This is a genomic window from Arthrobacter sp. JUb119, from assembly GCF_024807995.1.
Taxonomy (GTDB): domain Bacteria; phylum Actinomycetota; class Actinomycetes; order Actinomycetales; family Micrococcaceae; genus Glutamicibacter.
Genome location: NZ_JANUFE010000003.1, coordinates 227,129 through 284,799, shown reverse-complemented (window position 1 = coordinate 284,799; position 57,671 = coordinate 227,129). Strand labels below are relative to the sequence as shown.

Annotated in this window: 47 protein-coding genes (2 of these 47 running past the window's edge); 27 read left to right on the top strand and 20 right to left on the bottom strand. The window is 63.2% G+C overall.

What is annotated here, in order from left to right; all coding sequences use genetic code 11:
• The 6 genes from M2368_RS10290 to M2368_RS10265 all read left to right on the top strand — a co-directional run.
• On the top strand, positions 1 to 263 hold the 3' portion of the coding sequence (locus M2368_RS10290) for a nucleoside deaminase (RefSeq protein ID WP_105656196.1). It extends 223 nt beyond the left edge of the window; the window shows 263 of its 486 coding nt (coding positions 224-486); its start codon lies beyond the left edge, outside the window; it ends in the stop codon at positions 261 to 263.
• A 12-nt stretch (positions 264 to 275) separates the two neighbouring features.
• A complete protein-coding gene (locus M2368_RS10285) occupies positions 276 to 1,778 on the top strand; it encodes an NCS2 family permease (RefSeq protein WP_332498715.1) in 1,503 nt (500 codons plus the stop codon).
• Between the two features lie 272 nt (positions 1,779 to 2,050).
• A complete protein-coding gene (locus tag M2368_RS10280; RefSeq protein ID WP_105656199.1) occupies positions 2,051 to 3,556 on the top strand; it encodes a xanthine dehydrogenase small subunit in 1,506 nt (501 codons plus the stop codon).
• A complete protein-coding gene (gene xdhB, locus M2368_RS10275) occupies positions 3,553 to 5,886 on the top strand; it encodes a xanthine dehydrogenase molybdopterin binding subunit (protein WP_332488566.1) in 2,334 nt (777 codons plus the stop codon). The genes M2368_RS10280 and xdhB overlap by 4 nt, the downstream gene beginning before the upstream one ends.
• Positions 5,887 to 5,888: 2 nt before the next feature.
• Positions 5,889 to 6,707 (top strand): xanthine dehydrogenase accessory protein XdhC, encoded by an 819-nt coding sequence (gene xdhC / locus M2368_RS10270; RefSeq protein WP_133834105.1) that lies wholly within the window; start codon positions 5,889 to 5,891, stop codon positions 6,705 to 6,707.
• A gap of 126 nt (positions 6,708 to 6,833) precedes the next feature.
• Entirely contained in the window at positions 6,834 to 7,598 is a 765-nt protein-coding gene (locus tag M2368_RS10265) for a hypothetical protein (RefSeq protein WP_105656202.1), read from the top strand.
• 114 nt (positions 7,599 to 7,712) lie between these two features.
• Here M2368_RS10265 and mmuM read toward each other — a convergent pair whose 3' ends face one another.
• A complete protein-coding gene (gene mmuM / locus M2368_RS10260; protein WP_426733455.1) occupies positions 7,713 to 8,660 on the bottom strand; it encodes a homocysteine S-methyltransferase in 948 nt (315 codons plus the stop codon).
• 130 nt (positions 8,661 to 8,790) lie between these two features.
• On the opposite strand from mmuM, the gene M2368_RS10255 reads away from it, so the two are divergent.
• Positions 8,791 to 10,239, top strand: coding sequence for an amino acid permease (locus tag M2368_RS10255; RefSeq protein WP_105656203.1), 1,449 nt, complete (start codon positions 8,791 to 8,793; stop codon positions 10,237 to 10,239).
• Between the two features lie 22 nt (positions 10,240 to 10,261).
• Here M2368_RS10255 and M2368_RS10250 read toward each other — a convergent pair whose 3' ends face one another.
• Both M2368_RS10250 and M2368_RS10245 read right to left on the bottom strand, forming a co-directional pair.
• On the bottom strand, positions 10,262 to 14,716 hold the full coding sequence (locus M2368_RS10250; RefSeq protein ID WP_498724416.1) for a type VII secretion EssC family protein: 4,455 nt from the start codon (positions 14,714 to 14,716) through the stop codon (positions 10,262 to 10,264).
• Positions 14,713 to 15,759 (bottom strand): RDD family protein, encoded by a 1,047-nt coding sequence (locus M2368_RS10245; protein WP_498724415.1) that lies wholly within the window; start codon positions 15,757 to 15,759, stop codon positions 14,713 to 14,715. Before M2368_RS10245 ends, M2368_RS10250 begins: the two co-directional genes overlap by 4 nt.
• Positions 15,760 to 15,904: 145 nt before the next feature.
• Between M2368_RS10245 and M2368_RS10240 the strand changes: the two genes are divergently transcribed.
• From M2368_RS10240 to M2368_RS10215, 6 genes are all read left to right on the top strand, one after another.
• Positions 15,905 to 16,192, top strand: a complete 288-nt coding sequence (locus tag M2368_RS10240; RefSeq protein ID WP_066141890.1) for a WXG100 family type VII secretion target — start codon at positions 15,905 to 15,907, stop codon at positions 16,190 to 16,192.
• A gap of 133 nt (positions 16,193 to 16,325) precedes the next feature.
• Positions 16,326 to 16,649, top strand: a complete 324-nt coding sequence (locus M2368_RS10235) for a hypothetical protein (protein ID WP_105656206.1) — start codon at positions 16,326 to 16,328, stop codon at positions 16,647 to 16,649.
• Positions 16,650 to 16,667: 18 nt separating this feature from the next.
• Positions 16,668 to 18,053, top strand: coding sequence for a hypothetical protein (locus M2368_RS10230; RefSeq protein WP_332503038.1), 1,386 nt, complete (start codon positions 16,668 to 16,670; stop codon positions 18,051 to 18,053).
• A 64-nt stretch (positions 18,054 to 18,117) separates the two neighbouring features.
• A complete protein-coding gene (locus tag M2368_RS10225; RefSeq protein WP_426733463.1) occupies positions 18,118 to 18,744 on the top strand; it encodes a hypothetical protein in 627 nt (208 codons plus the stop codon).
• Positions 18,741 to 19,343 (top strand): hypothetical protein, encoded by a 603-nt coding sequence (locus tag M2368_RS10220; protein ID WP_498724414.1) that lies wholly within the window; start codon positions 18,741 to 18,743, stop codon positions 19,341 to 19,343. Before M2368_RS10225 ends, M2368_RS10220 begins: the two co-directional genes overlap by 4 nt.
• A gap of 38 nt (positions 19,344 to 19,381) precedes the next feature.
• Positions 19,382 to 19,960, top strand: coding sequence for a hypothetical protein (locus tag M2368_RS10215; protein ID WP_388023338.1), 579 nt, complete (start codon positions 19,382 to 19,384; stop codon positions 19,958 to 19,960).
• 809 nt (positions 19,961 to 20,769) lie between these two features.
• Here the strand turns inward: M2368_RS10215 and M2368_RS10210 are convergent.
• On the bottom strand, positions 20,770 to 22,629 hold the full coding sequence (locus M2368_RS10210) for a CocE/NonD family hydrolase (protein WP_498724413.1): 1,860 nt from the start codon (positions 22,627 to 22,629) through the stop codon (positions 20,770 to 20,772).
• Between the two features lie 156 nt (positions 22,630 to 22,785).
• On the opposite strand from M2368_RS10210, the gene M2368_RS10205 reads away from it, so the two are divergent.
• Together M2368_RS10205 and M2368_RS10200 are read left to right on the top strand one after the other, a co-directional pair.
• Entirely contained in the window at positions 22,786 to 23,874 is a 1,089-nt protein-coding gene (locus tag M2368_RS10205) for an ArsR/SmtB family transcription factor (protein WP_332499233.1), read from the top strand.
• Positions 23,875 to 24,043: 169 nt separating this feature from the next.
• Positions 24,044 to 25,594, top strand: a complete 1,551-nt coding sequence (locus M2368_RS10200; protein ID WP_426733469.1) for an AbgT family transporter — start codon at positions 24,044 to 24,046, stop codon at positions 25,592 to 25,594.
• A 141-nt stretch (positions 25,595 to 25,735) separates the two neighbouring features.
• Here the strand turns inward: M2368_RS10200 and purB are convergent, their stop codons facing one another.
• Entirely contained in the window at positions 25,736 to 27,145 is a 1,410-nt protein-coding gene (gene purB / locus M2368_RS10195; protein ID WP_332489310.1) for an adenylosuccinate lyase, read from the bottom strand.
• On the opposite strand from purB, the gene M2368_RS10190 reads away from it, so the two are divergent.
• Positions 27,126 to 27,557: a hypothetical protein gene (locus M2368_RS10190; RefSeq protein ID WP_332489309.1), complete on the top strand. Its 432-nt coding sequence runs from the start codon at positions 27,126 to 27,128 to the stop codon at positions 27,555 to 27,557. The genes purB and M2368_RS10190 overlap by 20 nt on opposite strands.
• A 2-nt stretch (positions 27,558 to 27,559) precedes the next feature.
• The gene (locus tag M2368_RS10185) at positions 27,560 to 28,909 is read left to right on the top strand and encodes a hypothetical protein (protein ID WP_426733471.1); all 1,350 of its coding nucleotides are present in this window, start codon (positions 27,560 to 27,562) and stop codon (positions 28,907 to 28,909) included.
• A 182-nt stretch (positions 28,910 to 29,091) separates the two neighbouring features.
• On the opposite strand, the gene M2368_RS10180 is transcribed toward M2368_RS10185, so the two are convergent.
• Positions 29,092 to 29,478 carry a phage holin family protein gene (locus tag M2368_RS10180; protein ID WP_105656214.1) on the bottom strand — a complete coding sequence of 129 codons (387 nt, stop codon included), beginning with the start codon at positions 29,476 to 29,478 and terminating at the stop codon, positions 29,092 to 29,094.
• Between the two features lie 82 nt (positions 29,479 to 29,560).
• Between M2368_RS10180 and M2368_RS10175 the strand changes: the two genes are divergently transcribed.
• The 6 genes from M2368_RS10175 to M2368_RS10150 all read left to right on the top strand — a co-directional run bounded on the left by M2368_RS10175 (position 29,561) and on the right by M2368_RS10150 (position 38,572).
• Positions 29,561 to 30,670, top strand: coding sequence for a histidinol-phosphate transaminase (locus M2368_RS10175; RefSeq protein WP_332489307.1), 1,110 nt, complete (start codon positions 29,561 to 29,563; stop codon positions 30,668 to 30,670).
• Between the two features lie 127 nt (positions 30,671 to 30,797).
• The gene (gene pdhA / locus M2368_RS10170; RefSeq protein WP_105656216.1) at positions 30,798 to 31,940 is read left to right on the top strand and encodes a pyruvate dehydrogenase (acetyl-transferring) E1 component subunit alpha; all 1,143 of its coding nucleotides are present in this window, start codon (positions 30,798 to 30,800) and stop codon (positions 31,938 to 31,940) included.
• Entirely contained in the window at positions 31,941 to 32,918 is a 978-nt protein-coding gene (locus tag M2368_RS10165) for an alpha-ketoacid dehydrogenase subunit beta (RefSeq protein WP_133834092.1), read from the top strand.
• A gap of 20 nt (positions 32,919 to 32,938) precedes the next feature.
• On the top strand, positions 32,939 to 34,354 hold the full coding sequence (locus M2368_RS10160; RefSeq protein WP_332731564.1) for a dihydrolipoamide acetyltransferase family protein: 1,416 nt from the start codon (positions 32,939 to 32,941) through the stop codon (positions 34,352 to 34,354).
• Between the two features lie 136 nt (positions 34,355 to 34,490).
• Positions 34,491 to 35,996, top strand: coding sequence for a hypothetical protein (locus M2368_RS10155; protein ID WP_498724412.1), 1,506 nt, complete (start codon positions 34,491 to 34,493; stop codon positions 35,994 to 35,996).
• On the top strand, positions 35,996 to 38,572 hold the full coding sequence (locus M2368_RS10150; RefSeq protein ID WP_498724411.1) for a hypothetical protein: 2,577 nt from the start codon (positions 35,996 to 35,998) through the stop codon (positions 38,570 to 38,572). Before M2368_RS10155 ends, M2368_RS10150 begins: the two co-directional genes overlap by 1 nt.
• A gap of 31 nt (positions 38,573 to 38,603) precedes the next feature.
• On the opposite strand, the gene M2368_RS10145 is transcribed toward M2368_RS10150, so the two are convergent.
• Positions 38,604 to 40,661 (bottom strand): S9 family peptidase, encoded by a 2,058-nt coding sequence (locus M2368_RS10145; RefSeq protein ID WP_498724410.1) that lies wholly within the window; start codon positions 40,659 to 40,661, stop codon positions 38,604 to 38,606.
• A gap of 205 nt (positions 40,662 to 40,866) precedes the next feature.
• Between M2368_RS10145 and M2368_RS10140 the strand changes: the two genes are divergently transcribed.
• Entirely contained in the window at positions 40,867 to 41,643 is a 777-nt protein-coding gene (locus M2368_RS10140; protein WP_426733480.1) for a hypothetical protein, read from the top strand.
• 75 nt (positions 41,644 to 41,718) lie between these two features.
• Here M2368_RS10140 and M2368_RS10135 read toward each other — a convergent pair whose 3' ends face one another.
• The 8 genes from M2368_RS10135 to M2368_RS10100 form a co-directional block, all read right to left on the bottom strand.
• Positions 41,719 to 43,197 carry an amino acid permease gene (locus M2368_RS10135; protein ID WP_105656223.1) on the bottom strand — a complete coding sequence of 493 codons (1,479 nt, stop codon included), beginning with the start codon at positions 43,195 to 43,197 and terminating at the stop codon, positions 41,719 to 41,721.
• 14 nt (positions 43,198 to 43,211) lie between these two features.
• On the bottom strand, positions 43,212 to 44,627 hold the full coding sequence (locus tag M2368_RS10130) for an aspartate ammonia-lyase (protein WP_105656224.1): 1,416 nt from the start codon (positions 44,625 to 44,627) through the stop codon (positions 43,212 to 43,214).
• Positions 44,628 to 44,674: 47 nt separating this feature from the next.
• A complete protein-coding gene (locus M2368_RS10125; protein WP_286172202.1) occupies positions 44,675 to 45,670 on the bottom strand; it encodes an asparaginase in 996 nt (331 codons plus the stop codon).
• Positions 45,667 to 46,371: a FadR/GntR family transcriptional regulator gene (locus M2368_RS10120; protein WP_498724409.1), complete on the bottom strand. Its 705-nt coding sequence runs from the start codon at positions 46,369 to 46,371 to the stop codon at positions 45,667 to 45,669. The genes M2368_RS10125 and M2368_RS10120 overlap by 4 nt, the downstream gene beginning before the upstream one ends.
• 136 nt (positions 46,372 to 46,507) lie before the next feature.
• On the bottom strand, positions 46,508 to 46,945 hold the full coding sequence (locus M2368_RS10115) for an SRPBCC family protein (protein ID WP_105656226.1): 438 nt from the start codon (positions 46,943 to 46,945) through the stop codon (positions 46,508 to 46,510).
• Between the two features lie 9 nt (positions 46,946 to 46,954).
• Complete coding sequence (locus M2368_RS10110) at positions 46,955 to 47,935, bottom strand: TIGR03086 family metal-binding protein (protein WP_105656227.1); 981 nt, start codon at positions 47,933 to 47,935, stop codon at positions 46,955 to 46,957.
• The gene (locus M2368_RS10105; RefSeq protein ID WP_105656228.1) at positions 47,932 to 48,270 is read right to left on the bottom strand and encodes an ArsR/SmtB family transcription factor; all 339 of its coding nucleotides are present in this window, start codon (positions 48,268 to 48,270) and stop codon (positions 47,932 to 47,934) included. The genes M2368_RS10110 and M2368_RS10105 overlap by 4 nt, the downstream gene beginning before the upstream one ends.
• A gap of 137 nt (positions 48,271 to 48,407) precedes the next feature.
• On the bottom strand, positions 48,408 to 49,358 hold the full coding sequence (locus M2368_RS10100) for a beta-ketoacyl-ACP synthase III (RefSeq protein WP_105656229.1): 951 nt from the start codon (positions 49,356 to 49,358) through the stop codon (positions 48,408 to 48,410).
• Positions 49,359 to 49,605: 247 nt separating this feature from the next.
• On the opposite strand from M2368_RS10100, the gene M2368_RS10095 reads away from it, so the two are divergent.
• Both M2368_RS10095 and M2368_RS10090 read left to right on the top strand, forming a co-directional pair.
• On the top strand, positions 49,606 to 50,436 hold the full coding sequence (locus M2368_RS10095) for a metallophosphoesterase family protein (RefSeq protein ID WP_105656230.1): 831 nt from the start codon (positions 49,606 to 49,608) through the stop codon (positions 50,434 to 50,436).
• Positions 50,437 to 50,500: 64 nt separating this feature from the next.
• Positions 50,501 to 51,061: a histidine phosphatase family protein gene (locus M2368_RS10090; protein WP_105656231.1), complete on the top strand. Its 561-nt coding sequence runs from the start codon at positions 50,501 to 50,503 to the stop codon at positions 51,059 to 51,061.
• A 97-nt stretch (positions 51,062 to 51,158) separates the two neighbouring features.
• Here the strand turns inward: M2368_RS10090 and M2368_RS10085 are convergent, their stop codons facing one another.
• From M2368_RS10085 to M2368_RS10065, 5 genes are all read right to left on the bottom strand, one after another.
• Complete coding sequence (locus M2368_RS10085; protein WP_498724408.1) at positions 51,159 to 53,681, bottom strand: hypothetical protein; 2,523 nt, start codon at positions 53,679 to 53,681, stop codon at positions 51,159 to 51,161.
• A 238-nt stretch (positions 53,682 to 53,919) separates the two neighbouring features.
• Complete coding sequence (locus tag M2368_RS10080) at positions 53,920 to 55,089, bottom strand: acetyl-CoA C-acyltransferase (RefSeq protein ID WP_105656233.1); 1,170 nt, start codon at positions 55,087 to 55,089, stop codon at positions 53,920 to 53,922.
• Complete coding sequence (locus tag M2368_RS10075) at positions 55,086 to 55,736, bottom strand: CoA transferase subunit B (protein ID WP_105656234.1); 651 nt, start codon at positions 55,734 to 55,736, stop codon at positions 55,086 to 55,088. The genes M2368_RS10080 and M2368_RS10075 overlap by 4 nt, the downstream gene beginning before the upstream one ends.
• Before the next feature lie 2 nt (positions 55,737 to 55,738).
• Complete coding sequence (locus M2368_RS10070; RefSeq protein WP_332502959.1) at positions 55,739 to 56,443, bottom strand: CoA transferase subunit A; 705 nt, start codon at positions 56,441 to 56,443, stop codon at positions 55,739 to 55,741.
• A gap of 162 nt (positions 56,444 to 56,605) precedes the next feature.
• A complete protein-coding gene (locus tag M2368_RS10065; protein ID WP_133834072.1) occupies positions 56,606 to 57,061 on the bottom strand; it encodes a VOC family protein in 456 nt (151 codons plus the stop codon).
• Between the two features lie 102 nt (positions 57,062 to 57,163).
• On the opposite strand from M2368_RS10065, the gene M2368_RS10060 reads away from it, so the two are divergent.
• Positions 57,164 to 57,671, top strand: the 5' portion of a protein-coding gene (locus M2368_RS10060) for an IclR family transcriptional regulator (RefSeq protein WP_105656236.1). It continues 281 nt past the right edge of the window; 508 of the gene's 789 nt are visible here — the first part of the coding sequence; it begins with the start codon at positions 57,164 to 57,166; its stop codon lies off the right edge, out of view.

Below are 57,671 nucleotides of genomic sequence, written 5' to 3'. Positions count from 1 at the left end.
GCGGCTGCGTGCTCTACAGCAGCTGCGAACCCTGCCCAATGTGCCTGGCCACCTCGCTGTGGGCACGCATCGGCAAGGTCTTCTTCGCGGCCAACAGGCATGATGCGGCTGCCGCCGGATTCGACGACGCGGTGTTCTACGACTACTTCGAAGCAAAATCCAACCGCTCGCTGATGCCGGTGAACTGCTTCCAGTCCGAAGGCGGCGAGCACCTGTTGCCGTTCAAGGCATGGGATTCGCAAGAATCCCGGACCGACTACTAAAGGTCCAGGACCATGACCACGACAAGTCGCTTGCCAGCTGGCCCCCAGGGCACGCAGCGCGGCAGCAAGCCGCGCCGGCCGGGTGGGCCGGGCGGCATCCTGGATGCGTTCTTCAGCATCACCGAACGCGGGTCCACGCTGGCGCGGGAATTGCGCGGCGGGATCGTCACCTTCTTCACGATGGCCTACATCGTGATCCTCAACCCGCTGATCCTCGGCGGATTCAGCGCCGAGGCCGCACCCGTGGATGTGGCCGGCAACTGGCTTCCGGCCGCGCAGGTCGGGGCCATGACCTCGCTGACTGCCGGGGCCATGACCATCCTGTTCGGGCTGATCGCCAACCTGCCCTTCGGCCTGGCCGCCGGGCTGGGCATCAACTCCTTCCTAGCCGTCTCGGTGATCCAGGACGTCACCTGGCCCGAGGCCATGGGACTGGTGGTGGTCAACGGCGTGCTGATCGTCCTGTTCGGGATGACCGGGGTGCGCACCGCGATCTTCCGGGCCATCCCCAAGGATCTGAAGGCCGCCATTACGGTGGGCATCGGGCTGTTCATCACCTTCATCGGGTTCGTGGACTCCGGCTTCGTCACCCGTACCGCCGCCGGGCCTCCGGTGCAGCTGGGCGATGGCGGGTCGATCGTCTCGATCCCGACCATGGTCTTCGTGGTGGGCCTGCTGATCATGGGCGCGCTGGTGGCCCGCGGGGTGCAGGGCGCGATCCTGATCGGCATCGTGATCTCCACGGTGCTGGCGATGATCGCCGAGCTGGTGTTCAGGATCGGGCCAGCCGGCGCGGATAACCCGCATGGCTGGCACCTGAACATGCCGGTGCTGCAGGGAAATATCGTCTCGTTGCCGGATTTGTCGCTGGCCGGGGAGTTCGACCTGTTCGGATCCTTCGGGCGGATCGGCGCGCTGGCGGCGACGATGCTGGTGTTCACCTTGGTGTTCACGAACTTCTTCGACGCCATGGGCACCATGACCGGACTGGCCAAGAATGCCGGTCTGGCGCGCAAGGACGGCACCTTCCCGCGGCTGAAGGCCGCGTTCGTGGTCGAGGGCCTGGGCGCGGTGGCCGGAGGCATGGGCTCGTCCTCCTCCAATACCGTCTACGTGGATTCGGCGGCCGGCATCGGGGAAGGAGCGCGCACCGGGCTGGCTTCGGTCATCACCGGCGTGCTGTTCCTGGGTTCGATGTTCTTCACGCCGCTGACCTCCGTGGTTCCCATCGAGGTGGCTGCCGCGGCACTGGTTCTGGTGGGCACCTTGATGTGCGCGCAGATCCGCGAGATCAACTTCAAGCGGTTCTCCAGCGCCATGCCGGCGTTCCTCACCCTGATCACCATGCCGTTGACCTACTCCATTGCCAATGGCATTGGCGCAGGGTTCATCGCCTGGGTGGTGGTGAACACCGCGGCCGGGCGGTATGCCAAGATCCACCCGCTGCTGTGGGTGGTGGCGCTGGGCTTCCTGGTGTACTTCGCACGGGGCCCGATTACGGCCCTACTGGCCTGAGTTGATACGGGCTATAGTAAGGATCCACTGAGGTGAGGTGGCTCACCTTGATGGTTTGCATGGATGTGAATGATCCGAATTCTGGAGGGTAATCATGGGCGGATGCCTCGCCTGGTCCAAGGGCCAGATAGCGCACGGAAACTGATCCCGCCGCAGCACGCGGCGGCGCCCTGGACGAGCCTGGAACCTCCGGCAGGGCGCCAGATCCCACCCATCATCCAATTCATTCATGGTGCGTCCGGCGATACCCGGGCGCAGGAGGTGTCAACGGCATGAGCGCCGAGGCAACGCAAGAGACAAAATGCCTGGTTACGGTCAACGGAAAGGTCCGGGAATTCGACGGGCCGCCGCATACCAACGCGCTGGATTTCCTGCGCGGGCAGCAATTGATCGGATGCAAGGAAGGCTGTGCCGAGGGCGAGTGCGGCGCCTGCTCGATCCTGGTGGCCCGCAGCGATGGGGAAGGCAGCAGGTGGACGGCGGTCAACGCCTGCCTGCTGCCGGCCGCGGCGCTCGACGGCCAGGAGATCATCACCTCCGAAGGGCTGGGCAGCGTCGCGGCGCTGCATCCGGTGCAGGAAGAGATGGCCAACCGCGGCGGATCCCAGTGCGGCTATTGCACCCCCGGATTCGTCTGCTCCATGGCCGCCGAATACTACCGCCCCGAGCGGACCGCCAATCCCGCAGTCAGCGCGGAGGATAGCGGCGCGCACGAGTGCGGACCCAATGAATTCGACCTGCACGCGCTGTCGGGCAATCTCTGCCGCTGCACCGGATACCGCCCGATCCGCGACGCCGCCTACGCCCTGGGCGAGCCCGAGCCGGATGACCCGCTGACTGCCCGGGCACAGCGCGCCGCACCGGCCCCGGCAGCCACGGATATCCAGCGCGCCGATACCCCTACCGGGGACCTGGGCCGTTTCCGCCGGGCCAGCGACCTGGATCAGGCACTGCAGATCCTGGCCGCCGAACCGCAGACCGTACTGGTGTCCGGTGCCACCGACTGGGGCGTGGAGGTCAACATCAAAGGCGCCCGCGCCCGCTCGGTGCTGGCCATCGACCGGCTGCCCGAACTGCGCCAGATCCACTGGAACGAGCGGTACCTTGAACTGGGCTCGGGCTGCACCCTGAGCGAGCTGGAACGCAAGCTCGCCGGGCAGGTTCCGCTGCTCTCCCAGCTCTTCGGGCAGTTCGCGTCAAGGCTGATCCGCAATAGCGCAACCATCGGCGGGAACCTGGGGACCGGCTCGCCCATTGGCGACACCCCGCCGGCGCTGCTGGCGCTGGAGGCCGAGCTGGTGCTTTCCAGCATCCACGGCAACCGGGTGGTGGCGCTTTCGGACTACTTCACCGGCTACCGGCAGACCGTGCGCGAGCCGGGGGAGATGATCACCGCGATCCGCATCCCGTTGCCGCTGGCGCCGCTGACCAGCTTCCAGAAGATTTCCAAGCGGCGCTTCGATGACATCTCCTCGGTAGCCATCGGCTATGCGCTCACGGTGTCGGACGGCATGATCACCACGGCGCGGATCGGGCTGGGCGGCGTGGCCGCGACCCCGCTGCGCGCCGTGGCCACCGAAGCCGAGCTGGAAGGCCAGCCGTGGAACCTGGAAACTATCCGGGCCGCGGCACGCACCATGGGCACCGAAGGAACCCCGATGGATGACCACCGGGCCAGCGCCAACTACCGCAAGGCCATGCTGGCCTCCTCGCTTGAACGGTTCTATGCCCAGCAGCTTGAACGCCGCTTGGAAGCAGGACAGGAGCAGAACTCATGAGCCAGCTATCCCAACGCCCCGACGCACCGGTAGTCGGCCAGCGCCACCGCCACGAATCGGCGGCCGCGCACGTCACCGGCACCGCGCTGTATACCGACGACCTGGCTGCGCGTCTGGCCGGGGTCCTGCACGCCTACCCGGTGCAGTCCACCTGCGCCCATGGAAAAATCCTGGGCCTGGATGCCAGTGCGGCGCAGCAGGTACCCGGGGTGGTCCGGGTCATCACCGCGAAAGACATTCCCGGGGTCAATGACCAGGGCGCCAAGCACGACGAGCCGCTGCTCCCGGTGGAAGAAGTCATGTTCTTCGGCCAGCCGGTGGCGTGGGTCCTGGGCGAAGACCTGGAAGCTGCCAAAGCCGGGGCCAGGGCGGTGCGCGTGGAGTACGAACCGCTGGATTCGCTGATCACCATCAAGGACGCGATCGCGGCCAACAGCTTCCACGGCATCCAGCCCGAGATCTCCAAGGGCGATCCGGAGGCCGCCTTCGCGCAGGCGGCCCACGTTTTCGAGGGCGATTTCGAGTTCGCCGGCCAGGAGCACTTCTATCTGGAAACCCAGAACTCGCTGGCGATGGTGGATGAGAGCGGGCAGATCATGATCCACTGCTCCACCCAGCATCCCACCGAAACCCAGGACATCGTCTCGCATGTGCTGGGCATCGGCGCCCACGAGGTCACCGTGCAGGTATTGCGCATGGGAGGCGGCTTCGGCGGCAAGGAAATGCAGCCCCATGGCTATGCCGCGGTGGCGGCCCTCGGCGCGGTGCTCACCGGACGGCCGGTGCGGGTGCGGCTGGACCGCACCCTGGACATGACCATGACCGGTAAGCGCCACGGATTCCATGCCACCTGGAAAATCGGCTTCGACGATCAGGGCAAGATCCTGGCCCTGCAGGCCGAGCTGACCGCTGACGGAGGGTGGAGCCTGGATCTGTCCGAACCGGTGCTGACCCGCGCGATGTGCCATATCGACAATTCCTATTGGATCCCGAATATCAGGGTCAACGGGCGCATCGCCAAATGCCATAAGACCTCGCAGACCGCGTTCCGCGGCTTCGGCGGTCCGCAGGGCATGCTGGTCATGGAAGACATCCTGGGCCGGGTGGCCCCGCAACTGGGATTGGACGCCCGGGAACTGCGCCGCCGCAATTTCTACACCCAGGGACAGGACACCCCGTACTACCAGCCGGTCCGGCATCCCGAGCGCTTGGAGGCTGCTTGGACCCAGCTGCTCGGCTCGGCAGGTATCGCCGCACGCGAGGAGCAGATCGCAGAATTCAATGCCGGGCACGAGCACGCCAAAAGGGCGCTGGCGATGACGCCGGTGAAATTCGGCATCTCCTTCAACCTCACCGCCTTCAACCAGGGCGGCGCGTTGGTGCTGGTCTACAAGGACGGTTCGGTGCTGGTCAACCACGGCGGCACCGAAATGGGACAGGGCCTGCATACCAAGATGCTGCAGGTGGCCGCCACCGCCTTGGGCGTGCCGCTATCCAAGGTGCGCATTGCTCCCACGCGCACCGACAAGGTGCCCAATACCTCGGCCACCGCAGCCAGTTCGGGCAGCGACCTGAACGGCGGCGCGGTCAAGGATGCGTGCGAGCAGATCCGCGGCCGGCTCGCGCAGGTGGCCGCCGGACAATTGGGGGTTCCGGCGCAAGATCTGCGCTTCAGCCGCGGCAGGGTCACCGCGCTGGGCAAGAGCGAATCGCTGGGTTGGGAAGAAGTGGTCAACGCCGCGTACTTCCAGCGGGTCCAGCTTTCGGCCGCCGGCTTCTACCGGACCGAAGGGCTGCATTGGGACCTCTCGCAGATGACGGGCAGCCCGTTCAAGTACTTCTCCTACGGGGTGGCGGCCAGCGAGGTGGAAGTCAGCGGCTTTGACGGCTCCTATGTGCTGCGCCGCGTGGATATCGTCCATGATGTGGGCGATTCTCTCTCGCCGCTGGTGGATCTGGGGCAGATCGAGGGAGGGTTCGTGCAGGGGGCTGGCTGGCTGACCCTGGAGGATTTGCGCTGGGACACCTCCGATGGCCCGAGCCGCGGACGGGTGGCCACCCAAGCCGCGAGCACCTACAAGATCCCGAGCTTCTCCGAGATGCCCGACGTCTTCAACGTCAGCTTGCTGGACAAGGCGCATGAGGAAGGCGCGGTCTACGGTTCCAAGGCCGTGGGAGAACCGCCGCTGATGCTCGCCTTCTCGGTGCGCGAGGCACTGCGTCAGGCCATTGCCTCCTTCGGCCGCTCCGGGCGTTCGGTGCCGCTGGCGTCCCCGGCGACTCCGGAAGCGGTGTTCTGGGCGATCGAAGCGGCACGGGAGGAGCGGTAGCCATGCTGTCGTGGATTGAAGCTGTCACCGCGCTGCGCAATGAGCGGCGTCCCGCGGTGCTGGCCACCATCACCGCGGTGCGCGGGCATGCCCCGCGCGAGGCCGGCGCGAAAATGGTGATTGCCAGCCAGGAGATCTTCGGAACCATCGGCGGGGGCAACCTGGAGATGGCTGCCATGGAACGGGCCCGGCAGATGATCAGCGCGAGCGGGAACCAGCCGCAGAGCATCACCATGAAGCTCAGCGACAAGGCCCCGGCCAAGTACGGCAGGCAATGCTGCGGTGGCGAGATCACGGTGCTGCTCGAGCCCTTGCCGGTTCCTGCCACGGTGGCGATTTTCGGGGTGGGAAATGTGGGCATGGAATTGGCCCGCATTCTCTCCCGCCATGACCTGGAGCTGCATCTGATTGATTCGCGCCCGGAATTCCTGGCGGACCTGCCGGCCCTTGAACCGAGCGTGGCGCGGATCCATTCGGCGGTGGCGGTGCTCGGGGAGCAGGTGCTCAGCTGCCTGCCTGGGGGAACGCACGTGCTGATCATGACGCACGATCATGCCGAGGATTTCCATCTGTGCGATGCCGCGTTGCGCCACCCGGGCTTGGGATCGATCGGATTGATCGGGTCGAGTGCCAAGTGGGCCCGCTTCCAGAAGAATCTGCGTGCCAGCGGCTTCAGCGACGAGCAGATCGCGGTGATCCAGTGCCCCATTGGAATCGAGCAGGTGCGGGGAAAGCAGCCGGCGGTGATTGCCGTGTCCGTGGCCGCCGATTTGCTGGCGAGGATCACGTCCGGGGCAAAGCAGCCGGTGCGCAGCGCCTAGGTGCGGGGCCGGCGGGCGATTATGAGAATTGTCTAACGTGGGGAACAAGTAGCAATGCTGGGGAGTTTAAACAGGGGAGAGCGGTGCTTCGTGCACCGCGCCCGCAACGTCTAGGAGGCCAATTCCATGTCCATGTTCGACAAGCTGCTGCGCAAGGGCAAGCAAATGGCCGGCGAGTACGTCCGGGAACAGCTCAACCAGCGCGGCTCCAATAGCAACCAGCGTGGCTCCAATAACCAGCAACGCGGCTACCAGCAGAATCCCGGCGGCTACCAGCAGCAGCCGCAGCACCAGAACTACGGCGAGCGCGGCTACGGCAACCAGCCGGCCTCGGCACCGTCGCGCGAGGACCAGGCCGCGATCGAGAAGTACCGCTACATGCTCCGTACCGCTCCGCCGCAGGATATGGAACGCGCCCACGCCGAGGCTTTCGCCCGGCTGACCCCGCAGCAACGCGAACTGCTGCATCATGAACTCTCCGAGCAGTTGCCGCCAGCAGAACGCCCGATGAGCCAGGACCCAAGGGACCTGGCCCGTTCGGCAACCCGCGCGGAGATGTCGCGTCCCGGGTTCATGGACAAGATCTTGGGTTCCGGCGGCAAGGGACGGGGTATGGGCATGGCTGCCGGCGCGGCCGGCGGCTTGGGTGTCGGCCTGCTCGGCGGCGTGGCAGGTGCGTTCATCGGTACCGCCATTGCCGGACCGCTGCTTGATGGTTTCGCCGGTATCGGCGAAGAGTTCGGTTCCATGGCCGAGGGCCTGGGCGATACCGTATCCGGTGCCGGGGAACAGCTCTCTGCGGCCGGTGAAGGCTTGGGCGGCCAGGCCGAAGGCATGTTCGGGGACTTCCTCGGCGGCGCCGGTGGGGACTTCGGCGACTTCGAGTTCTAAGGTAACTGGTCCCAGGCCGGCAGCAACTGCGTGTTGCTGCCGGCTTTTTCGCGCACTGTCCAGGCCTGCGGACAAGCCGCTGGCTCAGCGGAAGCCGAAGTGCCGGGACGGGCCTTAGCCGAGCTGGATGGCTTCGCGGACCCGGGTGATCTGTCCCGGGGTGACCTGGCAGCAACCGCCAATCAGGCGAGCGCCCGCGGCCACGAGTTCAGGAACCGCTCCGGGCAAATCATTGCCCTCAGTTCCTGGGACCCACACACGAGCTTCGTGGTCCCAAATTTCACCGCTATTCGGGTAGGCCAACAGCGGCAAGCCGGTTTCTTCTCCCAGGATCTGCAACGCGGCCACCGCTTGGGGTACCGGGCAGCAGTTCACGCCGACTGCGTCCCACACACCGGATTCCTGAACGATTCCGGCCACGACTCGAAGATCGGTGCCATCGCCCAGAACCACTCGGCCTTGATCATCGGCGCGCACCGCAAGGCTGAGCAACGCCGGCAGTTGCAGCTCCCGAGCCAATACGGTCAATGCTTCTGCTTCTGCCAGGCTTGGCACGGTTTCAAAGATGACCAGATCGGCACCGGCATCAGCCAGGATTTCCAAGCGCTTGCGGTGCCAGTTAGCCAGCTCGGAGGCCGTCTTGCGATAGGCGCCGTCGTATTCGGTCCCGGCGCCCGGTCCGGCACCGTAGGGCCCCACCGAGGCGGCCACCCAGCGTGCTGTGTCCGTGCGCCCAGCGCTGGAGGCTTCTCGCGCCAGGCGCACGCTGGTGCGCAGCATTTGTTCCATCTGCTGCTCGGAGCCCACCTGAGCCAGGCCGTCATAGCTGACCTGGTAGGAGCAAGTCGTGGCAACTTGGGCACCGGCAGCGAAAAAGTCCTGGTGCGCCGCGCGGACCTCTTCGGGGCGGTCCATGAGGATCTGCGCTGACCACAGGTGCCCGGTCACGTCATTGCCGCGATCGGCCAGATGGGTGCCGAGACCGCCGTCGAGGATGATTGGCGGGCTGCCTTCGGCGCGCAATGCGTCACGGAAATTGCTGGGGTGGTTTGGGGTATGCACGTCATCGAGGGTACACGGCGAGTGCTTGGATGACCGACCTTGACGCCGTGTGACCACAGATGACATGCCCGTCCGGGACTGCCGTCCAAGCTCGATATCCTGCAAGCGCATTCATTCCACAAGGAGCCCCATGACCGAGAGCATCGTCAGCACCAACGAGACTGCACCAGCCGATTCCGGACTGCTAAGAACCATGACCTCGCGTCATCTGGTGATGATCGCTTTGGGCGGGGTGATCGGCTCGGGCCTGTTCGTTTCCTCCGGATACACCATTGCCCAAGCCGGGCCGCTGGGCGCGGTGCTGGCCTATGCAGTCGGAGCCTTGGTGGCCTACATGGTGATGAGCGGGCTGGGAGAGCTATCGGCGCGGCATCCGGTGGCAGGAGGATTCCATGCACACGCCACCCGTGATCTTGGACCAGCGTGGGGTTTTGCTACGGCGTGGCTCTACTGGCTGTGCTGGGCGGTAGCCCTGGCCAGCGAATTCACCGCAGCCGGGCTGCTGATGCAACGTTGGTTCCCCTCGATTTCCGTCTGGGTCTTCTCACTGGTTTTCGCTGCTTTGCTGTTTGCGCTGAATGCGACTTCATCGCGGGTCTTCGGCGAAACCGAATTCTGGTTTGCGCTGATCAAGGTGGCGGCGGTGCTGCTGGTGATTGTCGTTGGCGCCGCCACGATCATCGGCATCAACCCGGCCAGTGACGCCGGCGTGATTGGCCTGTCCAACTTCAGCACCGAAGGGGGACTGTTCCCTGCGGGGATTACCGGAGTACTGGTCACCGTCCTCTCGGTGTTCTACGCATTCAGCGGTACCGAGCTGATCGGCGTAGCGGCCGGCGAGGCGAAGAACCCGCAGCTGAGCATTCCGCGGGCCATCCGCACCGCCGTGGTTCGCTTGGCGGTGTTCTTCATCGGTGCCATCGTGGTCGTAGCCGCAATTATCCCGTTTGCCGAGGCGGGCGCGAATGAGAGTCCGTTCGTCACGGTCCTGGATGTCGCCGGCCTGCCAGCCGGTGCGGACATCATGAACTTCGTGATCATCACCGCCCTGCTCTCGGCAGGCAACTCCGGACTGTACTCATGCGCTCGCATGCTGCATTCCATGGGAGCCGCAGGCCAGGCGCCCAAAGCCCTGTCCAAGACCAACAGCAGGGGCATTCCGATGCTGGCCCTGAGCCTGTCGATCCTCGGCGGACTGGTATCGCTGTTCTCCAGCTTCATCGCGGCGCAGTCGCTCTTCATGGCTTTGGTATCCATTGCCGGGTTTGCGGTAGTAGCGGTGTGGATCGTGATCTGTGCATCGCATCTGTCGTTCCGCCGGCACTACGTAGCCCTGCATGGATCCACCGATTCCCTGCCCTATCGGGCACCATTGTTCCCGATTCTGCCGATCATCGCCTTGGTGCTGCTTGGCGCTTCGCTGGTGGGCGTGGCTTTTGATCCAGTGCAGCGTCCAGCACTGTACTTCGGTGTTCCGTTCACCCTTGCCTGCTTGGCCTATTACCGCTGGCGCCATGGCGCTGGGGTGTTCAGCCCGCAGCGTGAAGCCGAAAGTGCGGGATCGTTCGCGGGAAACTGAACCGGCGCAGAGTCCTGCGGCCCTACTGTTCCACGAGTGGAAGGTGGACCAGGGTGCGTTGCCCGTTTTGCACCATGAATCCGCGGCCCGGCGGGAATTCGTGGCGCTTGACGCGCGGGAAGGGCACCTTGAACAGCGAGTCCCCGTCGTAGGCGTCGGGCTTGAGCGCGATGCCGTGGCGGTTGGACTTCAGTTCGCCGAGCAGTCCGAAGCTGGAGGAGAACGCGTTGATGTCTCCGTCGGCGATCAGGAAGTGGTCGGAGCGGTTGATGGCCTTGAGCAGTTCCTTGAGCGGGCGCTCGGCATCCGAATCGGCGAACTCGGTGAAGTTCTCCACAACGAACACGATCTTGCCCGGCATGGAATCGTCGGCGACCAGATCCAGCATGTCCTTGGCGAACTGCCGGGTCTGAGCCGGGCCCGAGGCCGCGCCGTTCCAAGTCCGCCAGCCGCGCAGCTCGGCGCGCCGGCCGCCAATGTGGAAGAACTGGGTGGCCGGGTTGGCGCGTTCCAGCGCGGTGACCATGGCGCGCATGGTGTTGGTCTTCCCGCTTTGCGGCGGCCCGGCGATGACGAAGGTGCCGATGGGCTCGAAGCCGCAGGGTGCGAGGGTGGCATCCGACAGGCCGATGGCCGGCTGCCCGTTGACCGTGTCGGGCAGCGCCGCCGCGGAGAATTCCTGCGGCAGCGACTCGACTCCGGCCGCCTGCGGGGCACCGGAAGCTGCCAGCTCTTGGGCCCAGCTGGTAGTCAGCGCGGTCTGCTCGGCCACGTTCGCGGTGCCGCCCAGCACGGCGATCTGCGCCTCGTGGCCCTTGATGATGGCGCGACCCGGGGCACTGCGTTCGCCCAGCACATCCTTGGCCACGCCCAGCACGTTGTAGGCCTGCTCGTCGGCCATGCGCAGCACCACGCGCTGGGTGATGTTCGCGCTGATCGCGGTGGGCACCGCGCCGAAGCGGTCGGCGGTGGTGACCACGTGCACGCCCAGCGGGCGGCCTTCGCCCACGATGCGCATGAACACCTGGTAGTACTCGCCGCGGCCGTGGCCCAGCTCCCAGTCGCTGCGGAACTGGCCGAAGCCGTCGATCAGCAAGAAGATGCGCGGCTCGGACAAGTCCCCGGTGACCTGGCGGTATTCGCTCAGAGAGGCGGCGTTTGCGGCCGCGTACCGGGCCGAGCGCTCATCGAGGTGCTCGGCCAGGATGCGGAAGACGCGCTGGATGCGCTCCACGTCATCGCCGCCGATCACCGCGCCGACATGCGGCAGCGGATCGAGCGACCGCAGCGAGCTGGTGCCGAATTCCAGTGCGTACACCGCTGCGGTGCCGGCCGAAGGGTTGGCTCCCGCGGCGATCGCGATGCTGCGCAGGGCCGCCGATTTGCCCGCGCCGGAGGTGCCGTAGACCAGCAGGTGGCCGTCGGTATCGGGTTCGAACCAAGCAGTTTCCTGGGCCTGGTGCTCGGGGATGTCGGCCAGGGCCAGCGGGATCCGGCAGTCCGAATCCGGGGCGAGCTCGCGCAAGTCCACAGTGGCCGAGAGGTCATCGAGCCAGGGCCGGCGGGGTGCCGGGATCCCGGCCCCGTTGGATGCGGCGATGAAGCTGGAGACCAGGCGCTTCTGGTCGTTCGGGCCGCTGTTCTCCTCGATCTCCTCGGACCCCGCATCAGGCTGCTCCCAGACGCGCGCGCCGCCGAAGCGCAGGTCCTCAACCCGCACTTCGGCCGCTTCGGGCTCATCGGTGGTCCAGCCTCCGGCGTAGCCGGACTGGAAGGGCACCAGCCGGCCCGGGCCGGTCTTGGCGATGCCGCGGCCGGGCAGCGACGGATCGAAGCCGGCGGCGATGGGGTCCTCCACCACGTCATTGGAGTCGGCGGCGTCGGCCATGCGCAGGGCCACGCGCAGGTTGGTATTGGCGCGCAGGTTGTCCTTGATCACCCCGGCCGGGCGCTGGGTGGCCAGGATCAGGTGGATTCCCAATGAACGGCCGCGCTGGGCGATGTCCACTACGCCGTCCACGAATTCCGGGACCTCCCCGGCCAGGGCGGCGAACTCGTCGACCACCAGGACCAGGGCCGGAGGGGTCTCCGGGTCCTGGCGCTTTTCCAGCTCCAGCAGGTCCTTGGCCTTCTTGCGGTGGAAGAGCTTCTCGCGGTGGTGCAGCTCGGCACGCAGGCTGGTCAGCGCGCGGCGGACCAGGTGCGGGGAGAGGTCGGTGACCAGCCCGACGCAGTGCGGCAGCTCCACGCAGTCGGCGAAGGCCGAGCCGCCCTTGTAGTCCACGAAGAGGAAGGTGACCCGGTCGGGGCTGTACTCGGCGGCCATCGCCAGCACCCAGGCCTGCAGGAATTCGGACTTGCCCGAGCCGGTGGTGCCGCCTACCAGGGCGTGCGGGCCCTGGGTGCGCAGATCCAGGCTCATCGCATCCGGGGTGCTCTGGCCGATGTAGGCGCGCAGGGTTCCGGCGCGCTTGAGCCGCGGCCGGGGCCCGGTGGCGGCGCGGTCGATCACCGAGTTGTTCTGCTTCCAGCGCTCGAGCACCGCGTCCGGTGCTTCGGCCAGATCAGTGCCCAGGATGCGCAGCAGCGACACCGAGTCCGGGATATCCGAAGAGTCCGGGACCAGCGAGCTGGAGTCAACGATCGGAGCCAGCCGACGGGCGAAGTGCTCTGCATGCTCGCGCGAGACTCCTTCCACGGTCACCTGGCGGGCTTCTTCGCCGGCGCGCACCCAGCCCACGCGGGCATCCTCCAGGCCCCGGGTGACATCCACGAAGGTGCGGCAGGCCGCGGGCAGGGACTGGACGGTGGGGGCCACGAAGATCGTGTAGATGCCCACGGCCGGTCCGCGCTCGATGATCTGCGAGAGCCGGGCGCGGTCCACCGGGGCGTCATTGCTGACGAACAGCACCAGCGAGAGGTCCTTGGCTACCGGCAGGCTGGTGTTCTGCTCGCCGGCTTCCTTGCCCAGCTCCATGGAGGAGTTGCGGGTGGACAGCGGGCCCAGCCGGTAGGAGGCCGGGTCGTTGCGCCGGGCGATGAGCTCTTCCAGGGCGTTGAGCAGCGCGGTGCCCGAGGTCTGGGTATCGGCCAGCGCCAGCTGGGCCAGCGGGGAGCGCGGCCCGGTGGTGTGCGGCAGCCACTTGAACCATTCCAGGTCCCCAGTCCAGGCCGGGTCGATGATCGCGGCGGTGCACAGGTCGTTGGGGGCGTGCAGGCCGAAAAGCTGCACGGCCAGCGAGCGCAGGACATCGGCGGACTGCAACCGGGGCCCGGCAATGCCGATGGCGCCGGCAGAGGGCAGCAGCTCGATGATCGGCACATCGTCGATCATCCGGTATTGCTCGGTGAGCTCTTCGACCCGTTCGACGTATTCCTGCAGTCCTGCCCGGTCCGCCAGCGGGGCCACGGTGGTGCGGCTGCGGGCGGTTCCCGAGCCCAGCCGCAGGGAGAGGAAGTTCCAGTGCTCCGGGCGCCGGGTCCAGAGCAGCTGGCCCAGGGACTCGGCCTGCTCGAAGACCGTTGCGGTGGCTGGGGCTTCGCTGCGCCGGTGGGAGCGTTCGGCTTCCTCCCCGGCCAGCAGGCCATCTTCCAGCACTTCGAATTGCCGTTCGAAGGTCTCGATTTCCAGGCGCAGCTTGTTGTTGTTCTGGGTGCGCTGGCCGATCAGGTTGCCCAGCATCATCAGCGGCGAGACCAGCACCACGATCAGCGACAGCGCTCGCTGGGTCAGCGAGAAAATGGTCAGGCCCATGATCAGCGGTGCGAAGATCATCGGCCAGGGGAAGAGCTTGGGGCTGGCTTCCTGCGGGATCGCCGGGCGAGGCAGTTCCTCGCCGGGGTAGCGGATCTCCACCCGCGGCGAGCGGTTGAAGAGGATCGAGCCGCCCTTCTCGTAAACCGGGGACTGCCCGGTGGTGTTCGCCTGCAGCAGCTCGAAGTAGACATCCGTGGCGCCCAGGGTGATCAGCTGGCCGGGGATCACCGAGACGCGCTGGGCCAGCCCGCCATCCACCAGGATGCCATTGGCGGAGTTCAGGTCCACCAGCTCGATCTTGCTGCCCACCTCGATGCGCGCATGCCGGGTGGAGACCATGCGGTCGTTGAGCACCACGGTGGCCTTCTCCGAGCGCCCCACATAGGAGGTGCCGGCGGGCAGCGCGAAGGCCATGCCGGCATCCGGGCCGTTGGCCACGCGCAGCACCGCGGCCGCCGAGCCGCCCGAGACGAAGGCGTCGGTAGTCGGCACGACTTCGATGGCGAAGCCCGAACCCAGTTCCGCTTCGGCCAGCGGGGTGTGCGGATCGAGCTGCACCGGGGCGGTGCCGGTGGCCGTGGCCAGCAGCGTGGGATGCTCGGGAACCTGCTCCCCGGCCAGGGCGCGGGCGGCATCTCCCACGGTGGCGGTCGCATCGCAGGTCAGGATGACGTCCACGGTGCTGGTGTCCGGTCGCCTGAGCGTGGCCTTGATTTTCACTTGGCGGTCTCCTGGAAGGTAATGCGGAAGGTGCGGCTGCCGACTTGGACGACGTCACCGTCATTCAGATGCAGGCGGACATGGGGCGGTGCATTGTGCGGGGCGCGGGAGGCGACGATGACCTGGGTGCCATTGCTGGATCCCAGGTCCATGATCCAGGCATTCGCCCCGTCGCAGCCGAAGGCCAGGTGCGTTTTGGACATCAGACGTTCCGGGTCCTTCAGCGCGACCAGCAGTTCATTGCCGGTGCCCGCGGTGGCCTGGGGCGCACGCCCGATCAGCCCGGATTCGGGAACCGGGATGTAGGACCCGTCGTCGAAGGCGAAGGCCGCGCGGCGGACGATTCCCAGCCCTTGCTCCGAAGGCGAATGCCAGTCGCTGTTTTGCGCTCCGACAATGCCAGCGGTGGACCGGGCACGCGAAGGCACGGCGGCCTCTTCGCGCCCGGCGTCATCTTCGATCGTGCCCAGCGGCGGCAGATGCTCGGAAATGTCCCGGTCCGGGCGCGAGAGCAGGTATTCGGCACGGGCCAGCGCCCGCGGGTTGGTGGGGTCCAGTCCATTGCGGATATCGACCACATAGGTCTGGGCAATCTTGTCCAGCCAGCCGCGGCGGTGCTCCTTGTCGAACAGGCAGGAGACCAGTAGCAGGACGGGGCCGATGAGCGGGATGAGATGGCTGAGCAGGAAGGCGAAAGACGCGGCCATAACGCGGGGGATACCCGGTGCGGCGAAGCGGCCCAGTCCGGTGGCGCGCAGTCGCATCGCGGACTTGCCGGGCGAAGAGCCCTTGCGGCTGTTCATCGTGAGCAAGACAATCAGGTAGACCAGCAATAGCAGGACGCTGACCGCGGACAGGACCAGCGGAACGGTGGAGTACTGCCCAGTCACCCGGAAAATCACGTAGCCGATGCCGGCGGGCAGCAATGCAGCCAGCGAAATAGCGTAGTCGATAAGGTAGGACCAAATGCGCAGGCGTGCTTCGGCCGGCCGCATTCCGAGGGTGGAGGATTTGGCGAGGGCTGCTGCTGAAACGACGTCCATGGGACCTTTCTACTTCAGTTCAATGCCGGCCTGCCACGGGGAGTTCTCCCCATTGAACGGAGGCCATCTGCCACATTATTCTAGACTGTGAACGAACTAGAGTGGCCCGGCAAGCGGGCCAGTCGACGAGTTGAGGAGCATTGTTGTGACTGATTTCAAGGCCAATTACGGCGAAATGGAAGCCATGGCATCGAAGCTTGATACCGGGCGCGAAGACCTGGATGGCGTTCTTGAGCAGCTGCAGTCCGGCGTGGACAAGCTGCTGGGCGAAGACTTCACCACCGAGCACGCTTCGGGCCAGTTCGGCGAAGGCTACAAGGACCTGAACGATGGCTTGAAGAAGGCTTTCGACGGCATTAATGACATGGCCATCGCCCTGCGCGACATGATGGAGCAGATCCAGGACACCGACCGTTCCATGGCTGGCAAGTAGGACCGTTTTTTACGGGGTAATGTGGCCGCCTTGGGAAATTACGGGCGGCCACATTTTTCTTGCACCGCCTGATCCTTGAATGCCGAATTGTTCTGCAGCGTCGTCGCTGGATACCTGAGGAGTCGTTTGCACTATGGCCGATGAAATCTATTTGGCGCGCCTGGAAGAAATTGTCACGGAGTTAGGCAATAGTATTAAGGATTTCGAGAATGCGTCTGACTTTGCCAAGGGCATGGCCGGCTCAGTGGGAGACCCGATGGGCAAAGGCGATCTGAAAGACCGAGTCAAGGACTTCGAAGACAACTGGAACGATACCCGAGATGACCTCCTCAAGAATCTTGAAGGAGTGCATACCGGCTTGAAGGACATCAAGGATGGATTCGAAGAGTGGGATCTGGAAACGAAGAAGGCCTTCTTGAATTCACGTGCTTCCGATGCCCCCAAAGAAGCTAAGTAAACTGAGAGAGTTGACGACATGACCTTGGAATCGCCAAAGGGTACAACCCTGCAGCTCATCGACGGAAATCCTGATGACCTGCTCCGGAGCGCCAAGGACTTGATCACCTCGGGCGAGGAGATGGAACGCTCTGCGGCCAGGCTGGAAGACATCAGTAACGGGACGTCGGATCTGAAGTCTGAAGCTATCGCCAAGCTGCGTGAGAACGCTGGAGACGTATTTCCCGAGTTGCGCAAGGCGGCCATCCGATACGACGGCACAGGCCAGGCCCTGAAGAAATATTCCTATGCTTTGGACCGGGTCCAAGGCGCGCTCCAAATGTGCACCGCTGAGGGCGGAGTGGATTCGTACACGAGCTTGAACGCGCTGATCACGGACATCGAGGATGCGCACCAGAGCGTGCAAACCAAGAGAAGCCAAGAAGACACCGCCGAAGGCGCGGTAGATGATGCCGACGGATTCCTCGGCTTCAGCGAAGGGACCGACAAGGAAAAAGCGGAAGCCAAAAGCGACCTGACAGAAGCAACCGCTGCGCGCGAAGAAGCCGAAGAAGAACTGCGTGAGCTGTGGGGCAAATTCGACGGTCGCGTATCCTATTGGGAAGATGCCTACGATGAGGCAGTCGGCGAAATCGAGGATGCCTTCAAAGCCGCGGACAACGATGACAAGTTCCTCTCCACCCTGGGTTCGGTTCTAGGCTGGATTGCCTTGGGCGTGGGTATTGCGGCCTTGTTCATCACTTCGCCGGTGTGGGGACCGATCGCATCAGCAATTGCGGTGATCGCTGCCGTTGCCGTGGTGGCAATCGAGGTCATCAAGATGGTCCAAGGCGATGGCGACTGGACCAGTTTGCTGATAGCGGTAGTCGGAATTATCCCCTTCGGCCGTTTTGCTGGAAAAGCCTTCTCCGGCTTAAGCAAGGCATTTCCCTCGGGGATCAAGGCAGGATCCAAAGCGGGACCTCGGAACATCATCAAGGCCTTTAGCAAAACGCGTTCCAGCACGGGGCGCGGCATTGTCAGGTCTTCCATCAAGTCGGGCACCAAGCGCCCACCGAAAACTACGATCCGTGGAAACCGTTCGACCAAAGCCAAGATCCGGCGAAATAACCGCAAGATCGAGCAAAAGTACCAGCAGACCGTTTCCGGCAAGACCAACAAGTATTTGGATGGCTTCAACAAGGAATTCAAAGGCGACTGGAAGACATACGTTAAGTACATCTCGGAGGGAAGCGCAACAAAGCATCGCGAAATGGCTGCCTACATACTGAAGAACCCTGACGACATGGGTCCTCAGGCCAGAGCCTGGGCGGAAAAGATTGCGAAGCACGGGAACTGGGAAGACCGGGGCAACGTCATAGTAACCGCGCCTCCTAGCCTCTGGGACCTGACTCGCGAGAAGTAGCTTCGGCGCGGAGCAATCCGTAAAGTGAACATCCGAGCCACACATTGAATTTGCGGGAGAAACGATGAGCGCAACACCACCAGCGTCGAAGGCGCGTCCCCGAGGCATCGGATACAGCTTGCTGTATCCGGCAGGTTGGCGCGAATTCAACACCAGTGTTGAGCACGAGCAGGCTTTGACGAAACTGGTGACGGCAGAGCCCAAGGCACTTGGACGCGCAGACCTGGTATTGATGCTTCGACGGCAAATGCACCAGACGTTCGAGTACTTGAGGCGCCGCGGATCACTTGGCTTCGCAATGCCGGTAGAGAAACTTGCCGTGGGGGCAATGCCGGTTTCCGTGATCATGACCCCACTCAAGGTGGGATCCTCCGGCACTTTGCTGGAAGCTGCGCGAAAGGCCGCAGGCGGCAACCAGATCGAAATCGAAGACGCCGACGGAGCAGACTGGTACCTCTGGTCTTCCGTGGAGCAAGCTGCCGAAGCTCCCGAGCTCAAGAACAATGGCCTGAACATGGTTGTTCCTCGTCCGTTGCCGGATGGAAGCATCGATCCGGATCCAAGAGCCGGATTGTGGTTGCTTTATTCCTACGCGCACGTTGAGTCGGAGAATGGTGAGGCATTCGCCGAAGGATTAAAGTCGTTGGGCTTGTCGATACTGGGAACTTTCAAGTGGGTGCCAATTCAGTGACAACATACGAGATTGAACCGGATCTGGAATTTTGGATTCCGGTACCTCGCTCATTTCCTGAAGATAGTTGGGATACGGCAGAGCAATGGGCACAGGACCTTGCGGAATTGGCCATCCCGGAAGATCTTGAGCTGCGGAAGGTCTATGAGCAGCTTGCTTTGGACGTGGCGAACAACCAAATAGCCGAAGCCGAGCATACACTTTGGTATTCGCCTGAAGATGGACACGCACTGGGCACTGCCCATTTGATAGTTCTGGATGACGACCCTGCCTTGAGTTTGGAGGAACTGGCCCAGCCGGACTACGAATCGGCGGCACCGGTCCAGATGAGCGAATACCACTCGGAGTCACTTGGCCAGATCATCCAATTGTCTTCCGTGATCGCGCTGGATGGGCAGCGTGAAGGAAACGGATCAGCAGTGCTGCCGGCCATCGGGCATGTCAGGACCGTAGCGCGGGGACATGGACTGTTCTTCCTGCTCGAGGCGTTCGATTCCGACCTCTCGACTTTGAATTTCATGATGGACCCGATGATCGATCTTTTCGATGCGGTGTTCTTCGACAACGTTGACCATGAAAGCGAATTAGGCAGCATATGAAGACCTCTAGATCCAGATTGCCCGAGCACAATGAATTCGTGGCGTCCTCGCTGTATTTCTATCCGCGGATTGACAAGGGCTTCAGCCTGTTGGCTATTGGAATGATCCTCTTATTGATGGGCATCTACCTGATTGCCAACGACTTGCCGGAAACCTCAAGCTATCTTGCTCAAATTGTCCTTCAGGGTATCCCCACCGTAGTGGGCTCCATACTGCTGATCTTCGGCGCCGTCGCACTTGCCAGCGCAGTGAAGGGTGCCGGTAGAAAAGCGGCCGATGCCATCGATCTGAAGGTCAAGGCCAGTGGCCTAACAGTTCGCGGTGGGCACAAGATCGCTTGGGCTTCGATTGCTTCGGTCATGGGCGTCGAGCACGTCAACAATGCGAAGGTCCAAGTCCTATGGGATCGAGCGGACCTGAACCGGACATTAGAGATTTATTTGCACGAACCCGTGGAGGGTCAACCAGGAAAATTCAGGGAAGGAAAGCCCTATATTCAGGTGTCCCTCCGCCATTATCCTGCCGTAGAGTATCGCGCCCTTTACGAAAAGATAATAGACCAATTCGAGAATCGTGGCATCCCTCTCGCATTCGAGGCTAAACCTACTCAGTTCTGATTCAAGCGGCTACGCCAAATGACGTGCAAGAGGCGCCGCCTCCCCGAGAATTCATGCGGGGTGGCGGCGCCTCTATTCGTGTACGCCCAGTGTGGGCATTTGCTACAGGGAAAATGCCCAAGGGAAGAGGGCGTTCAACTCCTATCTGAAGGCAACTGCGTCTCAGCTAGGGGGTGGGGAGGAAGCCAGAGGCAGAACTGTGCGCTGAGGAATATGAATCTCATGAGCGGCATGCGTACCGGGGGGGTAATCCAGCAAGCGGTTGTGGAGCCAGTTCCTCCAGATTTGTTCCATTATCAACCGGCGGGGATGTGCATTAGCCGGAAGTTCCCTGGTCTTGACGACTGGGTGAGGCGACAGTCGCGTCAGATTCCTTGGATGGTGTGAAAGCGTCCCCGGACCCAGATGGCGGACCTTCGCCGTTTGGTGTTGCGAAGGACGAAAATAAACAGTCGGAAACGTTCGCTCGAGTACTGGCGTAATTCGATTTTCCGTTGTTCCTCGTGAATTGCCAACTGGGTATTGGGAGGGTTTGGGCATGGTGTTCTTTAGTCGTGCTCGGGATCGTATTCAGTGACGTGGCGAAGCGCCGGATGCTGGCCCGCATGCCCGGTGGTGCGAGAGGCGGGGCCAGGTACCCCGCCCGCTCGACGGCTTGCGGCCCATTGCTCTCCAAGCGCAGGCACGGACAACGTGCACAGGATGTGGCAGGCCATGGAACTTTCCTGGTGCATCTGGGCGCGATGCATTGAACTTCACCCGCCAGCACGATCCAGACCCCACTTGCGACGCAGCTGAGTTGTATGTTTTCAGGCGTTTGGCAGGATATGAAGCGACAGCGAAGTCGGGTGCTCAGTCGAGAAATGAACAGTATTTTCAGCGATGAGCTTTTGATTATCGCGGGCTGCGGAACCTCCAGTATTCGGATTGATGTCGAACCGGGGGAAATTGCTTGACGAGACGTCCAACCGAATACGGTGGCCAGCGGCGAACAGGTTTGCTGTCGACGGCGCAGCGACCGTTACCCGGTAGACCTGTCCTTGCTGCATCAACTCCGGATCTTTGTACGAATCCCGGTAACGCACCCGCATGATTCCCTCGGTAAGATTCATGGCGAATCCGTTCGGAAAATCTGCGCTAGGCGGGTACTCATCGATCAGCTTGATGGTCAAGTCGGTATCAGGTGCAGATGACGACAGGTATATTTCGGCAGTGACGGCGCCCGCGATACTCACGGCAGTGTCGAGCACAGCCGATCGGAATACTAAGACATCGGCACGATCGGCCAGGCTGACGCGGACAGAGTCGCGCGCTCCTGCCGGTGCCACCTGGTCGTATGCTCCGCCTCGCATGAGCGGTTCGCCGCTGGTTACTTGGCCGCCCACGGTCGGTGCAGGATCACGGGGATCGAAAATCAGCGTTGAATGGGCCTGGCCCGAGAACGGGTCCGCTCGCATGTCACCGCCCGGGTGCAAGTACATGGTTGTCCTCGCCGAAGTCTCTGGCGGCCAGGTCGCTGCGTGCTTCCACTGTCCACCGTGCAACAGGCGGCCTTCGTCAGTTGCCGTCCCAGGACCGCCTCCCATCATGAAGTACGTGACCTTGTGGCGCGGAGTTGCATTCCTAGCCCGGCCGAGCACCTCATCCATCCAGTCGGCCCGGAAGTGCAGGTAAGACGGTGCGAGGTTACCGTCGAAGTAGCCCCCGGTTCCGAAATCCACGTCTCCGGCATAATTCTGGCACCGCTTGCCATGCGTCCAAGGGCCCAGGAGCAGATACGCTGGACTGCTTTTCAGGGAAGATAGCTGCTGGAAGTTCTCAATGGCTGAGGAAATATATGGATCGTACCAGCTGGAGATATGGAAGGACGGCACGTCGGGAAAGCGATCATAATACCCGCGAGCATAGATTGCCGGGTGGCTCCAGTACTCCCCGAATGACTCGCGGGACCACTGGTCAAGCAGGTAGCTTTCGTAACTGGGAGCCAGGCTCAGGGGGGACTTGCCAGGGCTCCAAGGGGTCTGTTCAAACCATTCAGCCAAATCCACCTTGGCCAGGCCCGCGGCGATCTCGGGGCTGCTGGCGGCCTCTGGACTTCTGGCCGCGTGGCGGAACGCCCAGGTAGCCTGTTTCAGTTCGAAGGCACCGCCCATCCTCATGCCCACTTCGTAGGCTGAAGAGAAGCCGCCAGAGTCCATGAACATGCCTGCAAGCGATTCGGGAGACAACGCCGCTACTGCCGTCTGCGCGTGGGCAGAATAGGAAACGCCATTCATGAGCACACGCCCATCGCACCATGGCTGGTTGCGTATCCAAGCGATGGTATCGAAACCATCGCGTCCCTCATTGAAGTACTTTACGAATTCGCCGCCTGAACGACCTCTGCCACGGCAATCCTGTCGGACTACAACGTAGCCCCGGCTAATGAAGAATTCGGCAATCTCTTCCGGCATGGGAACGGGGTTATGGCGAACAGACTGGTCGGAATCCCTTCTGGCTCGCTTACCGTAGGGTGTGCGTTCCAGAATCACGGGGAGCGGCCCTTCATGTTGGCTGTTCCGGTAAACATCCGTGGCCAGATGGACGCCATCGCTTAGAGCCACCATGTACTCCTGGATTTCCACGGCAACTTCTGGAATTGGTGTCATATCACCAGTTCGGATCGACAAGGCTCACTCTTTTCGCGTTCAATGCCGATCAAAATTGCGGGCTTGACCGGCGGCTAATTATCTACAATCGAAGATATCCGTCGTCGAGGTAGTCCATGAGACAATTGGCGCAAGTTAGCCAAATGTTTGTTGTGTACAGGGTCTGGGGAGGGAAAAATGGCTATTGCCTTGCAGTTTTCGGGCTTCAACCCCAGTGACCTCAAAGTGGCGAGTTCACCGCTGGCTGAGTTGATGGCCCTGCTGCATGTATGGGCCGAGCCCGATCACCACCTTGAATTCTCCGATGCTGTCCAGGCCCTCGCCAGCGGCGCGGATGAACCCCTGATCAGCGAATTCCAAGCGCTTTCACCGTTGTGGGCACGATTCAGGGCTCGATTCTTTTTCCCGCTGAGTTTGCAGCCCGGTTCCCTGTTCGATCGCGAGCTAGCCGCTTTGGCAGCAATGCCGGTGAGTGCCTTCGCTGGAATGGCAGCTGAGGCGCTGAGGGGGTTCAGCCAAGTGCAAACTATAGCCATCGATGTGCTCAGTGATAGCCAGGCCCAGCAGGAATTTCTGGATTCCTGTCGGTCACGCTCTGCGAGCCGCTTTGAACTGGCGGAACAATTGGTTAATGATCCGCAAAAATTCAGGAGCCGGATTATTCGGTTCTGCATCGAATGCTGGAACTCTTTCTTCGCGGCGGAGTGGGAGAACTTATACCAGGAGGCAAGTGGTTCCGCCGCTCAACTGACAATGAAGTTTAAGCGCTCTGAGCCGACCTCTGTGATTGCAGAAGTAGGCGCCACAGCGAAAGCTTTCCCTGGCGTTGCTGAGGTGCGTTTCGATAAACTCCAGCAACGCAGCGTGCCCCTGGCGCACAGGGAACTTCTGATGATCCCGTCGAAATGGATTGGGAATCATCTTACGGTCAAGGATCACCCCGGCTACCCGGTAGTTGTCCACTTCCCTATGCAACGGGACAGGGATCCTATTCTCAAGATCACGCAGGTCCGCGAGCGGCTCCGAGCGTTGAGCGCCGATTCCCGGATGGAATTGTTCCGCCATATTTCGGCTGAACCAATGACGACGTCGGAACTTGCCTCGCGCATGGGACAACCCGCGGCGCAGATCTCCCGGTCCTTGCGGGTTCTGCGGGAGGCTGACCTCGTTGTTTCGGAGCGCAAGGGGAAACTTGTGTATCACCGGATTGACACCAAGACGGTCCTCAGCCTTGGACCGGATCTCTTGTCCACACTGACTCGGTGACCGGCGGCCGGGCAAAATGCCATGGCCAAAGGGCGGCTAACGATTGTCTGAAATTGGTTAATCATCCTCATATAGCTCAACATCTGTAATAGAAATCACTAGTGGGCGATCCGCCCCATCGTTACCGAGCGCAATGGGAGCTTGGCACGGACCCGCTACTGGAGGAACCATGACTATCACTGAGTCCATAACCCGAAAAGAGCCGCTGGGAATCAGATTCCTGGCGCGACTCGAACGCGCGGGCAACGCCCTGCCGCATCCGTTTTGGCTGTTTTGGATCCTGTTCGCGGTTCTGGCTGTAGCCAGCTGGATACTTTCCCGTACAGGGGTCGAAGTTGTTGACCCAGCGACGGGCGACACGGTGGGGGTCAATAGTGCGTTGTCGGTAGGTGCCATACGGGATCTGCTAACTGGCGCGGAAGAATCGTTCGTCACCTTCGGTCCGCTGGGCACAGTGCTGATCGTGATGCTAGGTGTCGCTGTTGCCGACAGGTCCGGACTCTTCGAAGTGATGGCACGACGTGCATTGAGTAACGTGTCGCCGCGGTACGTCGTCTTCGCCGTGGCATTAGGCGGTGCCTTATCCAAGTTCCTCTCGGACTCCGCTTATGTAGTACTGATTCCCTTGGGTGCGGTGGCTTTTAAAGCGGTGGGCCGCTCGCCGATGCTTGGCATGATCGTCGCGTTCGTATCGATTAATGCAGCCGGCGATGCCAATCCGTTGATTGCACCCGGCGACGTGGTATTCGCCAAAGTGGCAACGGAAGCCGCACAAATCATCGACCCGGCAACTACTGTTCGTGCGACGGATAATATGTACTTCACCACGGTTTCGGCCTTGGTCTTGGCGGTCACGGTCACCGTGGTTACGGAGCTGATTCTGAAACGGCGGGAAGGGACGCTTATCGTCGAAGCTACCGAGGTGCCGCCAGGCGACAGCCGGGCAGTAGGACTCCGCCTCACAGATGTGGCCGAGCGTCGTGGCCTTCGCACCACTGGTGTGGTGGCATTGGTTTTCGTGGCCGTGCTGGCTGTGGCAGTAGCGATTCCAGCGTCACCGCTGCGAGGCGAGAACGGCGAGTTCCTTGAGTCGCCATTCTTGAACGGAATAGCATTCTTCCTGTCCTTGTTCTTCCTGGCCATCGGGACAGCTTTTGCCAAGAGCTCTGGTCAGCTGGCGTCCAATGCGGACATTCCCCAGTTCATGGCCGACGGAATACGTGCCATCGCGCCATTGATTGTCCTGTTCTTCGCGGTGTCGCAATTCCTGGCCCTGTTCAAGTACACGAAAATCAGCACCGTGGTCGCAGTAATGGGCTCCGATACGATCAAGGGGCTGGGGATCAACACGGTCGGGCTGTTCCTGATCGTCGTGTTGGGCGTTGCGACCTTGAACCTGCTGATTACTTCAGGGCAAGCGTTGTGGGCACTGGTGGCACCGGTAATCGTCCCCATGATGATGCTATTGGGCACCAATCCGGCGACGACCATGGCGCTTTATCGGATTGCGGATTCCTGCACCAATTCCATTACTCCGATGAGTACCAGTTTCGTGCTCTGCGTTGGGTATCTGCAGACCTTGAACAAGAAGGCCGGCATAGGAACATTGATCTCCTTTACCTTGCCTTGCGCCGTGATCATGTTCGTGGTTTGGCTGGCACTTTTCTTGGCATGGTGGGCGCTGGGCATCCCGTTGGGCCCGGGTGCCCCCGTTCGCTAATACAGGGGCATGGAATTGCAGCGCTGAGAAGCAAATTCGAATTGAAGCTGCTACGGATGCCCAGTATTAAAAAGTTCCGCCCCGGATCGCTCCGGGGCGGAACTCGTTTAAGCCGTCGTTCGGGAAGCTTGCGCCACCGGATTACTTCTTCAAGTGGTCAACCAGCTGCGAAGCGATGCCATTGTAGCTGCCCGGGGTCAGCGACTGCAGGCGGGTTTCGGCTTCAGCCGACAGGCCCAGTTCGCCAACGAATTCCTTCAGGCGGGCCGCATCCACGCGGTGGCCGCGGGTCAGGTCCTTCAGGCGCTCGTACGGGTTATCCATGCCTTCGACACCGGCGATAGCCTCGGCGCGCATGACCATCTGGATGGCCTCTGCAAGGACCTCCCAGTTGTGGTCCAAGTCGTCAGCCAGCACGGCTTCGGCGACAGACAGTCGATCCAAGCCCTTGGCAACGTTCGAGATCGCCAAAACCGAGTGGCCGATAGCGGTACCGATGTTGCGCTGCGAAGAGGAGTCGGTCAGGTCGCGCTGCCAGCGGCTGGTGACCAGGGTGGAACCCAGGGTGTTCAGCAGGCCGTTGGAGATCTCCAGGTTAGCTTCAGCGTTCTCGAAGCGGATCGGGTTGACCTTGTGCGGCATGGTCGAGGATCCGGTGGCGCCGGCCACTGGGATCTGCGCGAAGTAGCCGATGGAGATGTAGCTCCAGACATCGGTGCACAGGTTGTGCAGAATGCTGTTGAAGCGTGCAATGTCTGCGTAGACCTCTGCCTGCCAGTCGTGGGATTCGATCTGGGTGGTCAGCGGGTTCCAGGTCAGGCCCAGGTGCTCAACGAAACCCTTGGAGATCTGCTGCCAGTCAGCGGTAGGGACCGAAGCGTAGTGGGCAGCATAGGTGCCGGTAGCGCCGTTGATCTTGCCCAGGTACTCGGTCTTCTCGACGCGGTCCAGCTGGCGGGTCAGGCGCCACGCCAGAACTGCCAGTTCCTTGCCCAAGGTAGTTGGGGTGGCTGGCTGGCCGTGGGTGCGCGAGAGCATCGGCACGTCGCGGGAGTCCTCGGCCATCTTGGCCAGCTGTGCCACCAGGTCGCGGGCTGCCGGCAGCCATACCTGCTGCACGCCACCCTGGACGCCCAGAGCGTAGGACAGATTGTTGATGTCTTCAGAGGTGCAACCGAAATGCACCAGCGGCTTGAGGTTGCCAATGCCGATCGCTTCCAGGCGGTTAGCGATGTAGTACTCGACAGCCTTCACATCGTGAACGGTGACAGCTTCGATCTCTGCCAGTTCCTTCACGGAATCAGCGTTGAAATCGGTGACGATCTTGCGCAGTGCTGCCTTCTGTTCCGCAGAAAGCGGGGAGGTGCCTGGAAGAACGGAGTTATCGGTCAAGTGGATCAGCCATTCAACTTCAACGTGAACGCGATCGCGGTTCAAAGCCGCTTCGGAAAGGTAGTCGACCAGCGGTGCCACGGCGCTGCGGTAGCGTCCGTCGAGGGCAGTCAAAGCCAGTGGTTCATTAGCAAGGGAAGTGCGCGCAATCTCAGCCATACTCATATTCTTCCATCCTCGGCGCTACATCACATCTTTTACTTCACTGCTGTTTCCACAACCGGTCGCCAAACGTGCTGGTGCCCCATTGTTGCTGTCCATGATGGTGGACAAATTCTCAAGGATGCGGAGCAAGGAAATGATGTTTCAAGCGACGCTGCTGACGGTGGCAAGTCAGCTCGATGACGCCCAGAAAACCACTAAGTTTGCCATCGCACAGTTGGGTTCAATCCGGGCATTGACTTGGAATTCAAAGGCTGGCAAGGCGTTTCTAGACAATGTTGAGGAGCTGAGCCAGCGACTGGAAATGCTCAATGGCGAGCTGGACAACGCTGAAGAGTACTTGGGGGTTGCCATGCGTGAGATCCAAAACCTCGAAGCGCAAATCATGAACCAGAGAATGGCCTCGTAGCCATGGGATATGAAGTCAATTACAACGAGCCGGATTACGCCCAGGCAGGGGAAATCTGCCAGCGGGTTGCTCGCGACATCAATGGCATATCCGACGCTTTACTCAGGGCCGCGCAGGCTGCGTACAGTTGCCAGGGGGACCTGAATCTGCAGTGCATGGCGGCAGGCATTGAAGCCAGGGGCTATGGCATCGGGCATCTAGGCGATTTGATCAGAGACAGCTATCAGCAGGCCAGGGAAGGCGAAATCACAGCGTTCGAACTTACCGGAAAGGTCTCTGCGGCCATGCGGAATTATGAGGTTGCCGAAGCCGCAGTTGAACGGATGATGCTCGTAAGCACCAGCGCAGTACTGGTCGGGGACTTCATATCCAAGACCCGCGATAACGGCTGGCGTCCGCCGAGGGAAAGCATGGAGACCTTTTTGCGCTTGCTGATGTCCTACATCCCGCACTGGCCCTTGGCGCCGAATATGACCTTGACCGAGCAAATCGAAGGTACCGCCAAGTCGCTGTCGCGGATTATGCGGCTGCTGGGGTCAAACCGGAATACCGAAATAGAGCTCGCAGGGCAAGATCCAGCTCAGACGGTTGAACTGGATGGCAAGATGAGAAGCTATTTCCAGCTGCACGAAAAGCTGGAGGGCGAAGGCACGGAGAACAACGGAAAGATCATGATCGTCGAAGCTGACGATGATACTTATATCGCGCTCTTTCCGGGGACGCAGGATGACGCCGAAGTTCCTTCGCCTTTTGGCCCGGAAGGCATCGCTGACGGCTTCGGGGTGGAATCCGAGAATTTTGTGGAACCGCTCGATGAAGCATTAAGGCTCAGCGGAGCGAAAGAGGGCGATGAAGTGATCCTCTCCGGCTACTCGCAAGGAGGCATTCACGTAGCCCAGCTGACGAAGAACAAGTTCTTGAAGCGCAAGTACAAGCTGAACAAGGTGCTGACCCTTGGTTCTCCCATCGGCACTATTGATCTGCCAGAGGATATCCGCAGCCTATCCGTAGAAGACCGAAAAGATATGGTGCCCGGCACCGATGGCGGACCCAATCCCCGCAAGGGCGAGCATTACACCACCACTTTCCCAGGTCCGCGCGAGCACATGCAGGACATCTTGCCCGAAGATGGGCTCTTTGGCCCGTCGCATCATCTCAAGAATTACGGTGACCACCTCCTGGAACTCGATGAGGACCCGAAACTGGAAATCAGAGAGCATCTGAAGCAGTTCTACCTTCCCGAATCCCCGCTGAAAATCCGCATGTTCAAGCTGGAGCGCAAGCAAAAAGAACGTCCGCCCTTGAAGGAAGAAGACAAGGAGCGGCTCAAGCACATGGCACCACGCCACTAAAGCGCTCAAGAACTGCAACCAGCCGGCCGGATCAGCATCACCGGGTATCACCGTGCTGATGAATGGTGCTGTGGATCAGGGCAGAAGATGGGACGCTGATCGGGGGCGGCGAATCGGATATTAACGAAAGAGGACGGCACCTGTCGGATGCCGTCCTCTTCTTGTACTGCGTCGAATACCGCTTACTCGTTCTCGCTCTTGACGAACAATCCGAGGACCGCAGAGACGATGGAGATGATAATCGTACCGGCGATGGCATCCCACCAGAACTGCTCGATGACCAGTTCAATCGGGGTGAAGGTCGTCAGCCATGAAGTCAGCAGGAGCATCAGGGCGTTAATCACGATAGTGAACAAGCCCAAGGTGAGGCAGGTGATTGGCAAGGAGAACAGCTTGACGATCGGACGGACCAAGGCGTTGACCAATCCGAAGATTGCGCCAACCGCCAAATAGGCGATGACCGTGCTTACTGCACCTTCGCCGGCCGCGACGATCTTGAGGCCGGGCACAATCCAGACGGCGGCGGCGAGGGCAAGCGCATTGACGATGACTCGAATCAGAAAGCTCATGCCTTAACTTTGGCATAGAAATCTGGGATTAGGATGAACCGGAGATATCGCTAAACCCTTAGTGAGGGCTAGGCTTTGAGGTATGACTGAGAACCCGGTGACCCAAGATCAGGTGCAGCCACGCTCTGTAGTTGCACGTTTGCCCAAATACGCTGCGGGCAAGCCGCCTGCCCCTATTGAAGGCGCGAGAGCTTACAAGCTGTCATCGAATGAAATTCCCTTCGGTCCCTTGGACGCTGTGCATCGGGCGGTCGTGGAGCAGTCCAGCCTGAATCGCTACCCTGATCCGCTATCGACCAAGCTGCGCGAAGCACTTTCCGAGTACTTGGACGTTCCTGCGGAAGACATCGTGACCGGGGCCGGTTCCCTTGGCGCGTTGGTGCAGATCCTGAACGCTTTCGCGGGCCAGAACGAAGACGGCATCCAGGATGAAGTCATCTATGCGTGGCGTTCCTTCGAGGCCTACCCAATCCTCGTGCAGACTGCCGGTGCGCTGCCCGTTGAAATCCCGTTGCTGGAAGACGGGCGCCACGATCTGGAATCCATGATCGCAGCGGTGAACGAGAATACTTCAGTCATCTTGCTGTGCACACCGAATAACCCCACCGGTCCGGTACTCAGCCAGGCCGAAGTCGATGACTTCCTGGCACGGGTTCCGAAGAACGTGCTGGTTGTCCTGGATGAGGCCTACACCGAGTTCGTCCGCGACGAGAAATCGGTGGATGGCATCCATACCTACAACGAGAACGAAAATGTGGTTCTCCTGCGCACTTTCTCGAAGGCTCACGGCCTGGCGAATCTCAGGGTGGGCTACTCGGTGGCTCACCCGGAGATCACCGATAACATCCGCGTAGTGGCCACCCCGTTTGCCGTCTCCAGCGTGGCCGAGGATGCCGCGGTCGCTTCGCTGGCCCACATCGACCAGGTGCTTGAGCGCGTTGAGGGCTTGGTCATGGAACGCGAACGAGTTGCCTCGGCCCTGTCCGGGCAGGGCTGGAAGATTCCTTCCACCCAGGCGAACTTCGTCTGGCTTCCGCTGGGCGAAAATACCGATGAGTTCGTCGAGCGGGCAAACGCCGTGGCGCTGTCGGTGCGCGGCTTCTCGAACGAAGGAGTGCGCGTCTCCATCGGCGAAGTTGAAGCAAACGATCGTTTTATTGAACTGTGCAAGGAATCACTAGACCTGGCATAGGGGCAACTGGTGCTGATTTCTCGCGTTTTAGCGGTCAGTGCCTATAGGCTTAGAAATTAGACAAGCCGTATATGTCCCATGCGGAATGTATTCCGTGTGGGGCATATTTATGACCGAAGGATGATAAATGACGCGTGCTGCGACCGAGGCGACGGAGCCGGATCTGATTCAGATCCTGACTCCGGACGGCCAGCGTCAGTCCCATGGAACGTACGATGCGTATCTGGGTGACGTTGATGATGACATGCTTCGCGGCTTCTACCGCGACATGGCATTGACCCGTCGATTCGACCAAGAGGCCACAGCATTGCAGCGCCAGGGCCAGTTGTGCCTCTGGGTTCCGCTGCGCGGGCAGGAAGCGGCGCAGATCGGTTCCGGCCGTGCCACCCGCCGAAGCGACTACATCTTCCCCACCTACCGCGAGCACGGTGTGGCACTGACCCGCGATGTCTCCTTCTCCGAAATGCTGCGCCTGTTCCGCGGCATCTCCGGAGGCGGCTGGGATCCCCGGGAAAACAACTTCCACATGTACACCATGGTGCTTGCCGCGCAGATGCCGCATGCCGCCGGTTATGCAATGGCTTTGAACATGGAACAGCGCGGCTGGGATGAAGCCCGTCGCGCCAAGGAAGGCAACGCCGTAGTCGCCTACTTCGGCGATGGCTCCTCCACCGAGGGCGAAACCCATGAGTCCATGGTCTTCGCCAGCTCCTTCAACGCACCGGTGGTCTACTTCTGCCAGAACAACCAGTGGGCGATCTCCGTTCCTTTCGAGGTCCAGTCCAAGGTGCCGCTGGTCAACCGCGCCGCAGGTTACGGCATGCCGGGAGTGCGCGTGGATGGCAACGACGTGCTGGCCGTTCTGGCGGTCACCCGCTGGGCGCTGGAACACGCACGCAGCGGCAAGGGCCCGGTCCTCATCGAGGCCGTCACCTACCGCCTCGGCGCGCATACCACCGCCGATGATCCAACCAAATACCGCATGAGCGAAGAAGAGGCCCAGTGGGCCCCGAAGGACCCGCTGATCCGCCTGGAAACCTACCTGCGCGAGAACAACCTGGTTGACGACGCCTACTTCGAGCAGCTGGCCGCCGACGCTGATGCGATGGCTGCCAAGGTCCGCGAAGACGCCATGGCCTTCCCTGTCCCGCCGCTGGCCAAGTCCTTCGAGCAGGTCTACGCCGAAGCGCATCCACTGATCCAGGAAGAACTGGCCTGGCATCTGGAATACGAAGCAGGATTCGCCGATGCGGCTGAGGGAGAGCACTAAATGACCACCACAATGACCCTGGCCAAGGCCATTACCAGCGGCCTGGACAAGGTGCTGGAGTCCAATGGCAAGTCCCTGCTGATGGGCGAGGACATCGGGCGCCTCGGTGGCGTCTACCGCATCACCGACGGGCTGATCGACAAGTATGGCGAGCACCGCGTCATCGACTCGCCGCTGGGCGAGGCCGGCATCGTCGGCACCGCCGTGGGCATGGCCCTGCGCGGTTTCAGCCCGCTGGTGGAAATCCAGTTCGACGGCTTCGTCTTCCCGGCTTTCAGCCAGATCACCACCCAGCTGGCCAAGATGCACGCCCGCTCCGAGGGGCGTCTGACCACGCCTGTAGTCATCCGCATCCCTTACGGCGGCGGCATCGGCTCCATCGAGCACCACTCCGAATCCCCGGAGGCGCTGTTCGCCCACACCGCGGGCCTGCGCATCATCACCCCGTCCAACGCGCATGACGCCTACTGGATGATCCAGCAGGCAGCCAGCTGCCAGGACCCGGTGATCTTCTTCGAGCCCAAGCGCCGCTACTGGCTCAAGGGCGAGGTCGATACCGAAACCCCGGCGCTGGATGCCTTCAAGGCGCAGGTGGTCCGCCCGGGCACCGACGCGACCATCGTCGCCTACGGCCCGCTGGTGCCGATCGCCCTGGCTGCCGCTGATGCCGCGCTGGAAGATGGCCGGTCCATCGAGGTCATCGACCTGCGCTCGCTGTCGCCGATCGATTTCGACACCATTACCGAATCGGTGCAGAAGACCGGCCGGCTGATTGTCACCCACGAAGCGCCGACCTTCGGCGGCCTGGGCGGCGAAATCGCGGCCCGCATCACCGAGCGCGCCTTCCTCTCTCTGGAAGCCCCAGTGCTGCGCGTGGGCGGATTCCACATGCCTTACCCGATTTCCAAGGTGGAGTCCCAGTACCTGCCGGACATCGACAAGTTGCTTGAAGCCCTCGACCGGTCTTTCGCTTACTAAGCGGAATCCAAGGAGTAGTAATGACAGTCTTTAATCTCCCCGATGTGGGCGAAGGCCTGACCGAAGCGGATATCGCCTCCTGGAAGGTCAAGGTGGGCGACACCGTTGAGGTCAACCAGATTTTCGTGGAAATCGAAACCGCGAAGTCGCTGGTCGAGCTGCCCTGCCCCTTCGCCGGGGTGGTCACCGCATTGCACGCGGCCGAGGGCGATACCGTACTCGTGGACAACCCGCTGATCACCATCGATGAAGAAGGCAACGCGGCACCTCCAACCGGCGTGCCCGAAGCAGCCGAAGCCCTGAGCACCGCCGCACCGCAGGCCTCGGAGGAACCCGGCCCGCTGGTCGGATCGGGCCCCACCGCTGATGCCTCGGTGCGCCGGGCACGCACCACCCGCCCCGCTCCTTCGACGGCCGGTGCGCGAACCGCAGCGGTGCGCGCCTCCGGCTCCGCCTTGGCCGAGACCATCTCGCGCCGCGCGCAGTCCCTGGGTACCGCGGTGACCCGCGAAGTCGACCGCCGCAAGCCTGCGGTGGCGAGCTTCGTGGACCGCGTGCTGGCCAAGCCGCCGGTACGCCGGCTGGCCAAGGAGCTGGGCATCGACATCAACGACGTGGTGGGCACCGGCAACCAGGGCGAGATCACCCGCGAAGACGTCAATAGCTACCAGGCCCAGCGCGAAGCCGAGCATGCAGCGGCGCCAACCTATTGGGCCCACGGCCAGCTGGCCGATGCCCGCGTGGAACGCACCCCGGTGCGCGGCGTGCGCAAAGCCACCGCCAAGGCCATGGTCGACTCGGCCTTCACCGCACCGCATGTCTCGATCTTCGTGGATGTGGATGCCAGCCGAACCATGGAATACGTGCAGCGCCTGAAGAAGTCCCGCGACTTCGAGGGCATCAAGGTCTCGCCGCTGCTGGTGCTGGCCCGTGCCGTGATCTGGGCGGCGGCCCGCAACCCTTCGGTGAACGCCAGCTGGGTGGAAACCGCAAACGGCGCCGAGATCCACCAGAAGCGCTTCATGAACCTGGGCATCGCCGCAGCCACCCCGCGTGGCCTGCTGGTGCCGAATATCAAGGACGCCCAGAACCTGAACATGAAGGAACTGGCCATCGCCCTGAATGATCTGGCCACCACCGCTCGTGCCGGCAAGACCCGTCCAGAGGACATGCGCGACGGCTCGCTGAGCATCACCAACATCGGTGCGCTGGGAATCGACACGGGTACCCCGATCATCAACCCGGGCGAAGTAGCCATCGTTGCATTCGGCACGATCCGCCAGAAGCCATGGGTCATCGACGGCGAAGTGGTCCCGCGCTGGATCACCACCCTGGGCGGCTCCTTCGACCACCGCGTGGTGGATGGCGACCTCTCGGCCCGCTTCATGGCCGACGTGGCGTCGATCCTTCAGGAACCGGCGATGCTGCTGGACTAAGGGCTCCCGGACCAGCGAGGCAGCCCACCGCCCCGCGCAGAACCTTTCGGGGATCTGCGCGGGGAGGTGCTGTCCCCGCGGTTCGAATTGTTCCTTGAGCAGGGTTATTCAAACCCCTGTTGATACAGTTGTTCCCATGAACCGCACGTGTTGCACCGACCTGAAGTACCCCGGCAAGCTGCTGCTCGCGGGCCTGTTCGCAGCCCTGGGACTGGGCCTGGGACTGGGCGTTGTGCCGGCGCAGGCAGCCGCGGATCCAACTCAGCCAGAGGCCACGGCACCGGTCTACCCCTCGGCGACGCCCGACGATGACTCCGCAGATGAAGGCACCGTCCTCATCCCGTCGGTGACCTCGCAGGAAGGCAACTTCTACCTGGCGGTCACCGATGCGGCACTCGATGAGGTGGATTCGGAACGGATCATGGACCAGGTCAGGCAGGCCGTGGGCGAACAGGATGCGAAGATCCTGCTCGGGGTGGACCAGGAACCCAACAACCTCAAGGGCGCCGGGCAGCTGGTGCGCGGGATGCTGATGTTCGGCGACAGCGACGCGCTGAGCGATGACTGGCTGGAGAACGGAAAGACCCTGGGCTATGTCGGGGAAGGCTGGATCGCCATCGGCGTGATGCTTCCCGAGAAAGCCGGGGATCCGGTGGAAATCGCCGTGGATCCCGGGCGCGACGTGCGCGAAACCGCACCGGGAAGCCAGCAGCGGATCCTGGAGGCAGGGCAGGGCGAGTTCGCCGCCGGGGATTACACCGCGGGGATCACCGCCGTCGCGCTGGCCACCACCCAGCAGCTGCAGGCACCGCCGGACCGGGCACTGGCCAAGGTGATCGCCGTGGGCGCGCTCGCCGCCGCCGTTGCGTTCCTGCTCGCATGGGCCTGGCGTGCCAAGCGCCGCAAGGCCCGGCAGGCAGCCGCCGCCGATCGCAACAAGCAGGCCGAGCTGCTCGAATCACGGATCCAGCGGGCAAGCATTTACCTGGACCGCCATCCGGTGCCCGATCCCGGCCTGACGCGGGAGAGCCGCTTGGCGCAGGTCATGGCAGAACTTGAAAGGCAACGGGCCGGCTCCCAGCCAGGGGCCTGGCGCGCATTGGGTATGGCCCCGGATTCCCTGCAGCCGCAGCAGGTCTCCGAAGCGCAGCTGGCCCAGCTGCGCGACCGCGAGCACGAGCTCTCGCTGCTGCGCGGAGCGGTGCAGCTGGCCCACGCCTTCACGGCACGGCCACGGGATTCGCGCGAGTCCTGGAACCGGATTTTCGAATACCACCGTGCACGGCTGGAGGACCTGGCGCTGTTCCTCGATCTTCCCGGTGCCGGGCAACTGGCTTGCGCGCAGGCCGCGCGCACCGTGATCATCACGCATACCGATGAGCTGCAGCTGCTGCACACCCGCCTGAGCCGCAGGAGTAGCGGCGCGGATACGGCCCCGGGGATCCTGGACAGGCTGTGGGAACTGCGCGACGAACTCGATGGCGTCTTGCACGATGCACTGGCCCAAGCCGGCCAGGCGAGGCTGAAGATTCCCCACGGCCTGGGCGAGTCGATGGAAAGCGCGCAGCGGAAAACCGATCCGATGGAGGACGATCCCATCGCGGTGCTCCGGAATTTCGCGCCAGGAAGCGGGACCCGCTGATGCCGGCCCGCTTGATGCACGATTCCACCGGGCGGCGGTTGCACCGCCCCTTCCATTGGACCGCCATCGCCGCCATCATCATGGCGCTGGTGACCACCGCGCTGGGCGTGCGCGCGGTGCTGGCCGTGCAGGCAGCCAACGTCCCGGACCCCTACGAGGTCCAGGTGGTGGTCCGCGGCGATAACGGCTTCAACATCACCCAGCAGACGGTGGACGCCGAGCTGGCCCGGCACCCGGTGCGTGCCACGGCCCCGCTGGAACTGGTCATCACCGACCGCTGGCTCACGGGTGATGAACTGCTGCGCGGGCAGGTGCCGGAAAACCAGATCATCGTCTCGACCAGGATGGAGAACAGGGATCCCGGGCTAAGCGACGCTGAACAGCGCTTCGCCGGGGTGGGCCTGGACCGCAGCCTTGCAGCATCCGACGACGCGCATACCGACCTGCGCTTCGACATCGAGCACGCCTTCACCAAGAACGTTTCGGTAGGCCATGGGCCCAAGGCGGCGGTGGCCGCCGCGCATACTGCCGCCGTGCTGCTGGACAATTCGCCCAGCAGCTCGGCGATCTTCTGGTTCGCGGCCGTGGGTGCGAGCGCCATGCTCACCGCCGCGTTCTTGGCCAGCGCCCTGCGCTACCGCTCGCGGTGGGCATCGCGCCACCGGCGGCTGGCCGCGGCGCAGCGCAAGCTGGCCCGCGTGCTCCTGGACCTCGAAGCACTGGAAGCCACCTACCAGGCCACCGAGCAATCGCGCCGTCCTGCCGGCTTCACCAAGGCGTGGCGGCAGCTCGAATCCCTGTCCCTGGATGCCGCCCGCCGCGAAGCGCCCTTGGTGCGCTCGCTGTTCACCCGGGCCGAATGCCTGGAACAGAGCACCGGGCAGCAGCTGGCGGCCTTCGAGGCCGACACGCGCAAGCTGACGGAACTGGCCGACTCGCTGATGGGCGCCGGCTCGGTGCATGCGCACCTGGCTGGCACCGGATCCACCTTCGACAAGCTCAGCAGCCCGATCAACGATGCGGCCACGGCGCTGCTGATCCGGCTGGACACCGCCCCGGGCACCATGGTGGCCGGCAAGGACCTGGCGGATTTCCGCAGTGCCCTCGGCGAACTGCTCAATGCCGCCCATGGCGATACCAGCCAGCGCACCGCCATCGAGCGCTGGGCCGAGGCCGAACGGCGGCTGGCGAAGCTCGCCGGGAAGATCGCTGCCCGGCTGCGCCGGTATCCGCGGGGGCTGCAGCAGCCGGTGCCCCAGATCGGCGCCCAGCACAATGAGCTGCGCTCCAGCCTGGGCTTGCCGCCGGTATCCAAGCAGGGTGCGCTGGCGCAGATCGCCACGGCGAACTCGCTGGCCCGCGGGATTCTCGGCGATACGCTTCAGGCCGATCAGGAGGCAGACGGCATGCCGCGCGAGCCCGGTGCTTGGCGGCGCGCGCTGGCCAAGTTCGCCGGCACCGTCGGCACCGAGGGCGATGAACCGCCCAAGCTGCGCCGGGCGTGGACGGCCGGCCTGCTCTCTGCCTTGCTGCTGGGCAGCCTGATCGCCGCGGGGGTCATCGTGTCCTCGGTAGCCAGCGAGCCTGGACGCACCTATGAGGGGTCCGGGCGGGGGATGGAACTTGAAATCGATGACCAGGGAAAGCTGGTTGACGAAGCCGAGATCCGCCGGTACATGGAAGAGGACTTCGACACTCCGCAGCAGATCCTGGTCGTGGTCCGCGATGCCGAAGCCTACCTGGAACTCAAGCACTTCGACGGCTCGGAATACCGCGATTCGACGCCCGAGAGCGTGCGCACAGCGATCTTGCGGATCAAGGACGAATACTCCGATCGCGCGGATCCGGCCAACGGCGAGCTGCCCGAGGACCTGACGATCATCCCGCTGCTGATCACCGACGAGGGCAAGGGAATCGTCCCCGGGCTGATCTCGGGGGCAGTCATCAGCGGCACCGCCTCCTGGGGCACGACCGGCGGGTGGGAGCATGGAAGCATCTACGAGTCGAACTATCCGGCCATGGAAGCCGCCAGCGCGGCCGAGGACTTCGCCGTGGTGCTCAAGCAGGCCGGGTACGAGCAGCCGGACTACAGCACCTCGCTGCTGTACTGGATGCTCGTGTTCATGCTGTTCTTCACGGTGGTCAACGTGGTCCAGGTCCTCCAGTACCTGCTCGGGGCGACCTCGCAGCTGACCCGGTTCTCCCGCGGCTCGCGGTCCGTCCAGCATTCGCGCCGGCAGCTGGAGGAGCTGGCCATGGGCTTGGAGGATTCGCAGATCAATGCGGTGGCCGTGCTCGGCGCGACCGCGGCCCCGAATGCGGACGAGGCAGGGCAGCGATTGTTCGAGCGGGCCTTGATGATGGCGTGGCGCGAAGCCCAGGAGTTATCCTCGATGACCCTGGGCCAGCGCCTTGCCGCCGGCTATGCCCAGCGCACGGCGCATCTGGCCCGGCTGGTAGCGCTGCTGGGCGAACGCGATGCCGACGTGGCGCGGCGGGCCAAGGCGCTGGTGCTGGCCAGCCGCGGTGCCGGGGGAGATGCTCCAGCGCCAGTGGAACTGCCGGGACAGAAATGACTCCGCCCCGGCAGTCCGGCACTGCGCGGTTCTAGCCCAGCAGCTCGGGCAGTTCCTGCGGCGCGTTGCCCAGCACCTTCTGGGAAAGGAACTCGGTGACTACCTGGTACCAGATCTTGGCGTGCTGCGGGGACAGCACCCAGTGGTTCTCATCCGGAAAGTACAGGAACTGGTGCTCGGTGCTGCCGTCTTCCTTCTGGGGCAGCCCCGAATCGGCTAGCAGCTCGTACCACAGGCGCAGGCCCTCGCCGATGGGCACCCGGTAGTCCTTGTCGCCGTGGATGACCAGCATCGGGGTGACGATGCTGCCCACCGAATGATGCGGCGAGTTCTGCTCGCGCATTTCGGGGCTCATCTCGCGGGTCCAGTAGAACGCGGCGTCGGTGGTCTTGCCGAAGCCTTCCAGCGCCCACAGGCTGGCATGGGTGACGATGGCCTTGAAGCGGTCGGTGTGCCCAGCCACCCAGTTGGCCATGTAGCCGCCGAAGGAGCCGCCCATGGCGGCGGTGCGGGTTTCATCGATGTCCGGCCGCGCCTCGGCGGCATCGGTGATGGCCAGCAGGTCAGTGTACGGTTCCTGGCCCCAGCGGCCCCAGCCGCGCTGGATGAACTCCTGGCCGTAGCCGGTGGACAGGGCCGGATCCGGCAGCAGCACGGCATAGCCCTGGGCCACCAGCAGCCATGGGCTCCAGCGCCAGCTCCAGGCATTCCACGAGCCCAGCGGCCCGCCATGGATCCACAGCAGCAGCGGCGCCTTGTCGGCGGCAGAAGCGGTGGCGGGCAGGGCCAGCCAGGCGCGGATGCTCGACCCGTCATCGGCGGTGGCTGACACCTCGGTGAGCGTTCCGGGCAGGGCCGGGCGGGAGACCGGGGAACGCAGCTCGGTCAAGGCCGCGTATTCGCCCGGCTCCAGGTCCCCGGTGTGCGCCAGGTCGATGGCCACCGGTTCGGCCGGGTACAGGTAGCTGGAACGAAGCGCGTAGGCGGTACGCGAGTCGCTGCTGATGGCCAGATCGGTGTACGCGCCGTCATCGGTGAGCCGGGTGATCTTGTCGTTGTACAGGCTCAGATGGAAGACCGGTGCGTGGCCGTTGTCATCGGCGGTCAGCAGCAGCGAGCGCCCGTTGGGAACCCACTGCAGGTCATTGACCCAGCGGTCCCAGCCGGCGGCGATCCGGTGGGTGGCGCCGTCGGCCAGATCCATCAGCCACAACTCGAAGACCGGGGCGGTATCGGCGGTGGAACGCTCCCAGCGGGCGTAGGCCAGCTGGGTTGAATCCGGGCTGATCTTGCCCAGCGTATATTCGTACTGGGCATCGGGGGCCAGCAGCATCTCGTGGGCGCCGGTGTGCAGGTCGATGCGCATCACTCCCGGGGCTGAGGAAGCCCGGCCTTCGGGAACCTGCCATTCGGTGACCAGGAAACTGCCATTGGAAGCAACGTCGTAGGAGGTATCCTCCAGATTCGCGCCCATGCCCGGGGTGAGGTCGGTGAGCTGGGTACTGGTGGCGTCCTGCAGGCCCGGCAGGGACCCGGTGTAGTAGTGCGGGGTGGACGGGCCCAGATCTTCGTCCCAGTAGCGGACCGGGTAGCCGGTGTGCAGGATCGCCGAGACCTTCTTGTCCTTGCGGCCGGTGCGCAGTGCCGCTTCGGCGTCCAGGTCCTTGGCGCGGGAGAAGGCCGAGGCGCGCAGCACGATGGTCTGCGGGGACTGCTGGCAGATCCGCAAGGACTGCACCCCGGCAGGGTGGGAAATCACCGAGCGGGCTTCGCCTCCTGCTACCGGCAGGATCCAGCCTTCGGCCTTGGCGTCTTCCTTCGACGAGCGCTTGGCCACGAAGAACAGGTCGCCGTTGGCGGCGAACTGCGGTTGCGATTCGCCGTGCTCGCCGAATGTCAGCCTGCGTGCTGGTGCTTCGCCTTTGGGATCCAGCGACCAAAGGGCGCTTTCGTATTTCGTCCCGTCCTCGGAAAGCTCGCTGAGGGTGGTGACGAGCTTGGTGCCGTCGGGGGAGAGCGCCAGGCCGCCGAGGCGGCCCAGGCCAATAAATGAATCTAAATTATGAAATGAATGCTTAGAGTGTTCCACTTCACATATCTTGCCACTGTTCGCGGCTGGGCACTACCGGAAATCGAAAATTACCTGGCATCGGCAACAAGACCGGGACAACTTGCAACCAAGGCGTGATGCCGCCGCTATTGGAAAAACCTGCAATTGAGTGGAGGATGAATTCAATGGGGGAGCTCGCGATGTCAGCTGCATGACCGGATCATGGATCAAGGAGTTGGAAAAGATGAACCGTGCCAGAACCCGTCTCGGCGCGCTCCCGATGATGTGCGCAGCAGCCCTGATGCTGGCTGCCTGCCAGGGAGCCCAGCCGGACTCGACACCCAGTCAGGAACCTGCGCCAAGCGGCACATCGCCATCGGCAAGTGCCAGCTCGCCGGAGGCTTCGAGCCCCGAATCCAGCCCATCGTCAAGCGCCGAAAGCCCGGATGCGCCAAGCACGGCGGCGCCCGAGCTGAGCCAAGAGCATGAAGTGCATAGCATCCAGTTCATGACCCCGGAGCAGTGGACCGCCACCGGGGATGACTGCGAGGGTGAATGCACCGAATGGGATGAATGGGAGATCAAGGACGCGCAGGGCAAGCATGTGCTCACGCTGATCCCCACCACGGCAACCTCGCCGGATGGGGACGTGTCTCTGTACGAGCGGGAGCTACTGGAGCGCGAAGAGCTGCCGGACCCCGGAGCTGGCACCGGCTTCCATCCCGCCAGCTTCATTGCCGAGTTCTGGGAATCGACCAGCCAGGAGGATGGCGAGAAGGAGTCCGGGTTCGATATTGCCCTGGTCGATGACCAAGTGCTCGCCCAGCGCAATGAGAACCCGGATCTGAACTTCTTCAAGGTCGGCGAGCAGTCGCCGATGATGTGGGTCGAAGAGGACTATCTGGAAGACCGTGGCGTCCCGGATGACCCGGTGAAGCAACAGGCGCAGCAATTCCTGGATACCCAGGAATATGCGTTGGTGCGCGAAATCCTGCTCAGCGTCCAGCCGGCCAAGGGCTAGGCCAAGCCCGGCACGCAAGAAAGGACCGGCCCGGAAGCAGCTCGAGGCTGCTTCCGGGCCGGTCCCGGGATCCTGCTACCGCTGGTTGGCCGGCTGCTCGTTGTGCAGCCGCGCCTTGGCGATCTCGTTGATCCGTCCGCGGCACAAGTACCAGCCGCCGATGATCAACGGGATGATGACCACCAGCGAGGCAATGGTCCAGGTGCCGATGGGATTATCGAAGGCCATCATCACCAGCACCAGGGCCAGGAAGCCCAGGGTGACCCAGCCGGAGACCGGAGCCAGCGGCATCCGGAAGCCGGGGCGCTGCTGCTCGCCGCGCTTGGCGGACTTCACCAGCGCCATCTGGCACAGCACGATCATCCCCCAGGAGGCAATGATGCCGATGGCCGCGAAGTTCAGCACGATCTCGAAGGCCTTGGCCGGGACCACGGCGTTGAGCACCACGCCGAACACGGCCACCACAGCGGTGATCACGATGCCGCCGTAGGGAACCCCGGCCTTGTTCATCCGCCCGGCGAATTTCGGCGCCGAGCCGTTCAATGACATGGAGCGCATGATGCGCCCGGTGGAGTAGAGCCCGGCGTTCAGCGAGGACAGCGCCGCGGTGAGCACCACCAGGTTCATCACCACGTCCATGCCCTGCACGCCGATGGATCCGAAGAAGGTCACGAACGGCGATTCCCCGGCGCTGTACGCGGTGTAGGGCAGCAGCAGCGAGAGCAGCACCAGCGAGCCGACGTAGAATACGGCGATGCGGATGATCACGGTGTTGATCGCCTTGGGCATGACCTTTTCCGGATTCTCCGTTTCGCCCGCGGCGGTGCCGATCAGCTCGATGGAAGCATAGGAGAAGACCACGCCCTGCATCAGCACCAGCACCGGCAGCAGGCCATTGGGCAGCAGCCCGCCATTGGAGCTGAGCAGCGAGAAGCCGACCTCATGTCCTGCCAGCGGCGTGCCGAAGATGACGAAGTAGCAGCCAATGATCAGGAAGGCCACCAGGGCCACAACCTTGACCAGTGCGAACCAGAATTCCATCTCGCCGAAGGCCTTGACCGAGATCAGGTTCATGGCCAGCACCACGGCCAGCGCCAGCAGCGCCCAGAGCCACTGGGGCACCGAGCTGATCCACCCCACGTACTTGCCGAAGAAGCCCATGTACAGGGCCACCGCGGTGATATCGACAATGGCGGTCATTACCCAGTTCAGCCAGTACAGCCAGCCGGTGGCGAAGGCCGCCTTCTCGCCGTAGAACTCGCGGGCGTAGGACACGAAGGAACCGGTGGACGGGCGGTGCATGACCAGTTCGCCCAGCGCCCGCAGGATCAGGAAGGCGAAGAAGCCGCAGACTGCGTAGCTGATGACAATGCCCGGTCCGGCTTCGGCCAACCGGCCGCCGGCACCCATGAACAGCCCGGTGCCGATGGCGCCGCCAATGGCGATCATCTGCATCTGCCGGGAGGACAGGCCCTTGTGGTAATCGTTGTCGCCGGCCGTCAGCGCGGCATCGGGGACGTGCGCCGCGGTGGCGTGCGGAGTGGAATTATCCATATGATTCCTCGGATCTAGTCGGTGAGGTTGGCGAGGCGCTCGGGGGAGAGCAACTCATTGAGGTCTTCGGCCGAGAGCAGGCCGCGTTCGAGCACCAGCTCGGCCACGCCGCGCCCGGTGTGCAGCGCTTCGAGGGCCACCGAGGTGGATGCCGCGTAGCCCAGCCGCGGGTTCAGCGCGGTGACCAGGCCGATGGAGTTCTCCACCTCGCGGCGCAGCGCCTGCTCGTCCACGGTGATCCCGTCGATGCACTTGTGCGCCAGGGTCAGGCAGCCGTTGGCCAGGTGCTTCAGGGAGAGCCCGATCGAGTGCACAATCACCGGCTCGAAGGCGTTCAGCTGCAGCTGCCCGCCCTCGGCGGCCATGGTCACGGTCAAGTCGTGGCCCACCACCTGGTAGGCGATCTGGCTGACCACTTCCGGGATCACCGGGTTGACCTTGCCGGGCATGATCGAGGAGCCGGACTGCACGGCCGGCAGCTGCAGGTCGTTCAGGCCAGCGCGCGGACCGGAGGAGAGCAGGCGCAGGTCGTTGCAGATCTTGGAGATCTTCAGCGCCACGCGCTTGAGCACGCCCGAGAGGTGCACGAACGCGCCCACATCCGAAGTGGCTTCGATCAGGTCCGGGCTGGTGGTCAGCGGCAGGCCGGTCAGCTCGCGCAGGTGGCGGCAGGCGGCCTCGGCATAGCCGGCCGGGGCGTTCAGCCCGGTGCCGATGGCGGTGGCGCCGAGGTTGATCTCGGTGACCAGGCACAGCGATTCCTCCAGCCGCGCCCGGTCCTCGCCCAGGGTCACGGCCCAGCCGCGGAACTCCTGGCCCACGGTCATCGGCACGGCGTCCTGCAGCTGGGTGCGGCCCATCTTCACCACGGTGCGGAACTCGGCGGCCTTGGCGATGCACGAATCCTGCAGCACCTCGATGGCTGCCAGCAGCGGCTGGGTGGCGAAGTGCGTGGCGATGTTCACCGCGGTCGGGTAGGCGTCGTTGGTGGACTGCGAGAGGTTCACATGGTCGTTGGGGTGCAAGAAGGAGTACTCGCCCTTGGCATGGCCCATGATTTCCAGCGCCAGGTTGGCGATGACCTCGTTGGCGTTCATGTTCGTGCTGGTGCCGGCCCCGCCCTGGATCGGGTCGATGATGAACTGCTCATGCAGCGCCCCGCCGGCGATGGCCTCGCAGGCCTGGTCGATGGCGTTCGCGCGCTGGGTGTCCAGCAGCCCCAGCTCGTGGTTGGCACGCGCCGCGGCCTGCTTCACGCGCGCCAATGCGCGGATCAGGTGCGGGTTGCCGGACAGCTCGGTGCCGGTGATGTCGAAGTTCTCCTTGGCGCGCAGCGTGTGCACGCCCCAGTAGGCATCCGCCGGGATATCGCGGTCGCCGATCAGGTCATGCTCGCTGCGGGTCTGGCCGCTGAGCAAGGTTTCAGGCATGGTGGATTCTTCTCCAGGATTCGTTGAAATGGTTGGAACGGAAAAAATTACAGTGCGGCCAGCAGGCCCACGGGCGCACCGCCGCCAAAGGCCGGGCTGGTAGCCAGCGGTTCAAGGGCCAATGCGGCCTCGGAGCCCAGGTGCTCGGCGAGCAGCTTGGCGGTGATCGGCATCCGGGCGCGGTCCGAGCCGTCGGCGATCTTCACGGCCAGCGCGCTGCCATCGGGCAGGCCCACGGCCTGGATGCCCTCGAAACCGTCCTTGGCCACGGAGCCGGGCACCGCGCGCATCAGGGCGGTGACATCGCGGCCAACGCCGGCTACCAGTTCCGGGTAGCCGGCCATTGCCGCGGCCACGCGTGCCTCGGCGGTGCCTTGCGCGGCGCTGGCCAGCTTGCCGAAGGCGCGGGCCAATCCGGCCAGGGTCATCCGGTAGACCGGGGTGCCGCAGCCGTCGGTGCTCACCCCGGAGATCTGTTCGCCCGAAAGATCCTCCACGGTGTCCTGCAGCAGCTGCAGGAGGCGCTCGTCGTGCAGGTAGTTGGCGGTGTCCCAGCCCTTGAGCTCGCACAGGGCCGCCAGTGCGGCGTGCTTGCCCGAGCAGTTCTGCGCGAGCGCGGTGGCCTTGCCGCCAGCGGCCAGGTAGTCCTGGCGCTCGGCAACGCCGTAGGGCAGGTCGGTGGAATTGCGCAGCGCTGTGTGGTCCAGGCCGGCGGCGGCCAGCGTGGATTCGGCGACCTGCAGGTGGCGCGGGCTCCCGGAGTGGCTGGCCGAGGCCAAGGCCAGCTGCTGGTCGTCGAGCTGCAGTCCGGCGCGCAGCATGCCCACGGCGAACAGCGGCTTGAGCGCCGAGCGCGGGTAGAACGCGGCCTGGGCATCGCCGCGGCTGGCGGCGATGGAGCCGGCGGGATCCAGCAGCACGGCCGAGCCGTAGTGGATGGACTCCACGGCCTCGCCGCGGGTGGCGATGACCAGCGGTTCGTGCTGCGGCAGTGCCTCAACGACCAGCGAAGCGCGCAGGGTCTGGGGATCGGCGGGGGTCACTTCTTGCTCCTGACTATGGTGGATACTGCTTGCTGCACCGCATTGAGGTGCTTGGCCATCGCATTGTTGGCCGCTTGCGGGTCTTGGGCGGCGATGGCCTGGTAGATTTCCTGGTGCTCCGAGTTCGACGGCGACCGGCGGCCGGCAACCAGGTTCACGGTCTCGGACTGGCGGGCCATGGCCTCGCGGATGTCCGCGACGACCTTGGAGAACACCGAGTTGCCGCTGGCCTGGGCGATCGCGGCATGGAAGGCGGCGTCCAGCTCGACCCAGGCTGCCGGGTCGTCTTCCTGCTCCATCGCCTCGATCAGCCCGCTGATCCGCTCCAGGTCCTCGGCGGTGCGCCGGGTGGCGGCGAGGGTGGCAGCCGGGATCTCGATATGCGGACGGGCTTCGTGCAGGTCGTCGGAGGAGAACGTGCCCAGTATCAGCTCGCGGGTGGGCCGGTGGGAGACCACGAAGGTGCCGCGCCCGGTTTCGGTGCGGGTCAGGCCCAGGGCCGCGCAGGAGCGCAGCGCTTCGCGGATGACCGAGCGGCTCACGCCGTAGTCGGCCGCGAGGGCAGCTTCGGACCCCAGTTTCGCGCCGATGGCGATTTCCTGGGCTTCAATGGCTAGGCGGAGTGCATGGAAGACGCCTTCGGCAGCGGATCGTCGTTCGATCGGTTGCTGTCCGGGTGTCCAGCTGTCAGACAGGTTCACGTGTACCAGTCTGGGGTGTGATCCACTTAACGTCAAGTCGGGAACTGGAGCAATCGGGAATGCTCAGGTCAGTGACGCGCGAACACCGCGGACACGATGCCACAGGCAAGGTATCCGCGGTGTTCGCCGCTGGTCCTCAGTCTTTCTCCAGGATGCTTTTCAGCGCCCGGAGATCAGCCATATTGGCTCGCCGCATCATCATTTCCATCAGCGGGCCGGCCAGTTTGCCGAAGCCAGTTGGCTCGCCGTCATTGCGCAGGTGGACCCGAGTCGCCGTTGGCCCTATCGCTTCGAAGCGATAGGTGGTGCGCATGGGAAACGGGCCCTGCGCGGTGGCCATGACCAGTTCCTCGTTCTGCGCGAACCTGGTGACTTCGTAGGTGTAGGAAAGCTTCCGTCCAAGGAACCTGGCTTCGAAGGCGGTGCGTGATCCGAGGCCGAAGCCATGGGGATCCAGCCGGCGCACCGAATGGATATTCCGGTACCACGCCGGAGCGTTCAGCGGGTTCATCGCGTAGCCGGCCACCACCGAACGTGGCCGGTCGATAGCGATGCTCGTGGAGACATCAACCATGGGAGGTCCTCAGGCTCCTGCGGGAACGCGGCCGGTGAAGGCAATCAGTCGATCCAGGCTGCTGGCGGATTCGGCGACCATGGTTTCTTCCGCGAAGGAGCCGGAGGTGCGCTGAGCCGGTCCCACAGTCTTGCGTGCCAAGCCCAGTACGTATTCCGCGTGGCCAGGATGGATCGCGAACTCCTGGCCGGTCGCCTGGGCGAAGTCCCACCCGTGAACCATCAGTTCCAGATTCAGGATCCCGGCAACCACTGAAGCCGGCATGACAGCGAATCCGAGATCAATCTCGCCGGCAACGCCGCGAGCGGCAAAAGCCTCCAGGGTCGGCTGCACCAGGTTGGCGATGCGTGCTTCCGGCGCCAGGGCCGGGTCATCGGATACCGCAGCGCCCAGGGCACCGCCGATCATCGAGACCGAACCCGCAAGGTGATCCAGCAGCTCGCTCACGGAGAACTCGGAGCAGGGAGTGGCTTTGGCCAGGTCCGCTGCGCAGATGTTGTTCAGGATGAACTGCAGGGCTGCCACGGAGCCCTCGGCGGAAACGATCGGATTCTGCGGCTCGGGCACGGCGTTCCACTCGTCGATGGCTGCTTCGCCGGTCTCGGCAAACTCCTTCAGCCGATCCAGGAAGTGGTTCCATCCCTCGGCGTGGCCCGAGGACTGCTCGGCGTCCAGCCCCTCATGGCGCAAGGTCAGGGCCGTGCCCTGATCCAGCGGTTCCAGGGTGATGAAAACCGTCGAATCGCCGGGCGGAACGGCATCCGAACCTTCCCATCCCATGGTGAAGACCAGGCGCTTGCCGGGCTCGATTTCGGTGAAAGTGCCCGAGGCCTGGTGGCCCGGACCCATGGTGAAGCGGTAGCTGCCGCCGGTCTGCAGGTCAACGCGGTTGGCAACGGTTTGCCAGCGGCGAAGGCGTTCCGGGTTGGTGACCAGTGCAAAGGCGGTGTCGGCGTCAACGGGGAGGATGACTGTTCGTTCAAAGCTCATGGCTTTTCTCCTGGTGGCTGGTGCGGTGGCCCATTGAACGACGCCAATTCGGCGGCCTCGGCAACGAGCAGGTCGAGTTCGGTATTCCAGAACGAGTCAAGGAGGGCCTTGAGCTTCGTGATGCCTGCAGGGTCCAGCGAGTAGTAGCGGCTGCGGCCATCCTTGCGGGCTTGCAGCAGTCCTACGTCAATCAACAGCAGCAGGTGTTGCGAGATGGCGGAGCGGCTGACGGCGAAGTTCGCGGCCAGTTCCGTCACCGTGCGTTCCCCGGAACCCAGCAACTGAATCAAGCGCCTGCGCGTTGGCTCGGAAGCGACTTCCAGTAGATCAAGCATGAAAAATACGTTAGCAGTCACTAACGCGTTATTGCAAGGGGTGCGGAGCAGCTTTTTAGGCTGATGCGGAAGGCGCCGTTAAAGCACTAGTGGGCGCCACGGCAAAATGCCGTAGCGCCCACTCATGGCGAAAATACTTAAGGGATCGTGATGATCTGGCCGGCGTAAGCCAGGCCGCCACCGAAGGCGAAGAGCAACGCCTTGGAACCCGAAGGCAATGGCTCATCCGAAGCCATCAACTTGGAAAGGGCCAGCGGAACCGAAGCGGCCGAAGTGTTGCCCGAGTACACCACATCGGTGGCCACGCGCGCGTTCGGTGCGCCGATCTTCTCTGCCAATGGCTCGATGATGCGCAGGTTGGCCTGGTGCAGGACAATGGCGTCCAGCTCCTCAGGCTTCATGCCGGCACGGTCGATGATTTTCGAAGCGATCTTCGGCAGCTGCGTGACGGTCCAGCGGTAAACGCTCTGGCCGTTCTGCGCGAACTTCATGTTGTTTTCTTCTTCGATGCGCACTGCATCGGACAGGGACGGAACCGAACCCCAGACCACCGGCGAGATGCCGTTGTCTTCCGATGCGGTGATCACGAAGGCGCCAGCGCCGTCCGCGGTCAGCACGCAGGTGGTGCGATCGGTGAAGTCGGTGTAGTCGGTGAGCATCTCCGAGCCGATAACCAAGGCATTCGTCGCCGAGCCAGCGGCAATGGCGCCCTGGGCCAGGCCAACGGCGTGGGCAAAGCCTGCGCAAGCCACGTTCACGTCCACCGCTGCCGGCCCTTGGTCCATGCCCAGGGCGTTAGCTACGCGTGCGGCCATGTTCGGCGAACGGTCCGTAGCGGTGCAGGTGGCGACGATGATCATGTCGATATCGGCTGCCTTGATGCCAGCTGCGTTGCCCAGCGCCATCTCTGCGGCCTTGATGGCCATGGAGTCTACGGTTTCAACACCGGTTCCCCAGCGGCGTTCTTCGATGCCGACACGTCGGGTGATCCATTCATCGCTGGTTTCCACCAACTTTTCCAGCTCGGTGTTAGGGACGATGCGCTCTGGCTGGAAGTGGCCAAAGGCGACGACTTTGCTGCCGGTCATGGATATAGCTCCTCGGTGGATTCAAATCTTCTCTTCTAAGATTAGTCGTTTTGGATGCTACTCGCCGTTCATATGCGCCAGAAAGCATGTGTCAGCCAGTTTTACCTGCCTTCCATGGCCGATTTGTCCGATTATCGGCAAAACCCCGATTCTTCAGGACTTCATATGGCGTCGACACCCTGTTCACCTGCTGGCCAGAACCCCGGCGTTCAATGGGATGAAATGCAGCAGCCGTGAAGGAGGAAAAATGGAACCTCTGACGATAATCCAATTGAGCGACACCCACCTGCGTCCCGAAGGGCAGCTGCTTCACGGATCCATTGATTCGTGGCAACGAACAGAACAGGCGCTGGAAGCAGCCGCGTGTCTGGGTCCGGATGCCATTGTGGTGACCGGCGATATCGCAGACCGCGGTTCGGACATCCATGAGCGGGCCGCAGGGATCTTCAACCAGGCCCAGCGCGAACTGGATTGCCCGGTCATCACCGTTCCGGGCAACCATGATCCGTTGGGCGCGATTGGAGAATCCTTCAACACCAGGCGCCTGTCCACCGGTCCGCATCCAGCCGACACGGTGCACGAGGTCCTGGGGCTTCGGATTATTGGTTTGGACAGCGGGGGATTCCAGTTGGCCCGGGGACGCTTGGAACAGCGGCAGCTCGATTGGCTTGCCTCGCTGCTGGCGGTTCCGGCGCCGCGCGGATCCCTGCTTCTGCTGCACCATCCTCCGGTGGAAGCCGCCAATGAAGCCCGCGCCGGCCGCGGGCTGGAGAACCCGATGGAGCTGGCGGCCATCGCCGCCGGAAGCGATATCCGTGCAATCCTTTGCGGCCACTACCATCAGGCGTCCACCAGCCAGCTGTTGAGCACCCCGGTGTTCATGGCTCCTGCAGTGTCCTACAACATGAATCCATTTGCCCCGACGCAGATCGTTGACGAGCCCGCAGCGGGATTCAACGTCATCAAGGTCGGGGCGAAATCGGTCGACGCGTTCGCTGCATCCAGCGGCCAGTACGCCGCGCTGCACGCGAGCACCCCGCTGCCAGCGCCGGTCAAGAGTTCGCAGACCGGCAACTGACTCCAAGAACACTACTTCGCACCGGGCACCAGTTGCTTCGGTGCATGCCAGAAAGAAGAAGACGATGAGCGCAAAGAAACTGATCCTGATCCGCCACGGACAGACCGAATGGAACAAGGCAGGACGCCTGCATGGACGCAGCGACCTGCCACTGAACGATACCGGCATCCGCCAAGCCCAGCAGCTAGCCGCGCAGTTGGCGCCCGAAGGCACTTGGGACGCGGTGTATTCCTCCCCGTTGTTCCGTGCCCGCCAAACAGCGCAGATCCTCGCCAATAGCTTGGGCATCCGTGCCCTGCACGAAAACCAGGAACTGATGGAGCAGGACTTCGGCGATCTCGAAGGCACCCTGGTGGCCGATGGCGCCGACGAACAGCGCCAACTGCTGGTTGGCACTGGAGAAACCGAAGAGCATCTGGTGGGGCGTGCAGTGAACGCATTGTTCAAGATCTGCCATCAGCATCCCGGGCAGAATGTGATGGTCGTGAGCCACAGCGCCTTGATCTGCTCGGTAATCGCCGCGCTCACCGGCGAAAGCAATCCGCGCATGGCCAATGGAACCTATGTCGAGCTGGATGCGCAGCTACTGGTCAACCACGTCTCGCGCGAACCGCTGTGGCATTAGGAAGCAAAGAGCAAAGCCGCGTGCCGGCCATGGATCATGGCCGGCACGCGGCTTTGCGTTCTAGTCAGCGGCGGGCTGCCACAGCTGAAGCAGCGGCTTACCACCAGGATGCGCCTTCGACGGTGACCTGGGGCTTCTCGCCGTACCAATCCACGCTGCCCGTGAAGCTGCGGGTGAGCTCTTCTTCGTCGTAATCAATGAACTCCGTGTCATTGAGCTTGTACTTGAAGACGATCTCGGAGCTTGAGAAACTGCCCGATTCCTCGATGGCCACGCTTTCAGCATGCGACTTCACAGAGAACGATGCGATGTCCTTGGACTGCAAGGTGCTCGGGCAACCGTCATCGAGGTTGGTTGGAACGGTCACGCAGGCAGTAGCGAACTTCTTGACCTCATCCAGCACCAGCTCGTCGAGCTTCTCGGTGGTGGTCGTAACCAGCGCCGCCTGTGCCGGCTGCGAATCAGGATGGTTGACACGCAATTCCTGGGCTTCGCTCGTCAGGTATTCGTTGCCAGGCGCTGAGACATCATAGATGCCCGGGTAGGCGTAGAAGCTGCCGGTGAAGGAACGTCCCTCGCCGTAGTAGTCCTCGCTTTCAAGCAGCTTGACCTTGGCCTTGCCGACAGTGACTTCCGAGCTCTTATCGGAGGTGATCTCCACCGGAACAATCAATGCTTCATGGAGCACCCAGGTATCGAGCAGGCCGAAGTCCTTGTCGCCCGCGTCGACATTGAAGGAGCGTTCGTGGCGCTCGCCGTTGATGGAGTAGATCGCTCGCACACGGGCCGAGTCCTTGCCCTTGGATTCCTCGATGACATCAACGAGTTCCAAGCGCTGCTTGGCGTTGCCCAGAACGTCGTCGCTGAGCAGGACGCGCGAGGCGTTGTCGATCCCCGGGTCGACCATCTCGGTCGCCTTGCCGGCCTGGCCCTCGGCAAGCAGCGCGAGGTATTTCTCAACTTCAGCTTCCGGCTTGCGCTGCCCGTTCAGGTAGGCGATGGCACCGAAGCCCAGACCGGCAATGACTGCCAGCGCGAGAACCGAGAAGCCAACGGCCTTGGCCTTCTTCTTGGACTCTTCCGAGGCCGGGGCCAGCGCCGGAGCCGGTTCACCAGCCATCGGCTGGCCGTCGGCGGACACGGCAGGGGTGGATTGGGCTGCGGCGGCAACTGGAGCAGCCTGGCTGGGTGCGGCTGCAACCGGCGAAGCTGGAGCAACGGCAGGTGCCTGGCCGGAAATCCATCGCGCTGAGGCGTCCTTGCCGGCAATCACTGCCAGCAGGGATGGGGCGAAGCGGTAGACCTGCAAGGGCAGGATTTCTGCCAGCAGCGAGACAGCTGCGGCCCCGAGTGCCAAGAAGATCACCGAGTACCAGGTGATGCCGTAGGACATGCTGCCGCTCATGTTGCCCATCTCGTTGGCGGTGATAGCGCCACCCAGGGAGATGTTGGTCAGCCCGGCAAGAATCATCCACAGGACCAAAGCCGCTACCGGCAGCTGCCAAGCGCGCTGCAGGTCGAAGCCAGCGGCCAGTCGACCACGGTGCACGCCAATACGGATAGCCGCCAGGAGTACCAGGATGACGCTCAGGACCAGGAGCCAAGCACCCTTGCCGTCGGCGATATCCCAGATGCGCAGGACGGATTCGGGCAGGGCATCGGCGGTGTATTCGCCCAGGAAGCTGGCCATGCCGGAGACATTCGGAGCCAGCGCCCCGAGGAAGCCCAGCGCTGCCACATATGAACCGATGGTTCCCAGCAGCGGGAGCAGGATCAGGCCCAAGCTCCAGGGCATGTCATCCGGACGCTGGGTGAATGCGGCAATGATGCCGACCAAGGCGAAAGCGGCCAAGGTCGAAACAGCCAGGGCCACGACCTCGCGGACCCCGGTAAGCAATGGGGATCCGGCGTTGGCGCGCTGGGGCGCGGTGGCAAGGAACTGCGAGAAGAAAACGGCCAAGGCAATCGTGAAGAAGACACCTGCATATCGCGGGGACACCGCGGCGGAGAAGAATTCGCCACCCTGGATGCTGAGCTTCCCGAAGAGCGCAATGACCAGGAAGACCAATGACAGGACCAGCGCGTGCAGTCCGGAGGCCAATGCAGCGCTCTTCCATCCGCCGTTGCGTGCGCCACGACGCAGCTTGCGCACGATCAGGTAGTTCGCGGCGCAGATTGCCACGATGGAGGTGACCGAAACGAGGGCGAATGCGAGGCTGAGCTCGCCGAACATGCCGAATCCGCCCCCGGATCCGGTGATCTTCAGCCCGCCGCCCAGGACGGCACCGAAGACCATGATGAAGGCCTTGAAGGAATTGAGCTGGGACGCCACGTTGAATTCAGCGGAGCCGCCGCCACCGATCTCCTTGGCCATTGAGGCCAGGGGGATCAGGTAGCAAAGAGCCAGGACGATGCCAATGGCCGCAATGGCGCCGGCTTGGAATCCAAGAAGCTGCAGGCTGGCACGGGACTTCAGTTCCAGGACCGCGTTGGTGAATTTCCTGACCTGCCGGTTCTGCCCGGCATTCTCGAACGGGTTCGCCGGTGCCGCCGGCGCTGGCAATGGATCCAAAGGTGCCGGTGGCACCTTTGGATCATCAGGCAATTGCGTATTTTCCAAGGTGAGTCCTCACATGGTGCGATGATGGCGTCACATCCGGGCGTTCTTGGAAACTTAAAGTCGAACAATTGGAATATGACCTTCCAATTACATAACAAGTAAGTGGAAGAACAAAGTCCAGTTAAGAAATATGCGGCGGGTTAAGGAGCGAGTTCCGCCTTTCACTTCACCGGTAAAAGGAAAAGCCGGTGCGGTTGGATCCCGACAGACCCAACCGCACCGGCTAATCGGACAGCGGCTACAGCGAACGCAGCACCATTGCGGTGCCCTGGCCGCCGCCACCGCAGATGCCGATGGCGCCCAGCGAGCCGGCCGGCATCTCGTGGAGCTGGCGGGCCAACGTGCCAATGATGCGTGCACCGGAAGCGCCAATCGGGTGGCCCAGGGCAATCGCGCCACCATGCGGATTCACGATGGAGGCATCGAGACCCAGTGCCTTGGTGGACTGCACCGAAACAGCGGCGAACGCCTCATTGATTTCGACGGCCTTCAGATCCTGGGCTTTGGCGCCGGCCTTCTCCAGGGCTGCGCTGATGGCATTGGATGGCTGCTCGTGCAGGGTGCGGTCCGGGCCGGCAACGAAAGCGTGCGAGAGAATTTCGGCCAGCGGCTTCAGGCCCAGGCGCTCAATGGCCGCATCGCTGGCCAGCACCACGGCTGCTGCGCCGTCGGTGATCTGCGAGGAGTTGCCCGCGGTAATGGTGCCTTCCTTGGCAAAGGCCGGACGCAGCTTGCCCAAGGATTCCACGGTGGTTGCTTCGCGGATGCCATCATCTTCGCTGATCGTGGTGTCGCCGCGACGGCTGGAAATGGTAAATGGCGCAATCTCGCCGGCTGCGAAATCTCGGGCCGCGGCAGCGCGCTGGTGGGATGCGGCCGAGACCGTATCCTGGGCCTCGCGGGTCATCGACAACTTGGCATTGTGCTCCTCGGTGGAAGCGCCCATCGAACGCTTCTCGGCAGCATCGGTCAGGCCGTCGTATTCCAGGGTGTCAATCAGTTCAATGGCACCGTACTTGGTTCCGGCACGGGCGCGCTGCACATGCGGAGCCAGCGACATGGATTCCTGGCCGATAGCCAGGACAACGTCTGCCTCGCCGCTATTGATCAGGCGGGCTCCTGCCACAACGGCCTCGGCACCTGAGAGGCATACGGCATTCACGGCGATGGCCGGAACGTCCAGCGCAATGCCGGCACCCACGGCGGATTGACGGGCCGGGTTCTGGCCGGCGCCACCTTGCAGCACCTGGCCGGCGATGACCTGCTGGACCTCGCTGGGATCAACTCCGGCACGTTCCAGCGCGGCCTTGCCGGCATGGGCGCCGAGCTCGGTGGCTGGAACAGCGGCGAAGGCGCCGTTGAATTTCACGAATGGGGTACGGGCGTAGCCCACAATCTTTGCGGTCATGCTTTCAGATCCTCCACAATATCCACGGCAAATTCTGCTGCCGTGATTTCCTTGATGGTTTCCACGCTTTCACCCGGGGCTACTGCGCGCAGGGTCAAGGTCGAGTTTTCTATATCAAACACTGCTCGGTCGGTGATGATGCGGTTGACCACGCCGACTCCGGTGAGCGGCAGGTCGCATTTCTCCACAATCTTGGATGTCCCGTCCTTGGCCACGTGATCGGTCAGAACGATCACGCGCGGGGTGCCGGCGACCAGGTCCATGGCGCCGCCCATCCCCTTGACCAGCTTGCCCGGGATGGTCCAATTGGCCAGATCGCCATTGGCAGCCACTTGCAGGGCGCCGAGGATCGCGGTCTGGACGTGGCCGCCGCGGATCATGCCGAAGGAGGTCGCCGAATCGAAGAAGCTGCCGCCGGGCAGGATGGTCACGGTCTGCTTGCCTGCATTGATCAGATCCGCATCTTCTTCACCTTCATAGGGGAAGGGACCCATGCCCAGCAGGCCGTTTTCGCTTTGCAGCTTGACCGAAACGCCTTCCGGCAAGTTGTTGGCCACCATCGTGGGGATTCCAATACCGAGATTCACATACTGGCCATCGGTTAATTCGCTAGCGGCAATGGCCGCCATTTCATCGCGAGTCCACATGCTCAGGCCTCCTGTCGGCTGCGCACGGTGCGCTGTTCAATGTCCTTGACCGCATCGGCCTGCACCAGGGTCTGCACAAAGATGCCGGGGGTCTCCACCAGCGACGGATCCAGGTAGCCCTCGACAATTTCCTCGGCTTCGGCGAAGGTATGGCGGCCGGACATGGCAGCCAGCGGGTTGAAGTTCTTCGAGGTCATCCGGTAGCGCAGGTTGCCTTCGGCGTCGGCCTGGTGCGCCTTGACCAGTGCGATATCGGCAAAGATTCCACGCTCGAGGATCGCTGGCTTGCCGTTGAATTCCATGACTTCCTTGCCTTCGGCGATCGGAGTTCCCACGCCGGTGGGGGTGAAGAAGGCGGGAATGCCCACCCCGCCGGCGCGCAAGCGCTCGGCCAAGGTCCCCTGCGGGCAGAATTCAACTTCCAGATCCCCATCGAGGAACTGCTGTGCGAACAGCTTGTTCTCCCCGACGTAGGAGGCCAGGACCTTGGAGACCTGCTTATTTTCCAGCAGGATGCCCAGCCCTTTGCCGTCTACGCCCATGTTGTTAGACACGATGGTCAGGTTGGTTGCCTTCGAATCCCGCAGTGCGGTGATCAGGCGGTTGGGGATGCCGGAGAGGCCGAAACCGCCCACTGCGATGGTCATGCCATCCTTGACGACGGCAGCCAAGGCGGCGGCTGCGTCATCCCGAAACTTCGTTGTCATCGATTCCTCCATGTGTCCACTATGTGGAGCGCGGATCTGCTTATCCTCTAACGTACGTAGTCGCAGGTGAGCATGCAATAGACCCGGTGCATTGCCGGGTAACTGGTCGGATGGTGAGGAGGAATGGCCAAGCGGTCCATATTATGGACACATCTGAGAGGGCTAGACGATGTCGAACTCATTGCCTTCGATATCGAGCATGCAGATAGCGAAATGGCCCATCTCCGGCATGTCGTGAACGGTGCGGACTTTGGCCCCCAGGGCCACCAGGCGCTCTGCCTCGTCGGTGATGATTTGCCTGCGTTCCTCGAAGCGAACGCCGCGGCCGCCGCTGACCAGCAAGTCCAGATGCAGGCGATTCTTGATGCTCTTGGCCTCCGGTACCTGCTGGAACCAAATCCTTGGCCCACCACCTTGCGGATCGACCAGCGACTCCGGTTCATCACCGGTTCCGGGCGGCAATTCATCATCCGGCACGCCCATGGACTGCCAGTAGGCGCGCCACGTGGGATGCCCGTCCGGGGCAGGCTCGGGAACGTAGCGCAAGGCTTCGGCCCAGAACCGGACCATTGCTTGCGGGCGGGCGCAGTCGATGACGATTTGCCATGTATTTTCCATGTGCTGAATTATCCGCCGACCAGCTCGATAGCAACAGGGGTACGGCGACAAAGTATGAAGCGGGAATTATCCGGCCCGGAACCGATCGTCCATAATGTGGTCATGAGCAATTCCCCGGCTGGAACCCAAGTCGTAGGGCGGCTGGCCGCCGTGCTTCGCACCGTGAGCACCGCAATGCCCGAGGGCATCACCACGACGCAAACGGCCCGGAGCACCGGTTTGGCCCGGCCCACCGTGCATCGCCTGCTCAGCGCGTTGGCCACCGAAGGATTCTGCGACCACGATCATCGCACCGGCCGCTGGCTGCTTGGCCCCGAGCTCTACCTCATGGGCGCGGTGGCAGCCGAGCGCTACGACATCAGCGAATTGGCCCGCGAGCATGTTGCCGCGCTGGCCGAGGCGACCGGGGAAAGTGCGTTCCTCTCGGCGCGGCGAGGGGACGAAACCGTGTGTTTGCTGCGCCAGGATGGAGCCTTTCCCATCCGCTCGTTCGTGCTGTATGAAGGACGGCGCTTCCCGCTGGGAGTCGCTTCGGCCGGAATCGCGATCCTTGCTTTCCTGCCTGAACAGGGCATTGAGCGCTACCTGCGCGATGCCGATCTAGAGCCAG

Bases quoted from the DNA above. Each gene is read 5' to 3' on its own strand.
- M2368_RS10285 (WP_332498715.1), top strand. From the start codon at position 276: ATGACCACGACAAGTCGCTTGCCAGCTGGCCCCCAGGGCACGCAGCGC.
- M2368_RS10280 (WP_105656199.1), top strand. From the start codon at position 2,051: ATGAGCGCCGAGGCAACGCAAGAGACAAAATGCCTGGTTACGGTCAAC.
- xdhB (WP_332488566.1), top strand. From the start codon at position 3,553: ATGAGCCAGCTATCCCAACGCCCCGACGCACCGGTAGTCGGCCAGCGC.
- xdhC (WP_133834105.1), top strand. From the start codon at position 5,889: ATGCTGTCGTGGATTGAAGCTGTCACCGCGCTGCGCAATGAGCGGCGT.
- M2368_RS10265 (WP_105656202.1), top strand. From the start codon at position 6,834: ATGTCCATGTTCGACAAGCTGCTGCGCAAGGGCAAGCAAATGGCCGGC.
- M2368_RS10255 (WP_105656203.1), top strand. From the start codon at position 8,791: ATGACCGAGAGCATCGTCAGCACCAACGAGACTGCACCAGCCGATTCC.
- M2368_RS10245 (WP_498724415.1), bottom strand. From the start codon at position 15,759: ATGGACGTCGTTTCAGCAGCAGCCCTCGCCAAATCCTCCACCCTCGGA.
- M2368_RS10235 (WP_105656206.1), top strand. From the start codon at position 16,326: ATGGCCGATGAAATCTATTTGGCGCGCCTGGAAGAAATTGTCACGGAG.
- M2368_RS10230 (WP_332503038.1), top strand. From the start codon at position 16,668: ATGACCTTGGAATCGCCAAAGGGTACAACCCTGCAGCTCATCGACGGA.
- M2368_RS10225 (WP_426733463.1), top strand. From the start codon at position 18,118: ATGAGCGCAACACCACCAGCGTCGAAGGCGCGTCCCCGAGGCATCGGA.
- M2368_RS10205 (WP_332499233.1), top strand. From the start codon at position 22,786: ATGGCTATTGCCTTGCAGTTTTCGGGCTTCAACCCCAGTGACCTCAAA.
- M2368_RS10200 (WP_426733469.1), top strand. From the start codon at position 24,044: ATGACTATCACTGAGTCCATAACCCGAAAAGAGCCGCTGGGAATCAGA.
- purB (WP_332489310.1), bottom strand. From the start codon at position 27,145: ATGGCTGAGATTGCGCGCACTTCCCTTGCTAATGAACCACTGGCTTTG.
- M2368_RS10185 (WP_426733471.1), top strand. From the start codon at position 27,560: ATGGGATATGAAGTCAATTACAACGAGCCGGATTACGCCCAGGCAGGG.
- M2368_RS10180 (WP_105656214.1), bottom strand. From the start codon at position 29,478: ATGAGCTTTCTGATTCGAGTCATCGTCAATGCGCTTGCCCTCGCCGCC.
- M2368_RS10175 (WP_332489307.1), top strand. From the start codon at position 29,561: ATGACTGAGAACCCGGTGACCCAAGATCAGGTGCAGCCACGCTCTGTA.
- pdhA (WP_105656216.1), top strand. From the start codon at position 30,798: ATGACGCGTGCTGCGACCGAGGCGACGGAGCCGGATCTGATTCAGATC.
- M2368_RS10165 (WP_133834092.1), top strand. From the start codon at position 31,941: ATGACCACCACAATGACCCTGGCCAAGGCCATTACCAGCGGCCTGGAC.
- M2368_RS10160 (WP_332731564.1), top strand. From the start codon at position 32,939: ATGACAGTCTTTAATCTCCCCGATGTGGGCGAAGGCCTGACCGAAGCG.
- M2368_RS10155 (WP_498724412.1), top strand. From the start codon at position 34,491: ATGAACCGCACGTGTTGCACCGACCTGAAGTACCCCGGCAAGCTGCTG.
- M2368_RS10150 (WP_498724411.1), top strand. From the start codon at position 35,996: ATGCCGGCCCGCTTGATGCACGATTCCACCGGGCGGCGGTTGCACCGC.
- M2368_RS10140 (WP_426733480.1), top strand. From the start codon at position 40,867: ATGAACCGTGCCAGAACCCGTCTCGGCGCGCTCCCGATGATGTGCGCA.
- M2368_RS10135 (WP_105656223.1), bottom strand. From the start codon at position 43,197: ATGGATAATTCCACTCCGCACGCCACCGCGGCGCACGTCCCCGATGCC.
- M2368_RS10130 (WP_105656224.1), bottom strand. From the start codon at position 44,627: ATGCCTGAAACCTTGCTCAGCGGCCAGACCCGCAGCGAGCATGACCTG.
- M2368_RS10115 (WP_105656226.1), bottom strand. From the start codon at position 46,945: ATGGTTGATGTCTCCACGAGCATCGCTATCGACCGGCCACGTTCGGTG.
- M2368_RS10110 (WP_105656227.1), bottom strand. From the start codon at position 47,935: ATGAGCTTTGAACGAACAGTCATCCTCCCCGTTGACGCCGACACCGCC.
- M2368_RS10105 (WP_105656228.1), bottom strand. From the start codon at position 48,270: ATGCTTGATCTACTGGAAGTCGCTTCCGAGCCAACGCGCAGGCGCTTG.
- M2368_RS10100 (WP_105656229.1), bottom strand. From the start codon at position 49,358: ATGACCGGCAGCAAAGTCGTCGCCTTTGGCCACTTCCAGCCAGAGCGC.
- M2368_RS10095 (WP_105656230.1), top strand. From the start codon at position 49,606: ATGGAACCTCTGACGATAATCCAATTGAGCGACACCCACCTGCGTCCC.
- M2368_RS10090 (WP_105656231.1), top strand. From the start codon at position 50,501: ATGAGCGCAAAGAAACTGATCCTGATCCGCCACGGACAGACCGAATGG.
- M2368_RS10080 (WP_105656233.1), bottom strand. From the start codon at position 55,089: ATGACCGCAAAGATTGTGGGCTACGCCCGTACCCCATTCGTGAAATTC.
- M2368_RS10075 (WP_105656234.1), bottom strand. From the start codon at position 55,736: ATGTGGACTCGCGATGAAATGGCGGCCATTGCCGCTAGCGAATTAACC.
- M2368_RS10070 (WP_332502959.1), bottom strand. From the start codon at position 56,443: ATGACAACGAAGTTTCGGGATGACGCAGCCGCCGCCTTGGCTGCCGTC.
- M2368_RS10065 (WP_133834072.1), bottom strand. From the start codon at position 57,061: ATGGAAAATACATGGCAAATCGTCATCGACTGCGCCCGCCCGCAAGCA.